This window comes from Streptococcus suis (assembly GCF_002960445.1).
Taxonomy (GTDB): Bacteria; Bacillota; Bacilli; order Lactobacillales; family Streptococcaceae; genus Streptococcus; species Streptococcus hyiners.
Map to the genome: position 1 here is coordinate 1 of NZ_POJD01000170.1, position 56,587 is coordinate 56,587.

Annotated in this window: 69 protein-coding genes (1 of these 69 cut by a window edge); all 69 read right to left on the reverse strand. The window is 42.8% G+C overall.

Features of this window, described 5'->3' with window-relative positions; all coding sequences use genetic code 11:
• Positions 1 to 340: 340 nt before the first annotated feature.
• A complete protein-coding gene (locus C1G53_RS06915; RefSeq protein ID WP_105118191.1) occupies positions 341 to 1,594 on the reverse strand; it encodes a glutamate-cysteine ligase family protein in 1,254 nt (417 codons plus the stop codon).
• Between the two features lie 212 nt (positions 1,595 to 1,806).
• Positions 1,807 to 2,193, reverse strand: coding sequence for a 50S ribosomal protein L17 (rplQ, locus tag C1G53_RS06920; protein ID WP_105113652.1), 387 nt, complete (start codon positions 2,191 to 2,193; stop codon positions 1,807 to 1,809).
• Positions 2,194 to 2,207: 14 nt separating this feature from the next.
• Complete coding sequence (locus tag C1G53_RS06925; RefSeq protein WP_105118192.1) at positions 2,208 to 3,146, reverse strand: DNA-directed RNA polymerase subunit alpha; 939 nt, start codon at positions 3,144 to 3,146, stop codon at positions 2,208 to 2,210.
• Between the two features lie 44 nt (positions 3,147 to 3,190).
• A complete protein-coding gene (gene rpsK / locus C1G53_RS06930) occupies positions 3,191 to 3,574 on the reverse strand; it encodes a 30S ribosomal protein S11 (RefSeq protein WP_004195509.1) in 384 nt (127 codons plus the stop codon).
• A gap of 17 nt (positions 3,575 to 3,591) precedes the next feature.
• On the reverse strand, positions 3,592 to 3,957 hold the full coding sequence (rpsM, locus tag C1G53_RS06935; protein WP_099832346.1) for a 30S ribosomal protein S13: 366 nt from the start codon (positions 3,955 to 3,957) through the stop codon (positions 3,592 to 3,594).
• A gap of 19 nt (positions 3,958 to 3,976) precedes the next feature.
• Entirely contained in the window at positions 3,977 to 4,093 is a 117-nt protein-coding gene (gene rpmJ, locus C1G53_RS06940) for a 50S ribosomal protein L36 (RefSeq protein ID WP_001808836.1), read from the reverse strand.
• A gap of 24 nt (positions 4,094 to 4,117) precedes the next feature.
• Positions 4,118 to 4,336: a translation initiation factor IF-1 gene (infA, locus tag C1G53_RS06945; protein WP_002936627.1), complete on the reverse strand. Its 219-nt coding sequence runs from the start codon at positions 4,334 to 4,336 to the stop codon at positions 4,118 to 4,120.
• Between the two features lie 122 nt (positions 4,337 to 4,458).
• Positions 4,459 to 5,100, reverse strand: coding sequence for an adenylate kinase (locus C1G53_RS06950; RefSeq protein ID WP_105118193.1), 642 nt, complete (start codon positions 5,098 to 5,100; stop codon positions 4,459 to 4,461).
• A 93-nt stretch (positions 5,101 to 5,193) separates the two neighbouring features.
• On the reverse strand, positions 5,194 to 6,504 hold the full coding sequence (gene secY, locus C1G53_RS06955) for a preprotein translocase subunit SecY (RefSeq protein ID WP_105118194.1): 1,311 nt from the start codon (positions 6,502 to 6,504) through the stop codon (positions 5,194 to 5,196).
• A 13-nt stretch (positions 6,505 to 6,517) separates the two neighbouring features.
• Positions 6,518 to 6,958 carry a 50S ribosomal protein L15 gene (gene rplO / locus C1G53_RS06960; RefSeq protein ID WP_002936637.1) on the reverse strand — a complete coding sequence of 147 codons (441 nt, stop codon included), beginning with the start codon at positions 6,956 to 6,958 and terminating at the stop codon, positions 6,518 to 6,520.
• Between the two features lie 134 nt (positions 6,959 to 7,092).
• On the reverse strand, positions 7,093 to 7,275 hold the full coding sequence (gene rpmD / locus C1G53_RS06965) for a 50S ribosomal protein L30 (RefSeq protein ID WP_002936638.1): 183 nt from the start codon (positions 7,273 to 7,275) through the stop codon (positions 7,093 to 7,095).
• Between the two features lie 14 nt (positions 7,276 to 7,289).
• Positions 7,290 to 7,784, reverse strand: coding sequence for a 30S ribosomal protein S5 (gene rpsE / locus C1G53_RS06970; RefSeq protein WP_002936639.1), 495 nt, complete (start codon positions 7,782 to 7,784; stop codon positions 7,290 to 7,292).
• A gap of 18 nt (positions 7,785 to 7,802) precedes the next feature.
• A complete protein-coding gene (gene rplR / locus C1G53_RS06975; RefSeq protein ID WP_002936641.1) occupies positions 7,803 to 8,159 on the reverse strand; it encodes a 50S ribosomal protein L18 in 357 nt (118 codons plus the stop codon).
• Between the two features lie 88 nt (positions 8,160 to 8,247).
• Positions 8,248 to 8,784: a 50S ribosomal protein L6 gene (gene rplF, locus C1G53_RS06980; protein WP_004195502.1), complete on the reverse strand. Its 537-nt coding sequence runs from the start codon at positions 8,782 to 8,784 to the stop codon at positions 8,248 to 8,250.
• A 237-nt stretch (positions 8,785 to 9,021) separates the two neighbouring features.
• Positions 9,022 to 9,420 (reverse strand): 30S ribosomal protein S8, encoded by a 399-nt coding sequence (gene rpsH, locus C1G53_RS06985; RefSeq protein WP_002936647.1) that lies wholly within the window; start codon positions 9,418 to 9,420, stop codon positions 9,022 to 9,024.
• Positions 9,421 to 9,726: 306 nt separating this feature from the next.
• Positions 9,727 to 9,912, reverse strand: coding sequence for a type Z 30S ribosomal protein S14 (locus C1G53_RS06990; RefSeq protein ID WP_002936651.1), 186 nt, complete (start codon positions 9,910 to 9,912; stop codon positions 9,727 to 9,729).
• Between the two features lie 14 nt (positions 9,913 to 9,926).
• Positions 9,927 to 10,469 (reverse strand): 50S ribosomal protein L5, encoded by a 543-nt coding sequence (gene rplE / locus C1G53_RS06995; protein WP_002936653.1) that lies wholly within the window; start codon positions 10,467 to 10,469, stop codon positions 9,927 to 9,929.
• A 23-nt stretch (positions 10,470 to 10,492) separates the two neighbouring features.
• Positions 10,493 to 10,798, reverse strand: coding sequence for a 50S ribosomal protein L24 (gene rplX, locus C1G53_RS07000; RefSeq protein ID WP_014637292.1), 306 nt, complete (start codon positions 10,796 to 10,798; stop codon positions 10,493 to 10,495).
• A gap of 182 nt (positions 10,799 to 10,980) precedes the next feature.
• The gene (gene rplN / locus C1G53_RS07005; RefSeq protein ID WP_002936658.1) at positions 10,981 to 11,349 is read right to left on the reverse strand and encodes a 50S ribosomal protein L14; all 369 of its coding nucleotides are present in this window, start codon (positions 11,347 to 11,349) and stop codon (positions 10,981 to 10,983) included.
• A gap of 24 nt (positions 11,350 to 11,373) precedes the next feature.
• Positions 11,374 to 11,634 (reverse strand): 30S ribosomal protein S17, encoded by a 261-nt coding sequence (rpsQ, locus tag C1G53_RS07010; protein WP_000440801.1) that lies wholly within the window; start codon positions 11,632 to 11,634, stop codon positions 11,374 to 11,376.
• A gap of 23 nt (positions 11,635 to 11,657) precedes the next feature.
• A complete protein-coding gene (rpmC, locus tag C1G53_RS07015) occupies positions 11,658 to 11,864 on the reverse strand; it encodes a 50S ribosomal protein L29 (RefSeq protein ID WP_002936659.1) in 207 nt (68 codons plus the stop codon).
• Between the two features lie 9 nt (positions 11,865 to 11,873).
• Positions 11,874 to 12,287, reverse strand: coding sequence for a 50S ribosomal protein L16 (gene rplP, locus C1G53_RS07020; RefSeq protein WP_002936660.1), 414 nt, complete (start codon positions 12,285 to 12,287; stop codon positions 11,874 to 11,876).
• Positions 12,288 to 12,290: 3 nt separating this feature from the next.
• Entirely contained in the window at positions 12,291 to 12,944 is a 654-nt protein-coding gene (gene rpsC, locus C1G53_RS07025) for a 30S ribosomal protein S3 (protein ID WP_044689746.1), read from the reverse strand.
• A 12-nt stretch (positions 12,945 to 12,956) separates the two neighbouring features.
• Positions 12,957 to 13,301 carry a 50S ribosomal protein L22 gene (rplV, locus tag C1G53_RS07030; protein ID WP_002936662.1) on the reverse strand — a complete coding sequence of 115 codons (345 nt, stop codon included), beginning with the start codon at positions 13,299 to 13,301 and terminating at the stop codon, positions 12,957 to 12,959.
• A 17-nt stretch (positions 13,302 to 13,318) separates the two neighbouring features.
• Positions 13,319 to 13,600, reverse strand: a complete 282-nt coding sequence (gene rpsS / locus C1G53_RS07035; RefSeq protein WP_000533766.1) for a 30S ribosomal protein S19 — start codon at positions 13,598 to 13,600, stop codon at positions 13,319 to 13,321.
• Positions 13,601 to 13,701: 101 nt separating this feature from the next.
• Positions 13,702 to 14,535, reverse strand: coding sequence for a 50S ribosomal protein L2 (gene rplB / locus C1G53_RS07040; RefSeq protein ID WP_002936663.1), 834 nt, complete (start codon positions 14,533 to 14,535; stop codon positions 13,702 to 13,704).
• A 17-nt stretch (positions 14,536 to 14,552) separates the two neighbouring features.
• Complete coding sequence (locus C1G53_RS07045; protein ID WP_004195491.1) at positions 14,553 to 14,852, reverse strand: 50S ribosomal protein L23; 300 nt, start codon at positions 14,850 to 14,852, stop codon at positions 14,553 to 14,555.
• Positions 14,852 to 15,475, reverse strand: a complete 624-nt coding sequence (gene rplD, locus C1G53_RS07050; protein ID WP_004195490.1) for a 50S ribosomal protein L4 — start codon at positions 15,473 to 15,475, stop codon at positions 14,852 to 14,854. The genes C1G53_RS07045 and rplD overlap by 1 nt, the downstream gene beginning before the upstream one ends.
• A 24-nt stretch (positions 15,476 to 15,499) precedes the next feature.
• The gene (gene rplC / locus C1G53_RS07055) at positions 15,500 to 16,126 is read right to left on the reverse strand and encodes a 50S ribosomal protein L3 (RefSeq protein WP_011921686.1); all 627 of its coding nucleotides are present in this window, start codon (positions 16,124 to 16,126) and stop codon (positions 15,500 to 15,502) included.
• 97 nt (positions 16,127 to 16,223) lie between these two features.
• Positions 16,224 to 16,532, reverse strand: coding sequence for a 30S ribosomal protein S10 (rpsJ, locus tag C1G53_RS07060; protein WP_002939332.1), 309 nt, complete (start codon positions 16,530 to 16,532; stop codon positions 16,224 to 16,226).
• 265 nt (positions 16,533 to 16,797) lie between these two features.
• Positions 16,798 to 17,271, reverse strand: coding sequence for a sigma-70 family RNA polymerase sigma factor (locus tag C1G53_RS07065; RefSeq protein WP_238139119.1), 474 nt, complete (start codon positions 17,269 to 17,271; stop codon positions 16,798 to 16,800).
• Positions 17,272 to 17,760: 489 nt separating this feature from the next.
• A complete protein-coding gene (locus C1G53_RS07070; protein ID WP_105118195.1) occupies positions 17,761 to 18,102 on the reverse strand; it encodes a DUF1292 domain-containing protein in 342 nt (113 codons plus the stop codon).
• 11 nt (positions 18,103 to 18,113) lie between these two features.
• A complete protein-coding gene (ruvX, locus tag C1G53_RS07075; RefSeq protein WP_105118196.1) occupies positions 18,114 to 18,533 on the reverse strand; it encodes a Holliday junction resolvase RuvX in 420 nt (139 codons plus the stop codon).
• Entirely contained in the window at positions 18,533 to 18,799 is a 267-nt protein-coding gene (locus C1G53_RS07080) for an IreB family regulatory phosphoprotein (protein ID WP_029177693.1), read from the reverse strand. The genes ruvX and C1G53_RS07080 overlap by 1 nt, the downstream gene beginning before the upstream one ends.
• Positions 18,800 to 18,904: 105 nt before the next feature.
• Positions 18,905 to 19,303: a transcriptional regulator Spx gene (gene spx, locus C1G53_RS07085; protein WP_029177692.1), complete on the reverse strand. Its 399-nt coding sequence runs from the start codon at positions 19,301 to 19,303 to the stop codon at positions 18,905 to 18,907.
• Positions 19,304 to 19,461: 158 nt separating this feature from the next.
• On the reverse strand, positions 19,462 to 20,613 hold the full coding sequence (gene recA / locus C1G53_RS07090) for a recombinase RecA (protein ID WP_105118197.1): 1,152 nt from the start codon (positions 20,611 to 20,613) through the stop codon (positions 19,462 to 19,464).
• A gap of 51 nt (positions 20,614 to 20,664) precedes the next feature.
• Positions 20,665 to 21,846 carry a competence/damage-inducible protein A gene (locus tag C1G53_RS07095; protein WP_105118198.1) on the reverse strand — a complete coding sequence of 394 codons (1,182 nt, stop codon included), beginning with the start codon at positions 21,844 to 21,846 and terminating at the stop codon, positions 20,665 to 20,667.
• A 36-nt stretch (positions 21,847 to 21,882) separates the two neighbouring features.
• On the reverse strand, positions 21,883 to 22,452 hold the full coding sequence (locus C1G53_RS07100; protein ID WP_105118199.1) for a DNA-3-methyladenine glycosylase I: 570 nt from the start codon (positions 22,450 to 22,452) through the stop codon (positions 21,883 to 21,885).
• A 306-nt stretch (positions 22,453 to 22,758) separates the two neighbouring features.
• Positions 22,759 to 23,349 (reverse strand): Holliday junction branch migration protein RuvA, encoded by a 591-nt coding sequence (gene ruvA / locus C1G53_RS07105; RefSeq protein WP_105118200.1) that lies wholly within the window; start codon positions 23,347 to 23,349, stop codon positions 22,759 to 22,761.
• A 78-nt stretch (positions 23,350 to 23,427) separates the two neighbouring features.
• Positions 23,428 to 24,075, reverse strand: a complete 648-nt coding sequence (locus tag C1G53_RS07110; RefSeq protein WP_105118201.1) for a CPBP family intramembrane glutamic endopeptidase — start codon at positions 24,073 to 24,075, stop codon at positions 23,428 to 23,430.
• A gap of 14 nt (positions 24,076 to 24,089) precedes the next feature.
• Entirely contained in the window at positions 24,090 to 24,455 is a 366-nt protein-coding gene (locus tag C1G53_RS07115; RefSeq protein WP_105118202.1) for a helix-turn-helix domain-containing protein, read from the reverse strand.
• 73 nt (positions 24,456 to 24,528) lie between these two features.
• Positions 24,529 to 26,466: a DNA mismatch repair endonuclease MutL gene (gene mutL, locus C1G53_RS07120; protein WP_105118203.1), complete on the reverse strand. Its 1,938-nt coding sequence runs from the start codon at positions 26,464 to 26,466 to the stop codon at positions 24,529 to 24,531.
• A gap of 107 nt (positions 26,467 to 26,573) precedes the next feature.
• Complete coding sequence (locus C1G53_RS07125; RefSeq protein ID WP_105118204.1) at positions 26,574 to 28,088, reverse strand: quinol oxidase; 1,515 nt, start codon at positions 28,086 to 28,088, stop codon at positions 26,574 to 26,576.
• Positions 28,089 to 28,277: 189 nt separating this feature from the next.
• Positions 28,278 to 29,498: a bifunctional folylpolyglutamate synthase/dihydrofolate synthase gene (locus tag C1G53_RS07135; protein WP_105118206.1), complete on the reverse strand. Its 1,221-nt coding sequence runs from the start codon at positions 29,496 to 29,498 to the stop codon at positions 28,278 to 28,280.
• Positions 29,499 to 29,704: 206 nt separating this feature from the next.
• Positions 29,705 to 30,604 (reverse strand): helix-turn-helix domain-containing protein, encoded by a 900-nt coding sequence (locus C1G53_RS07140; protein WP_105118207.1) that lies wholly within the window; start codon positions 30,602 to 30,604, stop codon positions 29,705 to 29,707.
• Between the two features lie 101 nt (positions 30,605 to 30,705).
• Positions 30,706 to 31,320: an HAD-IA family hydrolase gene (locus tag C1G53_RS07145; protein ID WP_105118208.1), complete on the reverse strand. Its 615-nt coding sequence runs from the start codon at positions 31,318 to 31,320 to the stop codon at positions 30,706 to 30,708.
• Positions 31,321 to 31,386: 66 nt separating this feature from the next.
• Entirely contained in the window at positions 31,387 to 32,385 is a 999-nt protein-coding gene (gene ruvB / locus C1G53_RS07150) for a Holliday junction branch migration DNA helicase RuvB (protein WP_105118209.1), read from the reverse strand.
• Between the two features lie 193 nt (positions 32,386 to 32,578).
• The gene (locus tag C1G53_RS07155) at positions 32,579 to 33,847 is read right to left on the reverse strand and encodes a MerR family transcriptional regulator (RefSeq protein ID WP_105118210.1); all 1,269 of its coding nucleotides are present in this window, start codon (positions 33,845 to 33,847) and stop codon (positions 32,579 to 32,581) included.
• A gap of 117 nt (positions 33,848 to 33,964) precedes the next feature.
• A complete protein-coding gene (purB, locus tag C1G53_RS07160; RefSeq protein ID WP_024377044.1) occupies positions 33,965 to 35,257 on the reverse strand; it encodes an adenylosuccinate lyase in 1,293 nt (430 codons plus the stop codon).
• Positions 35,258 to 35,306: 49 nt separating this feature from the next.
• Positions 35,307 to 36,386 (reverse strand): AbiH family protein, encoded by a 1,080-nt coding sequence (locus C1G53_RS07165; RefSeq protein WP_105118211.1) that lies wholly within the window; start codon positions 36,384 to 36,386, stop codon positions 35,307 to 35,309.
• A gap of 11 nt (positions 36,387 to 36,397) precedes the next feature.
• Entirely contained in the window at positions 36,398 to 37,465 is a 1,068-nt protein-coding gene (gene purK / locus C1G53_RS07170) for a 5-(carboxyamino)imidazole ribonucleotide synthase (RefSeq protein ID WP_105118212.1), read from the reverse strand.
• Positions 37,452 to 37,940 carry a 5-(carboxyamino)imidazole ribonucleotide mutase gene (gene purE / locus C1G53_RS07175; RefSeq protein WP_105118213.1) on the reverse strand — a complete coding sequence of 163 codons (489 nt, stop codon included), beginning with the start codon at positions 37,938 to 37,940 and terminating at the stop codon, positions 37,452 to 37,454. Before purE ends, purK begins: the two co-directional genes overlap by 14 nt.
• Positions 37,937 to 38,383, reverse strand: coding sequence for a DUF523 domain-containing protein (locus tag C1G53_RS07180; RefSeq protein WP_024379957.1), 447 nt, complete (start codon positions 38,381 to 38,383; stop codon positions 37,937 to 37,939). The genes purE and C1G53_RS07180 overlap by 4 nt, the downstream gene beginning before the upstream one ends.
• Complete coding sequence (purD, locus tag C1G53_RS07185; protein WP_105118214.1) at positions 38,373 to 39,638, reverse strand: phosphoribosylamine--glycine ligase; 1,266 nt, start codon at positions 39,636 to 39,638, stop codon at positions 38,373 to 38,375. The genes C1G53_RS07180 and purD overlap by 11 nt, the downstream gene beginning before the upstream one ends.
• A gap of 137 nt (positions 39,639 to 39,775) precedes the next feature.
• A complete protein-coding gene (locus C1G53_RS07190) occupies positions 39,776 to 40,291 on the reverse strand; it encodes a hypothetical protein (RefSeq protein WP_105118215.1) in 516 nt (171 codons plus the stop codon).
• Positions 40,292 to 40,355: 64 nt separating this feature from the next.
• On the reverse strand, positions 40,356 to 41,903 hold the full coding sequence (gene purH / locus C1G53_RS07195; RefSeq protein ID WP_192873110.1) for a bifunctional phosphoribosylaminoimidazolecarboxamide formyltransferase/IMP cyclohydrolase: 1,548 nt from the start codon (positions 41,901 to 41,903) through the stop codon (positions 40,356 to 40,358).
• A 9-nt stretch (positions 41,904 to 41,912) separates the two neighbouring features.
• Complete coding sequence (gene purN, locus C1G53_RS13165) at positions 41,913 to 42,464, reverse strand: phosphoribosylglycinamide formyltransferase (RefSeq protein WP_192873111.1); 552 nt, start codon at positions 42,462 to 42,464, stop codon at positions 41,913 to 41,915.
• Entirely contained in the window at positions 42,461 to 43,483 is a 1,023-nt protein-coding gene (purM, locus tag C1G53_RS07200) for a phosphoribosylformylglycinamidine cyclo-ligase (protein WP_105118216.1), read from the reverse strand. Before purM ends, purN begins: the two co-directional genes overlap by 4 nt.
• 55 nt (positions 43,484 to 43,538) lie before the next feature.
• Positions 43,539 to 44,993, reverse strand: a complete 1,455-nt coding sequence (gene purF, locus C1G53_RS07205; protein WP_105118217.1) for an amidophosphoribosyltransferase — start codon at positions 44,991 to 44,993, stop codon at positions 43,539 to 43,541.
• Positions 44,994 to 44,995: 2 nt separating this feature from the next.
• Positions 44,996 to 48,715, reverse strand: coding sequence for a phosphoribosylformylglycinamidine synthase (locus tag C1G53_RS07210; protein WP_105118218.1), 3,720 nt, complete (start codon positions 48,713 to 48,715; stop codon positions 44,996 to 44,998).
• Between the two features lie 11 nt (positions 48,716 to 48,726).
• Positions 48,727 to 49,434, reverse strand: coding sequence for a phosphoribosylaminoimidazolesuccinocarboxamide synthase (gene purC, locus C1G53_RS07215; protein ID WP_105118219.1), 708 nt, complete (start codon positions 49,432 to 49,434; stop codon positions 48,727 to 48,729).
• A 117-nt stretch (positions 49,435 to 49,551) separates the two neighbouring features.
• On the reverse strand, positions 49,552 to 49,800 hold the full coding sequence (locus C1G53_RS07220; protein WP_105118220.1) for a phosphopantetheine-binding protein: 249 nt from the start codon (positions 49,798 to 49,800) through the stop codon (positions 49,552 to 49,554).
• Entirely contained in the window at positions 49,793 to 50,800 is a 1,008-nt protein-coding gene (gene plsX, locus C1G53_RS07225; protein WP_105118221.1) for a phosphate acyltransferase PlsX, read from the reverse strand. The genes C1G53_RS07220 and plsX overlap by 8 nt, the downstream gene beginning before the upstream one ends.
• Positions 50,801 to 50,923: 123 nt before the next feature.
• Positions 50,924 to 51,688 carry a DNA repair protein RecO gene (recO, locus tag C1G53_RS07230; RefSeq protein WP_105118222.1) on the reverse strand — a complete coding sequence of 255 codons (765 nt, stop codon included), beginning with the start codon at positions 51,686 to 51,688 and terminating at the stop codon, positions 50,924 to 50,926.
• Positions 51,675 to 52,853 carry a pyridoxal phosphate-dependent aminotransferase gene (locus C1G53_RS07235; RefSeq protein WP_105118223.1) on the reverse strand — a complete coding sequence of 393 codons (1,179 nt, stop codon included), beginning with the start codon at positions 52,851 to 52,853 and terminating at the stop codon, positions 51,675 to 51,677. Before C1G53_RS07235 ends, recO begins: the two co-directional genes overlap by 14 nt.
• A gap of 181 nt (positions 52,854 to 53,034) precedes the next feature.
• Positions 53,035 to 54,003 (reverse strand): ribose-phosphate diphosphokinase, encoded by a 969-nt coding sequence (locus C1G53_RS07240; RefSeq protein ID WP_105118224.1) that lies wholly within the window; start codon positions 54,001 to 54,003, stop codon positions 53,035 to 53,037.
• 100 nt (positions 54,004 to 54,103) lie between these two features.
• Complete coding sequence (gene pcsB, locus C1G53_RS07245) at positions 54,104 to 55,369, reverse strand: peptidoglycan hydrolase PcsB (RefSeq protein WP_105118225.1); 1,266 nt, start codon at positions 55,367 to 55,369, stop codon at positions 54,104 to 54,106.
• An 85-nt stretch (positions 55,370 to 55,454) separates the two neighbouring features.
• Positions 55,455 to 55,970: a rod shape-determining protein MreD gene (gene mreD / locus C1G53_RS07250; protein WP_105118226.1), complete on the reverse strand. Its 516-nt coding sequence runs from the start codon at positions 55,968 to 55,970 to the stop codon at positions 55,455 to 55,457.
• Positions 55,960 to 56,587: the 3' portion of a rod shape-determining protein MreC gene (mreC, locus tag C1G53_RS07255; protein WP_105118227.1), read on the reverse strand. 209 nt of this gene lie beyond the right edge of the window; the window shows 628 of its 837 coding nt (coding positions 210-837); its start codon lies off the right edge, out of view; its stop codon occupies positions 55,960 to 55,962. The genes mreD and mreC overlap by 11 nt, the downstream gene beginning before the upstream one ends.

Genomic DNA, 56,587 nt, shown 5'->3' on the forward strand with positions numbered 1-56,587 from the left:
TTTGGTTCGTCTTCTTTAATTTTCAAAGGTCTTGTTCTTATCGCTCTTGCGCGACAACTATCTTAGTTTATCATTTCTTCAACTGCTTGTCAACACTTTTTTGAAACTTTTTTAATTTCTTTTTTTTCGTGTTGTGTCGCTTCAGATTTGACAACTCAATTATTCTATCATCTTCATTTGACCTTGTCAACTACTTTTTGAAACTTTTTTTTCAAACGGTTAACAGGTTCTCTAAAAGACAACTCAATCATTCTATCATCTTCATTTCCTCTTGTCAACTCTTTTTGTAGATTTTTTTATGAAATAATGAAAACTGATAACCTAAAAAGATTATCAGTTATTATCCTGTAAAAAATAATAAGTATTTTTCTTCATCCATACCTCTGGCTTTCAGACCTTCTGTTGCACAAGTCACTAGTTCTCTGGATAATTGCCCTACGATTTCTCGTTCTATTTTCGTAAGGTGTTTTACTGAGAATTGTTTACGAAGATTCTTGTAATCTCTTCCAAAATAGTCAAAGAAATCTGTTTCTTCTAGTATTTTTTCAAATTTTTCTAAATTTACAAGCAACCCTAATTGAAAGGCAATCGGTGCAAATGTCTTATCAAATGGTTGTGTACAGATACTTCTAAATTCAATTGTGCCTCTTTTGGTCAACTCCTGATAATGATACGAACGATGTGTTTTCAAATCGCTAGTAGTTGGAACAATTTCGTGTGACTGACCAGAGGTAGTCATAGCAGTTATTTTTTTCATTCTTAGAAAGTCTTCTACAGTAATAGGGGGGAAGTAATAACATTTTGCATCACGTTCAATATAGAAGATGGCCGTTTTTTTCTGAAACTCAAGGTAATCTGTTTCTGTATTGAAATCCTCTGGATATACCCCGACATTATCCTCTATCAAACCATGCATAGAGGATTCCCAAAAATAATCTCGACTTATTGTCCAATCTTCACGCTCGGCAAATTCAGAATTCGCAAAAAGGAAGGCCTTGACAGCTTCAATCTTATTAAATGCATTTATAACCCGTAGATAGTTTTCACGTGATACATCAAATTGAACCTGGTTGCCGCAAATAAAACCCGCATAATCCACATAGGGATGCATATGAGGGTAGTTTTCAGCCAATTTTAAATAAGCCATAAGCATCTTATAACGATCTGTAGCTACTGGTCTGTGGTCATTTAACTGCCAACTAGGATTTATTCCCACTCCCTGCAATTCATGATTATATAAAGCCAAGAATCGCTGTATTTCTTGTAAATAAAATTCAAAGCGCTTGGCTACATCGTGAATACATTTTGCCTTTGCAAACGCCAATTCAAGCGTGTTATAGGTTACTTCGAATAGGATAAGATCGCCATCATCATTGACAAGCTCTATAGGATTGCCAGTTTCATCCAACTTCCTTACATAAAAATCCATATTCTTTGCAAGATGTACGAGTAAATCTTTGGCTACTTTTATAGAGGTGGGTCCTCCATTTTTATTGACAATTGGATATTCAAGTTCAATTCCAATAAATAATTCTGGTTTATCCTGTATTTTCGAAAGATAATAATCTTTAAAGAAGTTAGTAATTTCAGCCATTTATCCTCCATTCGTTCTTTAAAGTATATCAAATTTTATGCAAAAATAAAACGCCTGCTTACGAAATTATTCTACATTAGAGTAATTTCGTAAACAAGCGTCCAATCAATATGATGAGTGTTACCGCTGGGATGAACCCAGCGGCAGACCAGAGCTAGACTAAGGATTTGAAACAAATCCCATCATCATAACACTCAACAAAATTGATGATCTTATACAAGTTCGATAATTGCCATTGGGGCAGCATCACCACGACGTGGTTCAGTTTTGAGGATACGAGTATATCCACCATTGCGTTCTGCATAGCGAGGCGCGATTTCTGAGAACAATTTTTGAAGTACAGTAGTAGCTGTGTACTTGTCAGTAGCTTCATCATAATTTTCAGATGCGATTTCGTTACGAACGAATGCAGCAGCTTGACGACGTGCGTGCAAGTCACCACGTTTACCAAGTGTGATCATTTTTTCAACTGTTTTACGGATTTCTTTAGCACGAGCTTCAGTTGTAACGATTGATTCGTTGATCAAAAGGTCAGTTGTCAAATCGCGCAACATTGCTTTACGTTGTGAGCTAGTGCGTCCTAGTTTACGGTATGCCATGATTTCCTCCTATATTATTTATCTTTCTTCAATCCTAGACCTAAGTCAGCCAATTTAACCTTGACTTCTTCAAGACTCTTACGACCAAGATTGCGCACTTTCATCATTTCTGGCTCAGTTTTTTCTGTCAAATCAAATACAGTATTGATGCCTGCACGTTTTAAACAGTTGTATGAGCGAACAGATAGGTCCAATTCCTCAATCGTACGATCAAGCATACGGTCGTCAGACGTTACTTCAGTTTCCTTCATTACTTCTGCAGATTTAGCAACTTCAGTCAAATCTGTAAATAGACCGAGGTGTTCCATCAAAATGCGAGCTGAAAGACCTAAAGCATCTTCTGGAATAATTGTACCATTTGTATTGATTTCAAGTGTTAATTTGTCAAATCCATCATTGCTACCAACGCGAGCTGGTTCAACCTGATAGTTGACTTTTGTCACTGGCGTATAGATTGAATCTACCGCAAGTGTTCCCACTGGTGCATCATCTTTCTTATTGCCTTCAGCTGGCACATAACCACGACCTGAATTGACGGTCAAGGTAGCTCTAAAGCTTGCGCCTTCAGCAATAGTGAAAAGATAATGATCTGGGTTAATAATTTCAATGTCACTGTCAGTAAGAATATCCCCTGCTGTTACTTCAGCTGGACCTACTACATCAAGTTCAATCGTCTTTTCGTCTTCGACATAAGATTTTACAGCAATGCCTTTGATGCTAAGAATAATTTGCATAACATCTTCACGGACACCTGGAACTGTGTCGAATTCGTGGAGTACGCCATCAATTTTAATTGATGTTACTGCAGCACCTGGAAGTGAAGCAAGAAGTACACGACGAAGAGAGTTACCAAGAGTTGTTCCATAACCACGTTCTAGCGGTTCGATGACAAATCTGCCGTAATCTTTTTTTTCATCAATTTTTGTTATTGTTGGTTTTTCAAACTCAATCATTTCTTACTCCCTCTTAAACGAAAAGCTGTGTATGGTATGTATGATTATACACGGCGACGTTTTGGAGGACGAGCACCATTGTGTGGTACAGGAGTCACATCACGAATTGCTGTTACTTCAAGACCAGCGGCAGCAAGAGCGCGGATAGCAGACTCACGACCTGAACCTGGGCCTTTAACGGTAACTTCAACTGTTTTAAGACCGTGTTCTTGTGCAGATTTAGCAGCAGCTTCTGAAGCCATTTGAGCCGCGAATGGTGTAGATTTACGAGAACCTTTGAAACCAAGAGCACCAGCTGATGACCAAGCAATAGCGTTACCATGCACATCAGTAATCATAACAATAGTGTTATTAAATGTTGCGTGAATATGTGCAATACCAGATTCGATATTCTTTTTCACACGACGTTTACGTGTTGGTTTAGCCAATTTTTCTACCTCCTATTTTATTTTTTCTTACCTGCGATCGCAACAGCTTTACCTTTACGAGTGCGGGCATTGTTTTTAGTGTTTTGTCCACGGACAGGAAGTCCACGACGGTGACGGATACCACGGTATGAACCGATTTCCATCAAACGTTTGATGTTCAAGTTAACTTCACGACGGAGGTCACCTTCAACTTTGATTGCATCAACTTCACGACGGATAGCGTCTTCTTGATCAGGTGTCAAGTCTTTTACGCGAACATCTTCTGAAATACCTGCAGCAGCAAGAATTTTCTTAGAAGTTGCGAGACCGATACCGTAAACATAAGTCAATGAAATAACTACACGTTTGTCATTTGGAATGTCAACTCCAGCAATACGAGCCATGTTTTCTCCTTTCTATTTCTTAACCTTGACGTTGCTTGTGTTTAGGGTTTGCTGGGCAAATCACCATAACACGACCATTACGACGAATAACTTTGCAGTATTCGCAAATTGGTTTGACCGATGGTCTTACTTTCATGTCTAATCCCTCCAAGTATTTCGACTATTTAAAGCGGTATGTGATACGTCCACGTGTCAAGTCGTATGGACTAAGCTCAACAGTTACGCGGTCACCGACCAAAATACGAATGTAGTTCTTACGGATTTTACCAGAAACAGTTGCAAGGACTTGGTGTCCGTTTTCCAACTCAACAGTAAACATAGCATTTGGCATTGTATCAACTACTTTGCCTTCAATTTCAATCACATCTTCTTTTGCCATGCAAAAGTAACCCCTCTCTAAATATCGATTTGATGCCCTCTGAACACAGAGGTAACAATTATAAGTCAGACTAGGCTATTTTATCATCTTTCCTAGAAAAATGCAAGCCAAATCTATTAAGTTTATTGCAATTTTGACAACACAGTATCAATTGCTTGGAAAACAAGTTCGATGTCTTGATCGCCTTCGATATCATGTACCAAACCTTTGGCACGATAGTGATCAATAATCGGTTGGCCTTGCGCAATGTTCACTTCTAAACGGCGTTTGACAGATTCTGGCTTATCGTCTTCACGTTGGTAGAAATCTTCCTCTTTGTAATCTCCAACTGGTGGATTGAATACCTTATGGAAGGTTTCCCCTGTTTCTTTATGAATGATACGACCACTTAAGCGCTCAACCAATTTGGATGGATCAATCTCAATATTGATAACCCCTTGCAACTCGATACCTAGCTCTGCTAAGTTAGCATCTAGTGCATGGGCTTGCTCGATAGTACGTGGATAGCCGTCCAACAAGAAACCTTTTTCTTTAATATCATCTTGAACCAAGCGTTCTTTGACAATACCGTTGGTCACTTCATCAGGCACTAAATCACCCTTATCGATATAAGACTTAGCCAATACACCCATCTCAGTTTGATTAGCCATCGCTGCACGGAACATATCACCTGTAGAAATATGAGCAACATTAAATTTCTCAACAATCTTAGCCGCCTGTGTTCCTTTACCAGCACCTGGTAAACCCATAATTAAAAGATTCATGACAAACTCCTTATTTTGTTTTCACATAAATTTGCCACCATTGACAAACTTATCTAAAAACAAAATAGAAGGTTGACGAGGTCAACCTATATTCTATTCTGTAATTTCTAAGAAACCTACATATTTTCTCTTAAGAAGGTAGCCTTCCAACTGCTTAATGCCTTCGATACTTGTTGAAATCAGGATAATCAAACTTGTACCCAAGAAGGCAATATTCGAAGAAAGTCCAAAGAGATTTTGTGCAAGGATTGGCAAAAGTGCGATAAAGCTTAAGAATACTGCACCAATAGCAGCTAATCGTTTTAACAACTTCGACAAGAATTGCTCTGTCCCATTACCAGGTCTTACACCATGGATATAGGCAGCGCTCTTTTGCAAACTTTCTGCTGTTTTTTCAGGATTAACCTGAACAAAAGTATAGAAGAAAGTGAACAAGATAATCAAAGCTGCATATACAATCATCCCTTTGACTGTTGAATAATCAAAGTATTCTTGAACCGCCATTAACCAACCTGCACTTCTGTTCTGACTTGCAAAGTATTGAATCAAGGAGGTTGGAACTGCAGTGATAGAACCTGCAAAGATTACGGGAATAACTCCTGCTGGATTCAATTTTAAGGGCAAATAAGAACTAGAAGGTGCACCTTGAGCACGTTTTGTGTACTGAATAGGTAGTTTGTATTCGGCTTGTTGTACAAAGGTTGTAAAGTAGACAACAAAGAGTATTAAGATAATGAGTGCTGTGACGAAAATCGCTGACTCACCCAAACGACTAGATTCAATATTGACAAAACGGTCGATGTAAATCTCATAAAAAGTTCCTGGCAAGGATGAAATGATACCTGCAAAGATAATCATCGATGTCCCATTACCATAGCCTTTTTCAGAAATTTGTTCTCCTAACCAAGTAACAATAACCGAACCAGTTGTCAAAATTGAACCGATTAACAAATAGGTTTGCCAGTTGAGAGGCATATTGGTCAATTTTGCACCTGATAGGGCATTGAAACCTGCTGTGATACCGATAGACTGAACAAATGCCAGTACCAAAGAAATGTAGCGGGTCGCTTGATTTAATTTTCGGCGACCAACTTCACCCTGTTTGCCCCACTCTACAAATTTAGGTAAAATATCCATCTGTAAGAGTTGAACAATGATAGAAGCCGTTATGTAGGGGCTGACCCCAAGGGCAAAAACCGAGAAGTTTCGCATTGCGTTACCAGAAACCAAACTTAACATATTCAAGAATGGTACATTTGATAAGGCTTCAAGACTTTTTGCATTGACCCCTGGCACTGTAATATGAGTACCAATCCGGAAAACCAAAAGGATAAAAATGGTAAATAGAATTTTACTACGTACCAATTTTATTTTCAAGGCATCCTTTAAAAGTTTAAAAAACATAGGCTGTCACCTCTTAGATGACTTCTACTGAGCCACCTTTAGAAGTGATTGCTTCTTCAGCTGATTTAGAGAATTTAGCAGCTTTAACTGTCAATTTCTTCGTCAATTCGCCGTTACCAAGGATTTTGATACCTGATTTTTCAGCTTTAACGATACCAGCTTCGATAAGTACAACTGGTGTTACTTCAGCACCATCTTCAAAAGCGTTCAATTGATCAAGGTTAACGATTGCGTACTCTTTAGCATTGATGTTTGTGAAACCACGTTTTGGAAGACGACGGAACAATGGAGTTTGTCCACCTTCAAAACCTGGGCGAACACCACCACCGCTACGAGCTTTTTGACCTTTTTGACCACGGCCAGAAGTTTTACCGTTACCTGATGATGTACCACGACCTACACGGTTGCGGACTTTACGAGAACCTGTTGCAGGTTGCAATTCATGAAGTTTCATTATTTTTTCTCCTCTTTTATATGCTAGCGCCTGTGGATTACAAGAGTCTTTATCCACAAACTCGCTTCTTTTTGAAAATTGACTAGAAGTCGCAAAGAATTCTCTGCGACTTAGTCCGTTTGTATATCTTGAAGTTACTTAACTTCTTCAACAGTTACCAAGTGAGAGATAGCGTTCACCATTCCAAGAATAGCTGGGTTATCTTCCTTAACAACTGAAGAGTTCAATTTACCAAGTCCAAGTGCAACAACTGTTTTACGTTGTTCTGGTTTGCGACCGATTGGAGACTTAGTCAAAGTGATTTTAATTTGAGCCATGAGTATCTCCTTTCTTATGCCAAATCAGAAACTGAAATGCCACGAAGTGCAGCCACTTCTTCAGCACGTTTCAACTGTTTCAAACCTTCAACTGTTGCGCGAACGATGTTGATTGGTGTGTTTGAACCAAGTGACTTAGAAGTCACATCTGCGATACCTGCCAATTCGATTACGGCACGAGTTGCACCACCGGCAGCAACCCCAGAACCTTCAGAAGCAGGTTTCAACAATACACGAGCGCCGCCAAATTCTGAGCGAACTTCGTGTGGAATTGTTGTACCAACCATTGGTACCTCAATCATGTTTTTCTTAGCAGATTCAACTGCTTTACGGATAGCTTCTGGTACTTCTTGAGCTTTACCAGTACCGAAACCTACGCGACCGTTACGGTCACCAACAACCACAAGAGCTGCAAAACGAAGACGACGTCCACCTTTAACAACTTTTGTAACACGGTTGATGGCTACTACGCGTTCTTCAATTTCAACTGCGTTATCTTTGAATGCCATTTCTTAGTGTCCTCCCTATTAGAATTTCAATCCGTTTTCACGAGCTGATTCAGCCAAAGCTTTCACACGTCCGTGATAGAGATATCCACCGCGGTCAAAGACCACTTCAGAAATACCTTTAGCTACCGCGCGTTCAGCAACGAGTTTACCTACAACAACAGCTTGTTCTGTCTTAGTACCTTTTGAAACTTCTTTATCAAGAGTAGAAGCGCTTGCGAGCGTTACACCCGCTACGTCATCAATCACTTGAGCGTAGATGCCTGTATTAGAACGGAAAATGTTCAAACGTGGGCGAGCAGCAGTTCCAGAGATTTTACCGCGAACGCGACGGTGGCGTTTTTGGCGGATTTTGTTTTTATCTGGTTTTGAAATCACAATATTCACCTCTTAATGTATGATTCTGTTTCTTACGAAACAATTTGAGAAATAGTCAGCCAGGTGGCTTAGCCACCCCAGCAAGCTATTATTTACCTGTTTTACCTTCTTTACGGCGAACGAATTCACCAACATAGCGAATACCTTTACCTTTGTATGGCTCAGGAGCACGAAGGCTACGGATGTAAGCTGCTGTTTGACCAACAACTTCTTTGTTGATACCAGACACGACGATTTGTGTTGGTGTTGGAACTTCAAATGTAATACCTTCTGGTGCAACCACTTCATCTGGATGTGATTTACCAACAGCAAGTGTCAATTTGTTACCAGCCAATTGAGCACGGTAACCGACACCACGCATTTCAAGTTCTTTTTTGAAGCCTTCAGAAACACCAACAACCATGTTGTTGAGGTTAGCACGGCTAGTACCGTGAATAGTCTTCATTTCTTTTGAATCGTTTGGACGGTGAAGAGTTACTTCTGCACCTTCCACACGGATTTCAATAGCAGTTGGGAATTCACGAGTCAATTCCCCTTTAGGTCCTTTTACAGTTACCACGCCGTTGTTTTGAGCAAGCTCAACACCAGCAGGCAATGTAATTACTTTATTACCAATACGTGACATATTTTTTAATTCTCCTGTTAAATTATCAAGCCGTCGAGCGACTAGTTTTCACGGGGTCTCATTTAAACACGGACTTTAGCCCGCGTTCGAATGAGCGGGTTTCATGATCGCATTTGAGAAGCAATCATGCTTTTAGGTTTCAATTTCTAAATGTGCCAAGGCAGAGCGACACAGGCTATACTCGAGTATGCCAAGGCGCTCTAACACAGGCACATGACGAAATTGGAAGCTAAAAGATTACCAAACGTATGCGATAACCTCACCACCAACGTTCTTTTGACGAGCTTGTTTGTCAGTCAAAAGACCTTCTGATGTTGAGATGATTGCGATACCAAGTCCGTTAAGAACTTTTGGAATATCTTCACGTTTTGAGTAAACACGAAGACCTGGTTTTGAAACGCGTTTCAAGTTAGTGATAACTTTTTCACCGTTTGGTCCGTATTTCAAGAATACGCGGATGATACCTTGTTTGTCATCTTCGATGAATTCAACGTTTTTCACAAAACCTTCGTTTTTAAGGATTGTAGCAATACCTTTTTTGATGTTTGATGCAGGAACTTCAAGCACTTCGTGTTTTGCTTGGTTAGCGTTACGAATACGTGTCAAAAAATCTGCAATTGGGTCAGTCATAACCATTTGTTGTTTCTCCTCTTACTAGCAGTTTGATTAAATCACTTGCTAGTTAATTCATGATACAAAGGGCGCTAAAAAGCCAAAGTGAAAATAGAAAACTTGACGTAGAAACTTTGGTTTCTAGGAAAGTTTGTCTTTTTCACACAGGCTTTCGCCCGTGTTCAAATCGGCAGGCAAACTTTGTATCGGGGTTGTTTTAATTGAGTTCGAGCTACAACCTTAGCAAAGAAGATAGATTTTCCTAGAAGTAAACTTCGTCGTCAAATCTCCTATCTTTGCCTTGGTTGCTAAACGCTCTCACATCTTATCTTACCAAGAAGCTTTTGTTACGCCAGGAATTTGTCCAAGGTAAGCCAAGTCGCGGAAGCATACACGGCACAATTTGAATTTGCGGTAAACTGAGTGTGGACGTCCACATTTTTCACAGCGTGTGTAAGCTTGTGTAGAGAACTTAGCTGGGCGTTTGTTCTTAGCGATCATTGATTTTTTAGCCATTTATTCTCTCCCTCTTATTTTGCAAACGGCATACCAAGGCCAGTAAGCAATGCACGTGATTCTTCGTCAGTGTTAGCAGTTGTAACGATAACGATATCCATACCGCGAGTCTTATCAACATCGTCGAAGTTGATTTCTGGGAAGATCAATTGCTCTTTCACACCAAGTGTGTAGTTACCACGTCCGTCAAATGACTTAGTTGGTACACCGTGGAAGTCACGTACACGTGGAAGTGAAACTGTAACCAATTTGTCCAAGAATTCATACATACGTTCGCCACGAAGAGTTACTTTCGCACCGATCGCAACACCCTCACGAAGACGGAAGCCGGCGATTGATTTCTTAGCTTTAGTGATAAGTGGTTTTTGACCTGAGATCAAAGCCAATTCTTGAGCAGCTTTCTCAAGGTTTTTAGCGTTAGAAACAGCGTCACCAACACCCATGTTCAAAACGATCTTATCAACTTTTGGCACAGCCATAACTGAAGAATAGTTAAATTGTTCAGTCAAAGCAGGAACTACTTCATTAAGATATTTTTCTTTTAAACGATTTGCCATTATACTTCTCCTTTCCTTCGTGATTAATCAAGCACTTCGCCTGATTTTTTGTTGTAGCGAACTTTTTTGCCGTCTACAAACTTGTAACCAACGCGTCCTGCAACACCATTTTTGTCAAGAACTTGAACGTTTGACACATGGATTGGAGCTTCTTTTTCAACGATAGCACCTTGAGGGTTTTCGCTGTTTGGTTTTTGGTGTTTCTTAACGATGTTAACACCTTCAACAATAACTTTGTTTACTTTTGGAAGTGCTGTTACGACAAGAGCTTCAACGCCTTTGTCTTTACCAGCGATTACGCGAACTTTATCGCCTTTTTTTACAAACATTTGATTTCTCCTATAATTTCTTACGCCCTAATGGGCACCCTGGTTAGTGATTTAACCAGGGGACTTAGTTTGTTTTCTAGTTTACTAAATCCGTCACAGACTTCGTTAGTTTGTTTTGATGTACCCAAGTACTATCTGCAACAAACTGCCTAGTCTGTAACAAATTTCCTAAAACTATTTGATTAAAGTACTTCTGGTGCCAATGAAACGATTTTCATGAAACCGCCATCACGCAATTCACGTGCCACTGGGCCAAAGATACGAGTTCCGCGAGGGTTTTTGTCTTCACGGATGATAACTGCAGCATTCTCATCGAATTTGATGTATGAACCATCAGCACGACGAGCACCTGTCTTAGTACGAACGATAACGGCTTTAACAACGTCACCTTTTTTAACCGCACCACCAGGAGTAGCTTGTTTTACTGAAGCAACGATGATGTCGCCGATGTTCGCGAATTTACGTCCTGAACCACCAAGAACTTTGATTGTCAAGATTTCACGTGCGCCACTGTTGTCAGCAACTTTCAAACGAGTTTCTGTTTGAATCATGTCAATTTTCTCCTTTCAGGTTGATTAAATGATAACTGCCTCTTCCACAACTTCTACAAGACGGAAACGTTTTGTAGCTGAAAGTGGGCGAGTTTCCATGATACGAACGATATCGCCTTCTTTAGCAACATTGTTTTCATCATGAGCTTTGTACTTTTTAGAGTAGTTAATACGTTTACCATAGACTGGGTGGTTACGTTTTGTTTCAACTACAACTGTGATTGTTTTGTCCATTTTGTCAGATACTACGCGTCCAACAAGAACTTTACGATTATTGCGTTCCATTGAAATTCTCCTTTCCCAATCTATTATTTAGTTTCAGATTGCACAGTTTTGATACGTGCAATTTGTTTCTTCACTTCGTTCAAACGAGCAGTTTGCTCAAGTTGACCAGCAGCAGCTTGGAAACGAAGTTCGAAGAGTTCTTTCTTCAATTCGTTTTCTTTCTTAGCAAGTTCTTCTTGAGAAAGGCCACGAAGTTCTTTTACAAAATCTTTAATTTCTTGAAGTTTCATGTCTTCTCCTTATTCTGCTTCACGTTTTACGAATTTAACTTTAACTGGCAATTTGTGACCAGCAAGGCGGAATGCTTCACGTGCGATTTCTTCAGAAACGCCAGCTACTTCAAACATAACCTTACCGCGTTTAACTGGAGCTACCCAACCTTCAGGAGCACCTTTACCAGAACCCATACGTACACCGATAGCTTTAGCAGTGTATGATTTGTGTGGGAAGATTTTAATCCAAACTTTACCACCACGTTTCATGTAACGCGTCATAGCGATACGGGCAGCTTCGATTTGGCGGTTTGTAATCCATGAGCTAGTAGTTGCTTGAAGACCGTATTGACCAAAGTCTACTTGTTTTCCACCTTTAGCTTCACCGCGCATTTTTCCACGGAATTCACGACGGTGTTTTACACGTTTAGGTACTAACATTTGTTATTTACCTCCTTTAGTGTTTTTACGAGCTGGAAGAACTTCACCACGGTAGATCCATACTTTGATACCAAGTTTACCGTAAGTTGTCAAAGCTTCTTCCCAAGCGTAGTCGATATCCGCACGAAGTGTATGAAGAGGAACAGTTCCTTCTGAGTAGCCTTCTGCACGGGCAATATCAGCACCGTTCAAACGACCAGAAACTTGTGTTTTGATACCTTTTGCACCAGCGCGCATTGCACGTTGGATAGCTTGTTTTTGAGCACGGCGGAATGCCACACGTTGCTCCAATTGACGAGCGATTGATTCACCAACAAGGTGTGCATCCAAATCAGGTTGTTTGATTTCGATGATGTTGATGTGTACTTGTTTACCAGTCAATTTGTTCAATTGAGCACGAAGTGCATCAACGTTGCTACCAGCTTTACCGATAACCATACCTGGTTTAGCAGTGTGGATAGAAACGATAACTTTGTTTACAGCACGTTCGATTTCGATTGTTGATGTTGACGCATCAGCCAATTCTTTTTTGATAAAGTTGCGGATTGCAAGATCTTCATGAAGGTAATCCGCGTATTCTTTTTCAGCATACCATTTAGCATCCCAATCACGGATGATGCCAACACGCATACCAATTGGATGTACTTTTTGACCCACGTTTTTACCTCCTTATTTCTCTGCCACAACTACAGTGATGTGAGCTGTGCGTTTGTTGATTGGTGAAGCAGAACCTTTCGCACGTGGACGGAAACGTTTCAACGTTGGTCCTTCGTTTGCGAATGCTTCGCTGACTACCAAGTTAGCTTTTTCCAAACCAAAGTTGTTTTCAGCGTTAGCGATTGCTGAGTTCAAAACTCCCTCGATAATGCCTGCAGCTTTGTTTGGTGTGAATTTCAAGATTGCGATTGCGTCTGCTACGCTTTTGCCACGGATGTTATCCAAGACAAGACGTGATTTACGAGGTGAAACACGTACTGTGCGAGCAGTTGCTTTAGCTGAAGTAATTTCTGCCATTGTGTTTTCCTCCTAAATTATTTACGACGAGTTTTCTTGTCGTCAGCAGCATGACCTTTGTAAGTACGAGTTGGTGCAAATTCACCAAGTTTGTGACCTACCATGTCTTCTTGAATGTATACAGGTACGTGTTTACGCCCATCGTAAACTGCGATTGTATAACCGATGAAACTTGGGAAGATCGTTGAACGACGTGACCAAGTTTTAATTACTTTTTTCTTTTCGTCATTTGCTTGAGCTTCAACTTTTTTCATCAAATGCTCATCGACGAAAGGTCCTTTTTTAAGACTACGTCCCATTTTAGTGTTTTCTCCTTTAAAATATGTACCACAGCGGCTTGCCCGCTTTGCGGGCTACCGAGTTGGCGGATGATATAGAATGCTAAGCAACTAAGAATAGATTATTTTTGGTTGCGACGACGAACGATAAGTTTGTCAGATTTAGCTTTCTTGTTACGAGTTTTCAAACCAAGAGCTGGTTTACCCCATGGTGTAGATGGTGCTTTACGACCAACTGGTGCTTTACCTTCACCACCACCGTGTGGGTGATCGTTAGGGTTCATCACAGAACCGCGAACTGTTGGACGGATACCTTTCCAACGGCTACGACCTGCTTTACCAAGGTTAACAAGGCCATGTTGTTCGTTACCTACAGTACCAACAGTAGCACGGCAAGTACCAAGGATCATACGAACTTCACCTGATTGAAGGCGAACAAGAACGTATTTACCTTCTTGACCAAGAACCTGTGCAGATGCACCGGCAGCACGAACCAACTCACCACCGCGACCTGGTTTCAACTCGATGTTGTGAACAACAGTACCGACTGGGATGTTTGCAAGTGGAAGTGCGTTACCAACTTTGATATCTGCTTCTGGACCTGAAACGATTCGTTGACCAACTTCAAGACCTTTAGGAGCAATGATGTAAGCTTTAACACCGTCTGTGTAGTGTACAAGAGCGATGTTTGCTGAACGGTTTGGATCGTACTCGATCGTTTTAACGATTGCTTCAACGCCATCTTTGTTACGTTTGAAGTCTACCAAACGGTAGAAACGTTTGTGACCGCCACCTTGGTGACGAACAGTGATGCGACCATTGTTGTTACGACCAGCTTTGCTCTTCAAAGCAACAAGCAAGCTTTTTTCTGGAGTGCTTGTTGTGATTTCAGCGAAGTCCAAAGAAGTCATGTTACGACGGCCATTTGTCGTTGGTTTATAAACTTTAATACCCACGTTAATTCCTCCTTTGATTATTCAGCGTCAGCTGTAGCGAACAATTCGATCGCTTTTGAATCAGCAGCCAATGTGATGATTGCTTTTTTCACTTTGTTTGTGCGACCTACATAACGACCTACGCGTTTTGTTTTAGGTTTCACGTTGATTGTGTTAACATTTGCAACTTTAACACCCTCGAATGCAGCTTCAACAGCTTGCTTGATCAAGAGTTTGTGTGCACGAGTGTCAACTTCAAATACATACTTGCCTGCTTCGAGTTGGCCCATTGAGCTTTCTGTGATGACAGGTTTTTTGATAACATCATACAAATTCATTATGCAAGAACCTCCTCAATTTTAGAGATAGCTGCTTGAGTTACAAGAAGTTTGTCTGCATTTGCGATGTCAAGTACGCTTGCAGTTGTTGCAGTTGCAACTTTAACTCCTGGGATGTTACGAGCAGAAAGAGCTGCGAATTCGTTGCCTTCTTCAAGAATAACAAGGACTTTAGAATCAATGCTCAATGCTGCAAGCACTTTTGCAAATTCAGCAGTTTTTGGAGCTGTGAATTCAAGTGAGTTAACAGCTACAAATTTGTTTTCAGCAACTTTTTCTGAGTAAACAGATTTAAGTGCCAAGCGACGAACTTTTTGTGGAAGTTTGTACGCGTATGAACGTGGAGTTGGTCCGAAGACTACGCCACCGCCACGCCATTGTGGTGAACGGATAGAACCTTGACGAGCACGTCCAGTTCCTTTTTGACGCCATGGTTTGCGTCCGCCACCTGAGACTGCTGAACGGTTTTTAACTGCGTGAGTACCTTGACGAAGGCTAGCTCGTTGGCTGATGATCACATCAAATACAACTGCTTGGTTTGGCTCGATACCAAAAATCGCATCGTTAAGAACTACTTCACCAGCTTGTTTACCAGTTTGGTCAAATAATGTTACGTTTGCCATTTCGACTGATTTCCCCTTTCCTTATTATTTACCAGCTTTAACTGCTGACTTGATAGTGATAAGAGATTTCTTAGCACCTGGTACGTTACCTTTGATAAGGATAACGTTCTTTTCTGGAACAACTTGTACAACTTCAAGGTTTTGAATTGTTACACGGTTGCCGCCCATGCGACCTGCAAGGTTTTTACCTTTGAATACACGGTTAGGTGCAACAGGACCCATAGAACCTGGACGACGGTGGTAACGAGAACCGTGAGCCATAGGACCACGTGATTGACCATGGCGTTTGATAACACCTTGGAAACCTTTACCTTTAGATGTACCAGTTACATCAACAACATCACCAGCTGCGAAAGTTTCAACTGTAATTTCTTGTCCAACTTCCAAGCCTTCAATGTTTTTGAATTCACGAATGAAGCGCTTAGGAGCTGTGTTAGCTTTAGCTACATGGCCTTTGGCAGGTTTGTTGCTCAATACTTCGCGTTTGTCATCAAAACCAACTTGAACTGCCGCATAACCATCAGTTTCAACTGTTTTCACTTGAAGAACAACGTTTGGAGTTGCTTCGATGACAGTTACAGGGATAAATTCACCAGATTCAGTGAAGATTTGAGTCATTCCCACTTTTTTCCCTAAGATTCCTTTTGTCATGAGAAAAATATTCCTTTTCTTAATTTTGTATTTAAAAAGTTTTTAACGAGCGTTTTTTATGCTCAAATCAAGTTTCTGAGTTTTGCTCGCGACTTGATTACAATTTGATTTCTACGTTTACACCACTTGGAAGATCCAATTTCATCAAAGCATCAACTGTTTTTTGAGTTGGGTTGATGATGTCGATCAAACGTTTGTGTGTACGCATTTCGAACTGCTCACGAGAATCTTTGTACTTGTGAGTCGCACGGATGATTGTGTATAGGCTACGTTCTGTTGGAAGTGGAACTGGACCTGCTACTTGAGCACCTGTACGAGTTGCAGTTTCAACGATTTTTGCAGCTGCTGTATCAAGTGTACGGTGTTCGTACGCTTTCAAGCGGATGCGGATTTTTTTGTTTGCCATCTTTTTCTCCTTTTCGTCTATTTAAGATAATAGGCTAGCTCCACAAGAAAACCAACACGTGTTGCGTGGCAATGCAACCGAGCGTGTCGCAACCTCTTGCATCAAAGCTACAGCCGTAATTTTTACGGCACTAGAACATTCTATCAAATTATATTGTGCATTGCAAGAGTTTTTACTTAAAAATTTAAAAATCCCAAAACTTCTGTTTTGGGAGGCGGTTCGTATATTTTATCGCCATTATTCTTATAGCATTAGTAGAAAACAATCATCGAAAGTCCTTTAAATGTTCTTGTAAATCTCTAAGCATATTCTTACGACCATTGAAACTCTGACCACTAATTAGTTTTTCATAATTTTCCAATTGGTCCATGGACAAATTTTTCCGATAATCTCTCAAGGCACCTCTCAACAACAATAGCTCGTCATTGACTAAACCTGGCGATTGTATTACTTGTGATAGTTCATGTATGTCTTCATGAGGCATTCGGTCAAACTTGCGCTTTTTACTTTCCTGTCTGCGAACATAGTCCTTAATCCGATTTCTGAATTTAACCTTGAAATAACAATACAACTGGGCTCTTTCCCCAATCAACCATGGTTGATCCTCCAATAATTCAAACAAGGTTATCATGCCTTCCTGCTCCCAGTCATCTCTGTCCCACAGTTTGATATAAAACTCTTTACGAGCCTTGTTAACAATTCCTTTTACGCTATCATACATCTTTTCAAATTCCATCATCCTATCTCCTTTGTTTGATGGTTTAAGTTTATCGAAAAGAGCTAACTTTCTACAGGACATTTTTGTCTACTAACTTAGTAAATATGATTTATCAATTGTATTTTATTGTAAGTTGGCCATTATTAAATCCAATTCTTCTTTGATTTTAGTGTTATTTTTATGAGCTTCCATAAGAAAAAATCGTTAGAAATATCATTCTAACGACGGAGAGCAGATCAAAATATTCACCAGACCTTAATTCGTTCTTTGGTTTTCAAACTCATGATAAAAAGGTCCACCCGGACCTAGTTTTGCTCTCCTGTTTTCAAGCAAAAGATAAAAAGGTCCCCCGGACCTAGTTTTGCTCTCCTGTTTTCAAGCAAAAGATAAAAAGGTCCACTGGACCTAGTTTTGCCCTCCTGTTTTCAAGCAAAAGATAAAAAGGTCCACCCGGACCTAGTTTTGCTCTCCTGTTTTCAAGCAAAAGATAAAAAGGTCCACTGGACCTTTTTATTCCTCCATAAAGCTGTTGAAGACTTCTTCAATCATATCCCATTCTGCTGTTGCGTCTTCTGGAATTGGTTGGAGGTCGCCTTCTGTGCCGTTCTCATTTTCAATGTATGAGTAGGCTTGAATTTCAACTTCTCCGTTCTCATCTTCTTCTGCGCTTGCAGGGATTAAGAGGACGTAGTTTTTGCCGAATTCTTCTTGACCGTCAATTGTCAATAAAATTTCAAAAAGTGTTTCATTACCTTGGTCGTCTACCAAAGTAATCAATTCACGTTCGTCGTGATTGTGATTGTGGTCGTGATTGTGATTGTGGTCGTGGTCGTGGTCATGATGATGTGCCATTAGTATCTCCTTTAAAATGTTCTATCTAAATAATTTTGCAAAATCAGCTGGGCTGCTAATTTGTCGATAACTTTTTTACGTTTTCCGCGACTGATATCCGCCTGCTCAATCAGCATGCGCTCTGCCGCTACGGTTGTTAACCGTTCGTCTTGGTAATCAACTGGTAGGTTATAACGTTCTATCAATAAATTACCATAGGCTTGACTAGCTTCCACACGAGGTCCGCTAGTATTATTCATGTTCTTAGGTAGGCCTACAACAAACTTATCAACCTTATATTGTTCAACCAACTCAGTTAAACGTTGAAAACCAAATTCACCCTTTTCTTCGTCAATTGGGATGATTTCCAAGCCTTGAGCTGTGAAACCTAAAGGGTCTGAAATGGCTACGCCAACAGTCTTTGAACCGACATCTAATCCCATTATTCTCATTAGAGGTCAATCCCATTCCCTTTCAGGTAGTAGCGTACCAACTCTTCGATGATTTCATCGCGTTCATGTTTACGAATTTGATTGCGGGCATCATTGTAGCGAGGAATATAAGCAGGGTCCCCACTTAATACATAGCCAATGATTTGGTTGATTGGATTATAGCCTTTTTCCTCCAATGAACGATAAACACTGGTCAAGGTTTGACTAATTTCTTGCTTATCTGTGTCATCCAGACGAAAGCGAACTGTTTCTTCTGTGAATCCCATACTTACACCTTCTTTCAATTTTTATTCATTTTCATTATATCATATTTCCAGAGCAAGCACAAAGAAAGTGTAAAAAGAACCCTGAAACAGAGTTCTTCCTCACTCTTATAAGGCTGCTCGCATACGAGCTTGAGCGTTCTCTACATTGCGAACCGCTCGTGGTAAGAAGGCGCGAATGTCATCTTCTTTATATCCAACCTGCAATCGCTTCTCATCAATCAGAATTGGACTTTTCAAAATACGTGGATTAGAAGTAATCAAGTCAATCACTTCATTGACACTCAAATCTTCGATATCAAAATCCAAACTCTTAGCATAGCGATTTTTTGACGATACAATACTTGCAATGCCGTTTTCCGTCTTGGTCAAGATATTTAAAATTTCTTCCTTGGTGATTGCCTCTTTAGCTAGGTTATGTTCGTTATAGGACAATTGATGGGCATTCAACCAGTTCTTTGCTTTCTTACAAGAAGTACAACTAGATACTGTATAAATTTTAATCATGTAGTCACTCCTTTGCTACATCTTAGTAAGCACATTATAGACTATTATACCACAAATTCCATCCGTCTGTAGACCTATTTTTAAAAAACTTTAAATTTTGGGGCGAATATTCGTTTTTTAATCAGAAAAAAGTCTGGATAACCCAAATTTTTTCGCTTTTATTCTTCTAATTCAATACCGCCATCCAAGTCCAAAATAACATCTTGAACCTCTTCGATTGCAACAGGAGCCTCTTCTGTAACGACTTCTGGTGCTTCCTCACCTTCAATCAAGCCGTAGTGAATACGGATTTTGCGGTCAATTTCGTCAAAGACTTCTGGATGTTCAACAAGATACTTCTTAGCATTCTCAGAGCCTTGTCCGATTTTTTCGCCATTATATGAATACCATGCACCAGCTTTTTTGATAAAACCAAGATTGGTTCCAATCTCAATCAATTCACCTGTACGAGAAATTCCTTCACCATACATGATTTCAACAACAACCTCTTTAAAGGGAGGGGCTACCTTGTTCTTCACGATCTTGACCTTGGTTTCCTTACCAACGTTTTGATCTTTTTGGTCACCAGTACCCTTGATTTGCGTATTTCCACGGACATCCATACGAACAGAAGCGTAGAATTTGAGGGCACGTCCACCAGGCGTTGTTTCAGGGTTACCAAACATAACCCCAACTTTTTCACGCAATTGGTTAATGAAAATAGCTACTGTCTTGGTTTTGTTAATAGAAGCACCAAGTTTGCGCATGGCCTGGCTCATCATGCGAGCCTGCAAACCAACGTGGCTATCGCCGATATCACCGTCAATTTCTGCACGAGGTACAAGAGCTGCAACCGAGTCCACAACAACCAAGTCAACAGCACCTGAGTCAATCAACTTACCAGCAATTTCCAGACCTTGCTCCCCTGAGTCTGGCTGTGACAAGAGCAACTCATCGATGTTTACACCAAGAGCCGCTGCATAGGCTGGATCCAAGGCGTGTTCCGCATCAATAAAGGCAGCGATCCCACCATCTTTCTGAGCCTGAGCTACTGCGTGCAAAGCAACGGTTGTCTTACCTGAACTTTCAGGACCATAAATTTCCACAATACGCCCTTTAGGATAGCCACCTGCACCTAGTGCAATATCGATAGATAGACTACCTGAGCTCATCACCTGAACTTTCTGTTCAGCACGCTCTCCCAAGCGCATCACCGCACCCTTACCAAAATCTTTTTCAATAGCTTTAAGGGCATCGTCGAGCGCCTTTTTACGCTCATCTCCAAATTTCTTTGTAATTTCTTCTAATTTTTTAGCAGGTTTTTTAGCCAATGCTGTTCTCCTCTTTTCTTAATCAAACTATTATAGCAAAATTCTTTTCTTTCACAAAGTGTTTCGTACAAAATCTAAGGCTTGCAAGCAAGCTAATTGGCGGATGTGTTGCCAGGAGTAGCCACCCAAGTCAACCTCTTTTTGGGAAATGCCAGAGGTGTCAGCCAAGGATAGATATACCTTTGCAAGAACGTTATCCTCTGTCGACTCAGGCTTAATAAGTACCGACACAGCCAGTCCCAAATCAGCCTGTAGCTCCTCACGAATGCTATCAACCTCTTCTGAGCACCTGCCCGATTCTGTACCTAACTGACCTATGACTTTTCCACCGCTAAAATAAGGTTGCCCAGCCAAAGCCAAACTGACTTCTGACTGTAAAAGTCCGCCTGTTCCCTGTTCGACGATGGCTATGCTTTTATTCTTTTCCACCAATCGCTCTGCTACTGTCTGTACTAGACTATTTTCCTCACCGTAAGCATAGAAATATTCTCTCAGTTTATCACGTTGTAAGATGTCTTCTTCCAACTGATTCAGACGAAAATCTGCTTCTTCTTGACTGTTTGCTTTGGTGGACAAGCGCAAGGTCACTTCACCAACCTTGGCATAGGGGGCAAGAGTTGGGTCAGTTTGTTTGTCAATCAAATCAGCTAAAATCGTCACCAACTGACTTTCGCCAATACCAAAAAAGCGTAGAACACGAGAATAGAGTTGCTGACTTGACTGGTTAAGCAAAGGTTGTAAACTTTCTGTAAACATGGCTCTAAGTTCACTTGGAGGACCAGGTAAGACAACATAGGTCACTCCAGCTTGCTCAATCAAGCCTCCTACTGCCAAACCAGCTGGATTTTGCAAAGCCTGGCTTCCCTCAACGATTTGTGCTTGGCGCTCATTGTTGGGCGTGCGGACACGACCTGGTCGGCTGGCAAAGAAGCGGTCTAATTTTGCCATAGCTTTTTCATCAAAGACCAATTTTCTACCTAAGAAGGTTGCCAAAGTCTGCTTAGTCAAGTCATCTTCTGTTGGACCCAATCCTCCACAGAGAATGACTAGCTCACTACGCTTGCTGGCTACCTCCAGTACAGACAAAAGCCTCTGTTCATTATCTCCAACAGCTGTGTGGAAGTAAACATCAATTCCCAGCTCTGCACATTTCTCCGAAAGAAACTGGGCATTGGTATTAACGATTTGTCCTGTTAAAATCTCCGTCCCGACGGCAATTAGTTCTGCTTTCATATGCCTCCTCTGTCTAGGGTGCGATTGCTCGCTCATCTAATTAGTTCGTAATGGATTTCGAAAATCACAAGTTTCTTCATGTTCGTTTAAAAGACCCGCCGCCTGTAAATAGGAATAAACACAAACTGGACCTACAAATTTGAAGCCACGTTTCCTCAAATCTTTGGACAATTTTTCTGATAGTTCACTTTTGGTCGGTAGCTCTCGAAAGGACTTAATAGGGTTGTCAAGAGGTGAAAAGTCAACCCAAGACCAAAGGTAGTGGTCAAAACTACCAAACTCCTCTTGTACTCGAAGAAAAGCCTGAGCATTGGCACGGGTAGAGTACAACTTTGCCTTGTGGCGAATGATGTCTGGATTGGCTAGAAGGTTATCTAACTGGCTATCCGTCATGGTTGCGACCTTTTGGACATCGTAGTCGAAAAAGGCGGAGCAAAAAGCCTGACGTTTATTGAGAACAATTTCCCAGGAAAGTCCTGCTTGGTAGGATTCCAGGCAAAGCAACTCAAACAGAGCCTGCTCATCATGCAAAGGGCGCCCCCATTCTTGATCGTGATAGGCTATATAGAGGGGATTGTTGAGATTGACCCAAGAACAACGGGACATAGAAACTCCTTTTTAGAACGCATATCTAGATACATTTTTGAAAAAATAGCTAAACACAGACTAAGGACTGTGAGAAAAAAATTATCAGATTTCTAAACTTCACAAAATGACGCAATTGACATCTGATAAAATTTCTGTTCGGCCGTCTATTTTCTCTTTGTCCTTTACGTCCTTTGTATCTGGACACGACATGAGCCGCAAAAATCGACATTATTTTTGTGGCGAATTAGTAAGGTACCTAGGCAAGTCGCAAATAGCGATTGCCGTAGTATGATGAGTTGCTTCAGCAACCATCATACTGGTACGTTACTTCATCAACATTTTAAGGGCTGATTTGATGTAATTTTCTGCGGTATCGTTGGTACCTTCGAAGAATTTCTTGATTTTCTTGAGTTCGGCTGGGCGGTAACCGAGTGCTTCCATAGCTTCCATGGCTTCATCGAGGGCGATATTTTCACTGGAGGGTGCTACTTGTTGAACAGGACCTGTTTCTTCGCTCATGACAAACTTGCCTTCCAAGTCCAAAATCATCTGCTGGGCTGTTTTCTTGCCAATCTTTGGAAACTTGGTTAGATAAGAAATATTTTTTTGCTCAATAGCCCGCACCAGACCGTCATTATCATCAACAGCAATAATTGCCAAAGCCGTTGTTGGTCCAATACCTGATACCGAAATCAGACTGAGGAATACAGATTTTTCAGCCTCTGTCGCAAATCCGTAGAGCAGATGGGCATCTTCGCGAATAACTTGATGGGTATAGACCGTTACTTCTTGCTGGACCTTCCCAGAGTAAGCATAGGGGTTAGCCACCTGCAAGAGATAGCCAACTCCGTGCGTTTCTACCACAATATACTTTGCAGTAATTTTTGTTAACATTCCTTTGATATAGTCGTACATATACTTCCTTTATCGGTGATAATTTATGTCTTTCCATTGTACCATAAAAAGCCTCGCTATTGATAGCGAAGCTAGGTTTCAATATCCGACGGATAGGTTGCCTACACAATGAACGAGCATCGGATAACAAAGATTGCCTGCTCTGTGATAGAGATAACCCAGGTAAATACCCGAACAAATCTGGGGAATCGTGTTGATAATTTCTGAACTATCCAGAGATTTAGCATGCCCTAAGCCAAAAATGAGACCTTGCAAGACAATAGCAAACCATGGATTTAAAATATTTTTCAGACCATCCTGTAAAAATCTTCGATAAAAAAGTTCTTCAACAATCGGACCGATGATGCCCACTATTAGCAAAAAGATTGGAAGTGAGACGATTTGGTTTATCTTATTAACTGCTGTGACATTGCCTATACCTTCTGAAATATGGAATGATTTCACTATCAAGTATTGGAGAAAACTTCCTCCATACATGACCGAAAAGTCTGCAAGATAAAACAAAGGGAATTGATAAAGCAGTTTCCAGCTCCACATTTTTCTAAAATCAGTCCAAAGCAACTCTCTATAGTGGTACATACCAAGTGCAAATAGCAAGATAAAACTAGCAAGCTGGTAGTAAAGACTATGAGTCGGACTAAATCCTAAATAACGGTGAAGCTTGACCAGCAGATTGAGCACACCAAGAACAATAAATGCAATAAATAGTCTATCATTTCGGACCATACGATGACCTCGCTTTATAAAGATTTGGTCAACATGAATTCTTGGATAATGAAACCGATGAGGAGAAAAACGATGAGGAAGGGAAGCAAGAGAGTGGCATTGCCACCGACAAAGATACCTAGACCGAATAGGATTAGGAGAAGCAGGTAATTTATCCAGACCCGCCTTTTCTTAGCCTTAACTTGTAAGCCAATTAACTGGTCAAAAGAGAGATGATAACGTTGAGCAATACCGACTAGACTGGCACTATCAGGTAAGGTGCGACCTTTTTCCCAGTTTAAGACTGTTTGCCGTGACACTCCGATTGCTTTTGCCAAGGTTTCTTGCGATTCCTGTCGTTTTGTTCGCTCCATGTGAATGAGCTGTCCAAGATTGGTCATGTTTCCTCCTTTACTTTACAAGCTGGCGGTAAAAATAGCTAGTCCAAATGCTTTTACAGGGGTGTTAAAATCCTTAATACTTCCCCAACTCACGTAAACTCGTGTGATTTTCCTGAATGCGTCTAAACATTTTTTCCATATCCGATTTGCTAAAATGCACCAAAACTGGTCGGCCGTGCGGGCAGTTATAGGGATTTTGGCAGTAAGACAATTGTCTCAATAAATCACGCGCCGAATAATCATCCAAAGCATGATTGGCCTTAATCGAACGCTTGCAGGACATCATAATAGCCAACTCTGCCCGATACTGCTTGATGGACACCTGGTCTGTTAGAAGTAGCATATCACACATCTCGTAAATACCAGCCTCAATCTCCTCTTCCTTCATCCAGATAGGGTGCTCACGTAAGATGAATTGGTTGACACCGTACTCTTCCAAGTTGACACCAACTTGACGGAGGGCATCCATTTTATGCGCAAGATTGAGGGCATCATTTTGAGGGAATTCAAAGATATAAGGCACCAAGAGTTGCTGGGCGGAGTTATCTACCTGACCAATTTTCTCACGATAATATTCGTATTTGACCCGCTCCTGTGCAGCGTGCTGGTCGATGATATAAAGCCCTGTTTTCCCCTGTGCAAAAAGATAGGTTCCGTGCATCTGTCCAAAATATTCCAATTCTGGAAAGGTTGAGGTTTCTTCTTGGTCTAGTTTGTCTGCCACCTTAGCAAGTTCCTTACTAGTTAGATTTGGGTGGTCAAGGTCATCAGTAATTTCTGTCTGCCGTTGGGCAAACTTGATAGTGACAGACTTGTCAACTTGACTTGTCATCTCTGTCAGGTTCTTGTCTTCCTCCAAAGGCTTGATGTCTTCTGAAACCACCTCTGGTTTGAGGAAAAAATCCTGCTTAACAGTGTCATAGTAGAGCTTGCTTTCCTTGAGTGGCAAGGTGACCTGCTCTGCTTTGACCTTGGTACGCGTACTAGACTGGGCCAGATTTTCCAGGGCATCAGGAATAAGGTCCTGTTCCTTGAGTGCCTTGATAATAGCTTCACGGATCAGGCTCATGAGTTCCTTTTCCTTGGAAATGCGGACTTCTTGCTTGGTCGGGTGGACATTGACATCGGCCAGATAGGGGTCAATCTCAATAGAAATCACCGCCAGCGGAAAACGCCCTACCATGAGCTTACTACCGTAACCTTCCAAAATGGCACGGTTGAGCAGAAAGTTCTTGATATAACGTCCATTGATGAAAATGGAAATGTAGTTGCGGTTGGCACGGGTCAATTCTGGCAAGGAAACATAGCCAGAAACCTGAAAATCCAAGTCCTCAGCCTCAATTTCCACCATTTTTTTGGCGGACGCGATACCGTAAATCCCTGAAATAGCTTGACGAAGCTTGCCCGTTCCTGCCGTACGCATCAATTCTCGCCCTTCGTTGACCAGGCTAAAGGCGATTTCAGGATGGGCCAGGCTCAGCCTGTTGATAATATCAGCAATATGCGATAGTTCAGCCTGCTGACTGCGAACATACTTAAGACGGGCAGGGGTGTTGTAGAACAAATCTGAAACTGTCATCTGGGTACCAACTGGTCGACTAATCGGCTCCTCTAACTCAACCACTCCACCCTTGGAAACCAGACGCAAGCCGTGGGCATGGTTGGCTGTAGCCGTTTCAATCACCATTTGACTGACAGAGGCGATGGAGGGCAGGGCTTCACCGCGGAAACCCAAGGTCCGAATGCGGAACAGGTCTGCCTGATTTTTTATCTTACTGGTGGCATGACGACGCAAAGCCAAAGCTACTTGGTCAGGGGCAATACCTTCGCCGTTGTCCGTAATTTGAATAGTTTTTAGCCCAGCTTCTTCGATACGAATTTCTATCTGGCTGGCGCCTGCATCAATCGAGTTCTCCACCAACTCCTTAACCACACTGGCCGGTCGCTCAATCACCTCACCTGCTGCAATCTGGTTGGCTAAAATTTCTGGCAATTCGATAATTTGTGACATATCTTTTCCTACATTCCTTTAGACATTCTTTTCCCGTTTACTTATTCCTCCATTATACCACACATCCCTTTGTTTCTAAGTCCATGAAAAAATGACTGCCTGAGCAATCATTCATTCTTTTGATAGACAATAAAGTAATCGGTCGTTTTGACAGGTTTATACTGCAGCTCTAAATTTGCTTTTACATCATCTAATAGTGGGATGTTCTTATTAACAATCACCAGACTTGCCTCATTTTTATTGAGGTCATATAGCAAGCTATTTTGATTACCAGTCGTAGTCAGATAAGGCTCCGCTGAGATAATGGTGGCGGATGACAGACGCTGGCTATCCAGATAGATACTAGCGCTATTATCCCAAACGTAAATCTTATCCGTCTTAGTCGTTTCTTGCCCAACATAACTAGCAATGCTTGCACGATCCGTGACCAAATCCCCCTCTACAAAATAAGTATAGGCTGGTTGTGCGACCATTCCAAAAGCTATGACAAGAGGCAGGAAAAAGTGACGACTGAGATAGCCTCGTTCCTCAGCTTCTAAATCAGCACCCAAATGAAGAACAGTCATCACAAAACCATAAGGCAATAGACTAAGCAGTTGGCTATAATGACCATTTGGGGTTCCAATGATAAACACCAGCTGAGCTACAAAAACGAGCAGGATTAGAACCTTGATATGAGTATACCGACCTTGACCGAAGGAAGATACCGTCTGGATAAATCCCTTGAAAAAACCAGATAGCAACAAAAACCCAGCTACAACTGCCAGTGTCACATACAAACCTGCATACTGGAAGCCTAAGTTTAAATTGTAAAGAAAGGTTTGCTGAATGGCTGTACCAAGTATCTGCGCTTCAAAGGCATAGTAGCCAACTAGATACAAGACTAATAAAAGACCAAATATACTTGCCAATAGTTGATAGAGCCCACGAGCCATTTGTCGTTGTTGCGTGTTAAAAACAAACAATACGAAACCAGCTAGCAACCATAATAACAGGCTCTTTGGATAAATCAGAAAGGCCAAGGCTGCCTCAATTCCATACAGGATAAAGGCCTCATCACCCACAGCATTTGCAAAATATCGGACTAGGAACCAAAGACTTGCCAAAACAAAGGGAAGCGCAAAGATTTCTGCATATAAGCCACCAAATCCTAAAGAAGCAATAAAAATATAAAACCAATGACTTGAACTAGTCGCCAATCGTTCTGACTGACTAAAATAGACCATGATTTTATAGAAATAAACTCCTGCGATAAACAGCGCAATCATTTGGAGAAAATCAAATACAATAAATCCTCCATCAATATGACCTAACCAGGCTAGTAAGTAATATAAAACGCCGTTTGTTGCGAAGAAATCTCCGTAGGGATTCTGACCAGCCATCATAGCCATTCCGGCATACAAATGCTGTGTCTGCTCATTCGTCGCTAAAAAGGTTAGAAAAGGATTGGCTACGCTCACAAGGCTCAGTACTAAACTCCAAACGAGAGCCGGCCAAATCTTTGTTTTGGGCATCCTGGCCTTAAAATCTTCACTCAGCTGATAACCCTGCGAACGCCTTGCTCTTCGACGGCGCCGAGGTTGATGAGATACTTCACGAGCAACTGCATCTAATTCTGTCATGTTCTCCTCCTTGAATGTACTTTTTTTATTATATCAAAAAGCACTCCCGATGTCATTTCCTATCGGGAGTTCTAGAAATTTTCGCAAAATGCTCCAATTGTCGAAAGGTATGGCGTTTGTTCTCTTGGAATTCTTTTAAAAAGGCTACTTTTTCTGCATGTGTCATACCTATTTATTCGAAAAAACTACTCATTTTTTAAAAATCTGACGTACTTCTGAGATAAAGTAAAGGGAACCAGTAATAATCAGTATACCTTGTCCAGCCGATTGCCAGTCTTCTATAAATTGCTGGTAATTTTCAACATATTCTCGACCTTGACGATTTTCCTCCGACAAGGCACCATCATAGGCAAAGCTGGTTAATACAAGGGGAGTATGCGGTAACTTTTCTTCCAATAATCCAAGCATTTCTTGAAAATCCTTGCGTCGAAGGGCAGAAAAGAGAATAGTGACAGGTTCGTCTTGCTCCTGAATAAAGTCAATCAAGCGTTCGATAGCAGGAACATTATGAGCACCGTCCAAATAGATTTTTGGCTTTTGAACGACCAATTCCAAACGACCAGCCCAGCTGGTTTGAGCAAGGGCATTTTTGATGACCTGAGGAAAAATCGCTTGTTGAATTCTTGCCATATAAAGCAAAAAAGTTTGCAAGGCAACGGCCGCATTTTCTTCTTGGTGCTGACCAGCCAAGCCTAGAACCAATTCTGACAGTTCCAAGTCCGCATTGCTGAACTGTCCTGCTTTATATGTGAATTCCTGACCAAATTGGTAGACTGGAGCTTGTTTTTCAAGGGCAATTCGGCGACAGATGACTGTGGTTTCTGAAGAAAGTGGTCCAAGGACGACAGGCACGTTTTCCTTGATAATCCCTGCTTTCTGCTCTGCTATTTCCCCTAAAGTCGATCCTAGTAAATCTTGATGGTCCATGCCGATGGAGGTGATAAGGCTTAGGGTTGGTGCCACGACGTTGGTCGTATCCAAAAGTCCGCCGATACCCACCTCTACTAGTGCCAAATCAGGCTGTTGGTCCTTGAAATAGAGGAACATAATGAGTACCATGACCTCAAAATAGCGGAAAGGCTCATAGCGTGCGGCAACTTCCTGCTCCAAGTCGTAGACTTTCTGTAAATAGTGCTGAAAATCGTGGTCGGAGATGGGCTGACTGTCAATACAAATCCTGTCGTGCACGCTCACCATGTGGGGAGATACAAAACTACCGACACGCAAGCCATGGGCCTGAAATAGCTGACGCAAAAAAGCAATGGTCGACCCCTTGCCATTGGTTCCAGCCACATGAATGACTGGAACAGCAAACTGGGGACTGCCCAGCAGTTCCAGGGCATACTCTATCTTTTCCATCTTGTAATGAAATACCTGACCTTGTTTGGTGTTTAACCAATTTTCTAACATAGCCACCTCCTATATATTGTCTAGTATAGCAAAAAAGCCTAACAGATGTTGGCTTTTGATAATATTATTCTTCAACCCAAGTCCCCCAGTTACCACCAAGACGACCAAAAAATTTCAAAAAGTTAAACATATCACTAATCTCCTTTAATCTTTATGAGTTTAGTATAATAGTTTTTTCTGTCCTTCAACAGGACAAAAATGTCACTTTATTGATTGTCAACTTTCCAATCTTCTTCAATCTTCTGTTCTAACTCTCTGTTTTCTATCAATTTTGCAAATAGCATCGCATCTAGGTAATGTTTTTCAGCCTCACCTCTATCCTTATTTACAAAAAGTGCGTACTTCCATTTCAACACACTAACAATAGGCTTTTTCTGAAAATCTTGCGTTGACTGTATAATTTTATCTACAGTGTCGAATATTTTTGGTATTGGTTCATAGTACTTTTTGCCTCCCAAAATATTTACACAAGATAACAATGTGTCTCGTAAAACAAATAGATCACTCGAACTGATAATATCAATTTGTCCATGTAAATGTTCTATAATTATCAAAAACTGTTTAAATATTTCTGAGTCACTACTGGACAATCTAACGTATTCAAGCTGGAGCCTAATAATCAGTAAATCATTCACTTCGTACTTTTGTTTTCGAAAAATTTGTTCAAAGTAATCTTCCAGTATCTCTTTCCCGAAGCCTGCTGTCCCTGACTCTAAGGTGTCAATTCGGGATTGAATGGCATCAATCGCTATTTTCTCCTCCTCAGGCAAGTCATCATAATAGTCATCATAGATTTCCGTCATGATAGCATCACGTTTTTCAACTAATTCCTCGTTTCCATAAGTCGGTGTACGGAGAACATCAAATTTCAACTTGGAGTATCTTTCTGGCAAGGACACATAATCTGGCATAAGCTCGTAGAGCCCCTTGCCTAAGCGGGTTGCGATATATTGGATTTTTGAAAAAGTCGGCTTAGAAGTACCTGCTTCGATACGGGTTAATTGGCGGACGGAGAGCTCAAGTTCGTCATCGCAAAACTGTTCACGTGTCAGACTAGCGGTTTCTCGAAGTTGACGTACACGTTGTCCAAATTCTTTATCGTTCATAACTCACCTCGCTATTTTTATTTCACATCCCTAGTGTATCAAAATTAGCTATAGATGACTAATTGAATATTTTCATGACTTGCAATAGTTTTAAACTATATCTATACTTCAAACTTTTTCTTAATATCCACCAAATGTTCAATCTTCCAATTTTTATCCAAACCATCAATTTGCAGGTTGATACTATGTATCCCTGCGTTGACAGCCGTTTCTACATCGAGCATACGATCCCCGATATAGTAGGTATTTTCTTTGTCCAGTCCGTATTTTTCGATGAGAAATAGCAGAGCTTCTGGACTAGGCTTACGAGCAAAACCAGAATCGCTGGTCAAGATTTCTGTGAAATGGTGACGGACGCCCAAATCCTCCAACACCTGAAAAGCATTGTCACTCTTGTGTGTATAAACGAAATTTTGAATTCCTTTCTCTGCTGTCCAGTCCAGAATTTCACGCGCACCAGCCATCAAGGGAATCTGCGTATTTTTCTCCTTCAAGGAAGTCGCACGCACGCGATTGAGTTCATCACTATCCAGACCGTATCTGTCTGCATCACGCACCAGCAAATCCTTGACAGAATAGAGCAGTATAAATTGTTTGACTTCCTCACGGTCAAAAGGAAGTTTGTATTGTTCATAGGTTTCTTGAATTCCAGCCAATATCGCCTCATAAGAATCCAAGAGCGTTCCATCCAAATCCCAAATAAATGTCGGTTTCATCTTATCTCCATTCCTAGTCTAGACCAAACTCGAAATGCAATCATAGCTTTCTCATCTGCTCTGCCATTATTTTTCCGTATAGGGATAACCCAAGTGCTCGTAGGCCTTGGCTGTCGCAACCCTCCCCGTCCGTGTCCGCATAAGGAAGCCCTGCTGAATCAGGTAGGGTTCGTACATGTCCTCCACCGTCTCACGCTCCTCGGCAATATTGACCGACAGGGTGTTGAGGCCGACAGGACCGCCGCCATACATCTCAATCATAGTGCGGAGAATCTTCTGATCCACATAATCCAGCCCCTCACGGTCCACATCCAGCATAGTCAGAGCCTTGTCCGTAATGCTATCGTCAATCAGGCCGTCCCCCATAATCTGTGCGAAATCCCGCACCCGCTTGAGCAGGCGGTTGGCGATACGTGGGGTTCCACGAGAACGACGGGCCAGCTCGATCGCTGCTTCATGGGTAATCTCCATGTCAAAGATGTCCGCTGTCCGCTCGACAATCTCCGTCAAATCAGCCAGTTCGTAGTATTCCATGTGACCAGTGATACCAAAACGGGCCCGCAGAGGATTGGATAGCATCCCCGCACGAGTGGTCGCTCCAATCAGGGTAAAAGGCGGCAACTCCAAATGCACGGAGCGGCTGGCCTCCCCAGCCCCAATCATGATGTCGATGTAGAAGTCTTCCATGGCTGAGTAGAGAATTTCCTCGACCGCCATGGGCATACGGTGGATTTCATCGATAAAGAGGACGTCGCCAGGCTCCAGGTCATTGAGAAGGGCCACCAAGTCACCTGCTTTTTCAATAACTGGCCCACTGGTCTGCTTGATATTAACGCCCAGTTCGTTGGCGATGACAAAGGCCATGGTTGTCTTACCCAGACCCGGAGGACCAAACAGAAGGGTATGGTCCAAGGCTTCATCACGGAGCTTGGCCGCCGCGATAAAGATTTTGAGCTGGTCCTTGACCTTGTCCTGACCGATGTATTCATTTAATTTCTGTGGACGCAGGGTACGCTCAACGTACTCTTCGTCCTGCATTTGTTCCATGTCTAAAATTCTAGTCATGAAACCATTATAGCATAAAAAGAAAATACCAGACTCAATGAGTCCAGTATTTCCAGGAGATTATATGATACCTAGCTCTTGTCGCTTGCGACTTAGAGCTAGGGACACCTTTAGGTGAAAAGGAAGTTAGCTATTTCTAGCTTGAATAGAGTATAGCGCGCCAAACTTAAGGGAAACTAAAACAGAATTCATTTTATTTATTTTCCACTATTCGCAAAAATCGTTTTAGATAGTGCGAATCTAAATCGTTGTACTGACTGCCTTCTGTTGAACTTTCTTTGGGAATTTCCAGGCTCATCAACTGCCGATCAAACTCCTCTAACTCGATATAGGTATCGTCAGGGATCAAGTTCTGATTAACAGCTGGTTGCATAAACACAATCTTTTTCCCATCCAGTTGAATTTGATAGCTAAATTCCCCTTGCTTTTCAGCCCTGTTCACTGTCACTAGCTTGGTCCCAAAGCCTGTCCAGACAGACTTGACATCACTGTAAAGATAGTCCTTGGATGGAGCCAGCAGATTGATGTCGATAATCTGGTCTTTGGTCACGGCTGTTGTGGTAGAAATCAGCAGAGCGGTCAATAGGATACAAGAACCTGCCAGACCCAAGCCATATTTCCAAGATAACTTCACCAGCCTCGCCAGTTTTCCCAAAAGAAAAACGAGAAAAGCCATGATAAAAAATATAGCAACCTTACCCAGACCAGTCGAATACTCATAGAAGAGCCAATCGCTTGGTAGGAAAAATCTTTCGGTCAACCAGCCGACAAGAACAAAGTAGGCAATCCCACCTACGAGGGAGATGAGACCTATCGGAATCCACCAGGCCTGACTGCGGTTTTTCTGGCGGATCTTGTCTCGATGTTTCCACCAGGTCACGAGGTAGTCTCGCCAGAGAAGCGTGATCCAAATGGTGGCCAATAGGGACACCACTGCTAATAGGAAAAGATTTTCCTGACGACCTTGTTGGATTCGGGTAAACAGCCAGAGAATCGGACCTGATAGCATCAAGGTCTGCAAAAGAGTCATCCAAATACTTGGTAGCAAGGCATCTTCTAAATCTTGTTTGAAGTCTTGAAATTCACCACTTTCCACAAAGGCAATGGATTCCTGTGCTTCTTCCAACCAATCCTCTTTCTTGCCCAAATCTCTGACCACCTGGTCCAGCAAATCAACCTTGTCTGTCAATTCTTCTGCTTGCTGGCTGATTCCCTGCTTTTTCTCACGCAAGGCTGACTGCAAATCCTCCTCTGGCAAGGCTAGGAGGGCCGTAATCTCTGCTAGGGAAAACTCAAAATAGCGGAGCAACTTAATCAAGCGAAGCTGACGTACATTTTCCTCTGAATAATTACGGTAATCGTTGAGCGGATTTCTCGCCACTTCAATCAAGCCCTTTTCCTCATACAAGCGTATAGCCTTGGTTGACAAGCCTGTCAACTTCTCCACATCTTTGACCTGCATAAGCAACCTCCATCTGTTTTGATAGTCCTAGCATACACCATTCCCCTAGGGATGAGTCAAGGATTTTTTGTCAATTTTATCAAAAAACAACCAACATTTGCTGGTTGTCCCGAATGTTTATAATCCAAGTCGTTCAAAGATGTCATCCACCCGCTTAGCATAGTAGTCTGGGTTGAAGAGTTCATCGATTTCTTCCTGGCTAAGTTTGGCAGTCACACGCTCATCCGCTTCGAGAAGGGGCTTGAAGTCCACCTGATTGTCCCATGACTGCGCAGTTTTTGGTTGCACCAAATCATAGGCTTCCTCACGGGTCATGCCTTTTTCAATCAAACTGAGCATCACACGCTGACTGTAAATCAAGCCAAAGGTTGACTCCATATTACGTTTCATATTTTCAGGGAAGACCGTCAAGTTCTTGACGATATTGCCAAAACGGTTGAGCATATAGTTGATAAGAATAGTCGTATCCGGCGTGATAATCCGCTCCGCTGACGAGTGGGAAATATCACGTTCGTGCCAGAGAGCCACATTCTCAAAAGCCGTCACCAAGTGACCACGCACCACACGAGCCAGACCGGTCATGTTTTCAGAGCCGATCGGGTTGCGTTTATGGGGCATAGCAGAGCTGCCTTTTTGGCCTTTGGCGAAATACTCTTCGACTTCACGTTGTTCAGATTTTTGTAGCCCACGGATTTCTGTCGCCATACGCTCGATAGACGTTGCAATCAAGGCTAGGGCTGAGAAATATTCTGCGTGAAGGTCACGAGGAAGGACCTGGGTCGAAATTTCCTGCGGACGAATACCTAATTTGCCACAAACGTACTCCTCGACGAATGGAGGAATGTTGGCAAAGTTCCCAACCGCACCTGAAATTTTTCCAGCCTCAACTCCCTTAGCAGCCACATCAAAACGCTCCATGTTGCGTTTCATTTCGCTATACCAAGTCGCCAATTTAAGACCGAAGGTCGTTGGCTCCGCATGGACACCGTGGGTCCGCCCCATCATGATGGTGTACTTATGCTCACGAGCCTTGTCAGCGATGATATTGGTAAAGTTTTCAAGGTCACGACGGATGATGTCGTTGGCCTGCTTGTAGAGGTAGCCGTAAGCCGTATCCACCACGTCGGTCGATGTCAGACCGTAGTGGACCCACTTGCGTTCCTCCCCAAGACTTTCCGAAACCGCACGCGTGAAAGCCACCACATCGTGACGGGTTTCCTCTTCAATCTCTAAAATGCGGTCGATGTCAAAAGTCGCCTTCTCACGAATCAAGGCCACATCTTCCTTGGGAATCTCACCCAACTCAGCCCAAGCCTCATCTGCGAGGATTTCAACCTCCAACCAAGCCTTGTACTTGTTCTCTTCACTCCAAATAGCCGCCATCTCTGGGCGGGAATAACGATTGATCATTCAATTTCTCCTATTTTTAAATTTAATTAACGCTACCTATGCTTACTATCTAATTAAATAGCATTCTAAATTCCTTTAACTCTACTTGAAATGATAGTTTTTTAATATTATCACAAACTAAATCTCCCTGTGAATAATATGACACATACCATTTAGCATCTGTATAAAGTTTATTGAGAAGTTCAAAATATGGAACATCTACCTCTCCAATTGAAACACCAAGAACAATTATCTCCTCTACTCTTGGTATTTGGGTAAGAAAACTTTCTAATTGTGTAATCTGATGTTCTTTTATTAACTCTCCATTCATTTGTTCTATTTTTGACCTTACAGCAATTATACTTTCTTCTATTTCATCTTCACTATAATTCACTGCAGCACCGAATTCCGATAAATTACTTGGATATTGATAATATTCTTCAGTTACACTATCCCATTCCTTGCCGGTATCACTCTCATAATAACAATTGGTGCAATTTATATTAATTTCAATTTCTTCAGTATTCGTAATTGCTTTTTCTTGATTACCCCAAATTTTGTCATCATCTCCATGAATATGTAGTATGATTTGGTCACTTAGTCCATATAAACGTTCCAATGTCTGAGTATAGTTAAATGTTAAGAAAAAAGAATTGGGAGAAAATGTTCCTATAACCGAAACACCAGGTGAGTTTAATTCCTCATTGGCATTCACTATCATTGCATCCATTCCCTCTCTCAAAAATTCTGGAATACAGGAGAAATCATTTAAAGGAAAGCTATCAGCAATATCTGGTTTCTCAGATGAAGCTTGGTAAATTGCGTTATCTACCTCAGTAAATGTATTCCCATAATTTTCATCATCTATCGAATAACCATATGCATATGGATCTGAATTATTAGCAAAAAACTCTTGTAATTTATCTGATGCTGTTGTTACTAATGAACTAAAGAAAGCATCATCAATAACACCTATCCTCTGCTCAAACTCTGACCACATATCAATATCATTTTGAAAAAATAGATTATTTACTAAGTCATAGAGTTCTTCATTAGTTTCTTGGAGTATTTTTCGTAAATGTTCTTTATAGTCGGTTGATAGGTTATGAGCTCTATCAAAACCATTACCAATAATATATAATCTCGTCAAAACTCATCCTCCTACAACTCCACTTCAACATCTTCCCCCAACACCGTCACGTGTCCCATCTTGCGATTGTGCTTCGCTTCTAGTTTACCATAAAAGTGGGGATGGGCGGTAGGGTTTTCTTTAAGAAAGGTTTGGGCTGCTTCCATGTCTTGTCCGAGAACGTTAATCATAACTGCTGGAGAAAGCAGACGGATAGGAGGCAAAGACAGCCCTAAAATACCTCGGATATGGGTGTCAAACTGTGAAAAATCACAGGCTTCGATAGAATAATGTCCTGAATTATGTGGGCGAGGAGCGATTTCGTTGACCAGAATATCCTGTCCTGCCACAAACATTTCAACGCAGAGGGTGCCTGCCAAATGGAGCTTATCTGCAATTTGCAGGGCCATGGTTTTGGCTTTTTCAGCTAGTTGATCTGAAATACGGGCAGGCACAATGGTCTTGTAAAGAATATTATTGCGGTGGATATTTTCCTGCACAGGAAAGACGGTGTAGTCGGAACCATTGCCAGACACAAGGACGGAGATTTCCAGGTCGAAATTCACAAATTCTTCCAAAACACACTCGGCAGAGTTAGCTAACTGACTAGCCTCTACCAAGTCCGCCTCTTCTCGAATGACCTTCTGGCCATGTCCATCATAGCCCCCAGTGGCTGTCTTCAAAACGTAGTTTTTGCTGAGGTCTAATCCTTCTAGGTCTAGGCTAGATGTGACGACTTTGTAGGGGGCGACTTGCACGCCAGCTTTTTTTGCTAAAAAATCCTTCTCAAAAATGCGGTTCTGGGAAATGCGAAGGAGGTCTGTTCCCTGAGGGAGCTGGCCGTCCTTGATGACCGCGTCCAGTCCGTCGGCATCGACATTTTCAAACTCATAGGTCAGGACATGGCACCGCTCCGCCAGCTGTTTGAGGGCCGCCACATCGTGATAGGGAGCGACGATAACCTCGCTCACCTTGGAAGCTGGACAGTCCGCTGCAGGATCTAGCGTGATGACCTTGTGGCCCATGTAAATAGCGGAAATAGCCATCATCTGACCCAGCTGACCGCCGCCGATAATTCCGATTGTCTTAGATGAGGTCATCTGTCATCGCCTCCGCAATTTTTTCCTGTTCCTTGGCAAAATCTGCCAGCTGAGCTGCAATGGTTTGGTCTTCAATGGAGAGAATGCGGAGAGCTGTCAGGGCTGCGTTGGTGGCACCTGCTTCACCGATTGCCATAGTCGCAACAGGGACACCACCCGGCATTTGCACGATAGAATAGAGCGAATCCACTCCGCTGAGGGCACGGGATTGGACTGGGACACCGATGACAGGCAGGGTTGTCTTAGCTGCTACCATACCTGGCAAATGAGCCGCACCGCCCGCTCCTGCGATAATAACCTTGATGCCACGGCCACGCGCTTCCTCGGCGTGACGGAACATGAGGTCTGGGGTGCGGTGGGCAGAGACCACTTTCTTTTCATAGGCTAGGCCAAATTTGTCCAGCACATCGGCTGCTTTTTTCATGGTTTTCCAGTCGGAACTAGAACCCATGATGATGGAAATGATTGGTTTCATGATGTTACCTCGTTTATATCTTCTGCATCTACTACCTGATAGCCTCTTTCTTTCAAGGCTTGGGCAAATAAACCGCTACCTGCAACTTTTTGTCCTGAAAAGGTGCCGTCGTAAACCTGCTTGACACCACAGGACGGACTTCTAGATTGTAGAATGGCCATTTCTATCTCTTGTCCTTCTAGTCTTTCAAGCGTTCTAGCAATGCCTTGTTGAAATGCTTTGTCATAAGATGTTCCGCTCACATCTCGTACACTTCCGTCCACAATTTCGACTGGCTCTCTTGGAGTGGGAAGGCCGCCTGCAACCTCTGGACAAACCGATAGAACTTGCTTATCCGATACAGCATCAACAACTGCTTGATTGTAATTATTTCCGCCGTTGTACTTGCAATTTTCTCCAAGCAAGCAGGCACTGACTAAGACACAGGTCTGCTTATTTTCCAATTGCTTTTCCTCCAATATCTGTCCGATAAAAGAGGCCTGTCGTATCTTGTTTCTTCAGCTCCGAGTAAATTTTTTCCTGGGCTTCTTGGACGGTGTCTGCTGTGGTGACTAACATATAGACCCGACCGCCGTTTGAGAGCAGTGCTCTGCTATTTTCAGCAAAACGAGTCCCTGCATAGTAGGTCGTGATGTCGCCTTCAGTCTTCGCTGGCAACTCTACACCTTTTTCGTAGTCCAAAGGATAGCCGTTTGAGGCCACAACCACGCCCAGCGTCACACCGCTATCCAGCCAAGTCAGCTGTGTCGGGCGTTTGTGGAGGATGTCATCGATGTTCTGAGCAAAGTCAGAGGTCAGGCGAGGCAGGATAATCTGGGTTTCTGGGTCGCCAAAACGGGCGTTGAACTCGATGACCTTGGGACCTTGGTCGGTCAGAATCAAACCAGCATAGAGCACGCCAAGATAAGGTCGCTCTTCAGCAATCATGCCCGCAAGAATAGGCTTGACAATGGTGTCAACCGCTGTGTCCACCACGCTTTGAGGCAGGTGAGGCACAGGAGCGTAAGCCCCCATACCGCCCGTGTTGGGACCTTGGTCACCGTCAAAGGCACGCTTGTGGTCCTGGGCTGTCGGCAGAATGTAAAACTGGTCGCCATTGACCAGAGCAAAGAGGGAGAACTCCTCACCCGCCAAGAACTCCTCGATGACTACGCGGGCACCTGAGTCACCGAACTTGTTGTCCAAGAGCATCTCCCGTGCCGCTTCGACCGCCTGCTCGACGGTTTCCGCCACGACTACACCCTTGCCCAGTGCCAAGCCGTCCGCCTTGACCACGATTGGTGCACCCTGCTCTTCGATGTAGGCTTTGGCTTCTTCGAAGTTGGAAAATGTGCCAAAGGCTGCTGTTGGAATGCCGTATTTGACCATGATTTGCTTAGCAAATTCTTTTGACCACTCTAGCTCCGCGGCGAGACGACTCGGACCAAATGCCTTTAGCCCAGCCTGTTCAAAATCATCAACGATACCTGCTGCCAGAGCATCATCTGGACCAACAAAAGTCCATGCAATATCATTTTCCTTAGCAAAGTTAATCAGGGCAGAATGTTCGGAAATTCCGATATTTACTAACTCGATACCATCTAAAGTCATTCCGTCATTTCCAGGAGCAACAAAGACCTGTTCTACCTGTTTAGATTCTAACAATTTTTTTGCGATAACATGTTCACGACCACCAGACCCAACAACCAAAAGTTTCATTTTTTACACCTCAAAAACGGATTTTCTATAAACAGTATAGCAAAAACAGACGGATTTTGATAGAGAAAATAGGAGAAAGTTCGGGAATAGAAAAAGCTCACATTAATAAGTAATTAATGTGAACTTTTTCCAATCAGTTATAACTCGATACCTATAAACTGTAAAATTGTTGCTAAAGCAGCCAAGACCTCTATAAGTTGAATGACAAATTTACCTGCGATAAATTTGCGATTCTTGGAATGTAGGGTCTTATCATCTGTAGGTGTTTTGGAAGTATATAAATTATATAATTGAATGCTTTGTCTAATAATTGCTTGATATACTCCAAAACAACCAAACATTCCAAAAATTATAAAAAATGGCATTCTGAAATACCAATTCATAGGTAAATCAGCATAAAAAGCTAACCATATTATTACGAATCCCAATCCAACTCCAAGATTTTCATACAAGTCTTTACTATTCTCGTTCCCAAATGTTGAAATAAAAAACACACCTATTATTAATAGTATTTTTGCAATAAGAATATTATCAGAAATATCTCCAATAATATCTGGGAACAAATAAACTGACCATGCTAGAGTCAAAAAAGTGATAAATAGAGCAAAGTTACTTAATTTATTTTCTGAATTACTTTGGTTAAATTCTTTCATATTTCAAGTATACCAAAAACCACCCCAACTTCTCCAGCTGGGGTGTTATTCTTATTCCAATTTCTCAATGTCTAAAATGTCTGACTCCTGTAAAGACCATGGTCAAACCATACTTGTTGGCCATGTCAATGGAGTCTTGGTCGCGGACAGAGCCACCTGGCTGAATGATAGCCTTGATGCCTGCCGCTGCGATTTCTTCCACGTTATCAGCAAATGGGAAGAAGGCATCTGACGCCAATACGGCTCCATCCAAACGATCCTTGGCTTGCTCGATAGCGATGCGGACGGAAGCCACACGGTTGGTTTGTCCCGGCCCCACGCCCAAGGTCATCTTGTCATTGGTGATGATGATGCCGTTGGACTTGACATACTTGGAGGACTTCCAAGCGAATTCCATAGCCGCCCACTCTTGCTCGGACGGTTGACGCTCGGTCACCACCTGCCAGTCCGCTGGGCTTTCCACCACCACGTCCTGATCCTGCACCAAAAGCCCGCCGACAACGCCTGTGAACTCTTTTTCCACTTCGCTGGCATCCTGTGCGTCAAAGGCCAATTCCAAAATCCGAAGATTTTTCTTTTTATTGGTCAAAATCGCTAGCGCTTCTGCCGAGTAGCTCGGTGCGATGATGATTTCTAAGAAAATCGGGTGCATCTTTTCAGCCGTCGCAGCATCTACTTCTCTGTTCAGCACGACGATGCCTCCGAAAATCGATACTGGGTCAGCTTCATAAGCATAATCCCAAGCCTGTTCAATAGTCTCTGCCTGACCGATACCACAAGGGTTCATATGTTTGAGAGCCACAACAGTCGGACGGTCCTTAAAATCACGGATAATCCGAATGGCCGCATCCGCATCACGAATGTTGTTGAAGGACAATTCCTTTCCATTTAACTGCTTGGCAGCTGCAATCGAGTAAGCTGTTGGCAGGGCATTTTGGTAGAAATCCGCATTCTGTTGTGGATTTTCTCCATAACGCATAGGCTGATTGAGGTCATAAGTAATGGTTAATTTTTCAGGCTTATCTTCGCCTACTTGCTTGGTAAAATAATCTGCTATTAGGGCATCATAAGCTGCGGTATGGCGGAATACCTTTGCAGCCAGTCGCTGACGTGTTGCATAGCTCGTTTCCCCCTGCTCTGCTATTTCTCCTAAAACTGTTGGATAATCTGCCGGGTCTACCACAACTGTCACACTGGCGTGGTTTTTAGCTGCTGAACGAAGCATGGACGGACCGCCAATGTCGATGTTCTCCACCGCCAAATCATAGGTCACATCTGGACGTAAAATAGTCTCTTTGAAGGGGTAAAGGTTGACCACCACCAAGTCAATCAAGCTAATCTCATGGTCCTTGGCTGATTGCAAATGGCTGTCCAAATCCCGACGAGCCAGCAAGCCCCCGTGGATTTTGGGGTGAAGTGTCTTGACGCGACCATCCATCATCTCAGGAAAACCGGTCACATCGTCAATGGCAATGGTAGATACTCCCGCCTGATCCAAGGCAACTTTTGTGCCTCCTGTTGAGATAATTTCCCAGCCAAGCTTGGTCAATTCTTGGGCAAATTCTACAATGCCCGCCTTATCGGATACGCTAATTAGTGCGCGTTTTGTCATGATTTCTCCTTATTTTTTCATTGCCCCTAACTCTTCCAAGACTGCTGGATAGAGTTGGTACTCCGCTTCATGTATTCTTGCTTCAAAGGCTTCCAATGTGTCATCGGCCAATCGGGGTACTCGGACTTGTTTGATGATTTGTCCTGTGTCAACGCCGCTATCAACCCAGTGAACTGTCACACCACTTCCTGCCACACCTGCATTCCAAGCGTCTTCAATTCCATGGGCTCCTGGAAATTCTGGCAAGTAGGCGGGGTGGATATTGATAATCCGACCTTCATACTGAGCCAGCAGGGTTGGTCCCACAATCTTCATATAGCCTGCCAAGACCACCAAGTCAATCTGGTGCTGGTCTAAGAGTTGGATGAGGGCTTCTTCGTAAGCCTGCTTATCCGCAAATTCTTTTAATTCAAAAGTAAATGCTGGCACACCGAGTTTTTCAGCTCGTTCCAAGACATAGGCATTTCTGCGGTCTGAAAAAACGAATTCTACTTCAAACTGCTCTGCGATGACTTGGAAATTAGAGCCAGACCCGCTGGCAAACACAGCTATTCGTTTCATTTGATGACCACACTCTTATCTTCCTTGGCGATGATACGTCCGATTTCATAGACTTCTTCACCTACCAATTCACGGACTTTCTCCACCTTCTCTGGACTGACAGCCAGGACCATTCCGATACCCATATTGAAGATTTCAAACATTTCTTCATGTTTGATGTTGCCATATTTTTCAAGGGCTGTGAAGATTGGAAGGACTGGAATCTTATTTTCTTCAATCTCAGCTGCAAGGTTATCAGCAAACATACGGGGAATATTTTCAATAAAGCCACCGCCTGTGATATGGGCAATGCCGTTGACCAGCCCTGCTTTTACCAGAGGCAACACCTGCTGGACATAGATACGGGTAGGCTCTAGGAGGACTTCCTTAAGAGCTCTGCCATTGAGCTCTGGCAACAGAGCGTCGCCAGCAAGATCCGCAAATACACGACGGACTAGGGAATAACCGTTGGAGTGGATACCGCTTGAGGCCAAGCCGAGAAGAATGTCGCCTTCCTTGACCTTACTGCCGTCTATAATCTGGGACTTCTCCGCAATACCGACAGCAAAGCCAGCTAGGTCATAGTCATCCTCACCGTACATACCAGGCATTTCAGCCGTTTCACCGCCAATCAATCCACAACCAGCCTGGACACAGCCTTCCGCAACACCTGCAACCACCTGCTCTAGCTTGGCTGGTTCATTTTTTCCTGTCGCAATGTAGTCGAGGAAATAAAGTGGCTCCGCACCTGCAGCGATAATGTCGTTGACACACATAGCTACGCAATCCTGACCAATGGTATCATGTTTGTCGTACTGGATAGCTAGCATGAGCTTGGTTCCCACCCCGTCTGTCCCAGATACCAAGACTGGCTCTTTAACATCCAGTTTGGTCAGATCAAACATACCACCAAAGCCACCGAGAGCTCCCATAACGCCCAAGCGTTCTGTCCTAGCAACGTGTTTCTTAATCCGCTCAACCACTTCGTAGCCAGCTTCGACGTCAACACCCGATTGAGCATAAGCATTTTTATTTGTCATTTTAATTCCTTTCAACAGTTTACAGGTCTGTCAAGTAACGTTGACACCTCTGTCTTTACTTGACATTTTCAATGTAGAAACTCGTTTTCTCTTCTAGGCTACGGAGGTATTCTTCCTCATAGTCATAGAGAGGGGTTGGAAATTCTCCGTCAAAGTAGGCCACACAAAGCCCACCTTTGGGAGCATCAGTATCGATACCGATAGCCTCAATCATCCCTTCAAGAGAAAGGTAGGTCAGGCTGTCTGCCCCAATAATCTCACAGACTTCCTCAGCGGTGTGATTGGCTGAAATCAGCTCCCGACGGGTCTGGATATCAATCCCATAGAAACATGGGTACTTGAGTTCTGGGCTACCGATAGCCACATGAACTTCTTTTGCTCCTGCATCACGAAGAAGCTGGACAATGCGACGGCTAGTTGTCCCGCGAACAATAGAGTCGTCAATCATGACCACGCGCTTGCCTTTGACAACACTTGAAACAGCTGACAACTTCATGCGCACACCCTGCTCCCGCAATTCCTGGGTCGGCTGAATAAATGTCCGTTGGGTATATTGGTTTTTAATCAGCCCCATTTCATTTGGTAAACCAGATTCCTCTGCAAATCCCATAGCCGCAGATAGGGAGGAGTTTGGCACACCAACCACGATATCCGCTTCATGTTGAAATTCCCGGGCCAAACGACGACCCATATTTTTACGAGCCGTGTGGACATTGACCCCGTGAATAACCGAGTCCGGTCGGGCAAAATAGACATATTCCATAGAACAAACTGCTAGCTGAGTATCGGTCGTATAGCGGTCATAGTGAACACCGTTATCATCAATGATAAGAATCTCACCAGGCTCCACATCACGAACCCACTCAGCACCTACTACTTCAAAGGCGCAGGTTTCGCTAGCAACAACCCAGGCTCCGTTTTTCATCTTTCCAATTGATAGGGGACGGAAACCGTTTGGATCCAGAGCTGCGACCAGCTTGTCTTCCAGCATAATCAAGTAGGCAAAGCCACCTTTAACAGTATTGAGAGCTTCCTTGATTTTTCCCATAAAGTCTGGATTGTGACTGCGGCGAATCAAGTGCATGAGAATTTCAGTGTCAGAAGAAGAAGAGAAAATAGAACCATTTTTTTCCAGTTCAGCCTTCAAGCTAACCGCGTTGGTCAAGTTCCCATTATGAGCCAAACCCACCTGCATATCTGCAAAGTCAAAAAGGAAGGGCTGGATATTGTTGATAGAAGCAGAGCCAGAAGTTGCATAGCGGACATGACCAATAGCAGCCGTTCCTGTCAAGGCTTCTAAATCTGCTGGATTTTTAAAGACTTCTGCAATCAGGCCTGTTCCGCGATGGCGACGTAAATGCCCACCATCATTGGCCAAAATCCCTGCTCCTTCTTGTCCTCGGTGCTGCAAGCTATGCAGACCAAAATAGGTTACCTGAGCAGCCTGCGGATGTCCCCAAATACCGAAAACACCGCATTCTTCGTTGAGTGATTTAACTTCGTATGTCATAGTTATTTTCCTGTAAAATAGCGAACTGCTGAAACAAACAATCCTTGGTCTTTCTTACCTGGAATATTTTGGAAAAGACCGTCCTCGTAACGCTCCGAATGCCCCATTTTCCCGATGATTTGTCCGTTACGACTGGTAATGCCCTCAATAGCATGGCTAGAACCGTTTGGATTGTACTTAGAATCCATGCTTGGCTGACCTGCAAAGTCAACGTATTGGCTGAAAATCTGACCATTATCTCGCAAGATAGCGAATTCCTCGTCCGTCACTACAAACTTTCCTTCCCCGTGAGAAACTGGAATAGCGTGAATGTCGCCGACTTGGACACCTGCCAACCACGGTGAGTTGACATTGGCAATCCGCGTTTCCACCATTTTAGCAACGTGTTGGTTGGCATCGTTGTAGAAGAGGGTCGGACTAGTTTCACCCGCCTCCTCAAAGTTACCATACGGCAGCAAGCCTGATTTGACAAGGGCCTGGAAGCCATTGCAGATACCGATGATGAGGCCACCTTTTTCGATAAAGTTGTCAATAGCAGAGCGGACCTTGGCGTTTCGTAAGATAGTCACGATAAACTTAGCAGACCCGTCTGGCTCATCTGCAGCCGAGAATCCACCTGCAAAGAATAGAATATTGGCTTTGGCAATATTGTCAACCATGGTGTCAACGGACCGTTCAATACTTGCTGCATCCAAAGTCACAAATGGAACAAGGTTGACTTTTGCACCAGCCTGTTCAAAGGCTTTGGCGGAGTCGTATTCTGAGTTGGTACCTGGGAAGACTGGAATGTAAACTACAGGTACTTCAACGTCTTCTTTTGCTTTTATAACCGCTGAACCTGTGACTGCTGGAACATCCTGTAAGTCAGTCGCCTGTTCAAATTCTGTTGGGTAAACTTCTTCTAGTTTACCCTCAAAGGCTACCTGCAAGTCCTGTCCAGCAAGGTTGACACCATTGACAAGCAGTGTAAAGTCTGTTGTCGTTTGACCGATTTTCACAGCATCTGGAATGTTTTCTTTCGATGTGAAGACAAAGCCACCGAGCTGGCCTGTCAAACTAGTTTCAAGCTCCGCCAACTCGATTTCTGCACCAAACTGGTTACCAAAGGACATGAGGGCTAGACTTTCTAAGACACCGCCATACTTGACTGCGCTAGCAGCCGTAATCACATAAGCGCTCTGCCATTTTTCAAAAGTCTCAAAATTAGACTTGATCAAGGCAAAATCAATGTCTTCTGACAAGGCTTGGCCTGGTAGGTAATAAATGTGCTCGCCAGCCGCCTTGAACTCAGGTGAGAGGACCTTACGGCTGTCTGCCGTTGTCACACCAAAGGCAACCAGGGTCGGCGGAACTGTCAAGTCCTCAAAGGTACCAGACATGGAATCCTTGCCACCGATAGAAGGCAGGCCAAGCTGGATCTGAGCCTCGATAGAGCCGAGTAGAGCTGCCACTGGCTGACCAAAACGCTCTGCCTGCTTGTCCATGCGCTGGAAATACTCCTGATAGGAGAAGCGAGCCTTGGACCAGTTGGCGCCTGTTGCCACCAAACGAGCTGTCGCTTCAATGACCGCATAGGCAGCCCCGTGGTAAGGTGACCAATCTGCCAGATAGGGATGATAGCCCTGAGCCATGACAGAGGCCGTTGTCGTCACACCGTGTTGGACAGGTAACTTTTGTACCGAACTTTCTGTCGGAGTCAACTGGTGGCGACCTCCGAGTGGGTGGTTGACAGTTGAACGACCAACAGATGAGTCAAAAATCGTCTGTAAACCTTTCTGACTGGCGTGGTTGAGGTCTGATAGAAGGTCTTTCAAGTCCTCCTGTAGCGTTTCGACAGATGTTGTACGTGTTTCTGGCAAGTTGACAGGACTGTCAACTACCTTGGCATCAACGACTACGCGCACACCATTGGTATCTAGGAAGGAACGTTCTAAATCAACAATGGTTTGTCCATTCCAGGTCATGACCAAGTTTGGTTTCTCAGTGACTTTAGCTACGACAACCGCATGGATATTTTCCTGACGGCAGGCTACGATGAAAGCATCTACGTCCTCTGGACGGACAACGACACTCATCCGCTCTTGTGATTCCGAAATAGCAATTTCTGTCCCGTTCAAACCTGCATACTTGAGTGGAACCTTGTCCAAATCAATTTCAAGACCGTCAGCCAATTCTCCGATTGCTACGCAGACACCGCCTGCACCAAAGTCATTGGATTTTTTAATCAAGCGAGTCACGGCACCATTGCGGAACAAACGCTGAATTTTGCGTTCTTCAATGGCATTTCCTTTTTGGACTTCCGCGCCAGCTGTTTCGACAGACTCAACTGTCTGTACCTTGGACGAGCCAGTTGCCCCGCCGATACCGTCGCGACCTGTTTTGCCTCCTAACAAGATGACCACATCGCCTGCGACTGGTTTTTCTCGGACCACATTTTCCTTTGGAGCTGCACCGACTACGGCACCCAACTCCATACGTTTTGCGACAAATCCTGGATGGAAATATTCACGCACATAGGTGGTCGCAAGACCGATTTGGTTACCGTATGAAGAATAACCATGTGCTGCTGTTTTAGAAATGATTTGCTGTGGCAATTTCCCTGAGCGAGTTGCTGTCAGAGGTTGGGTAATATCGCCCGCACCTGAAATCCGCATGGCTTGATAAACATAAGAACGACCTGACAAAGGATCACGAATGGCTCCACCGATACAGGTTGCGGCTCCACCCAAAGGCTCGATTTCTGTTGGGTGATTGTGGGTTTCATTCTTGAACATGAGAAGCCATGGCTCTTTTACGCCGTCCACATCCACTTCGATCTCCACCGAGCAGGCATTGATTTCATCTGACACTTCCATATCATCCAACCGGCCGTTGGCCCGCTCGTAACGACCAAAAATTGTCGCCATATCCATCAATGTCTGAGGCTTTTCTGTCCGACCTAACTCTGTTCGCATAGCCAGGTACTTGTCATAAGTTGCCTGCAATTGCTTGTGGAATTTTGAAGCTGAAAAATCAATAGATCTCAGTTCTGTTTCAAAAGTCGTATGACGGCAGTGATCACTCCAATAGGTATCCAAGACCTTGAGCTCCGTCTCAGTTGGCACTCGACCGATTGACTTGAAGTAGTCCTGAATGAAGAGCAAGTCTTCCACTTCCATAGCCAAGCCAGCCTCACGCTTGTAAGCCGCAAATTCCTCTGCCCCATAGCTATCAAAAAAGTCCAAGCTTGGAATAGTCGCATCTGACACCGAAAACTCCTGTGCCACCAAAGGAGCATCCAAGTCCTTAAAACGCGAATCCACAGGGTTCAGCAAATAGTTCTTGATAGCAGCTAACTCTTCTTCCCGCACATCGCCATTCAAGATATAGAGCTGACCTGTGTTGACACGCACCTCCTGACGACTGCCCAACAAGAGAAGGGCCTCCTGACTGCTGGCCGCCCGCTGATCGAACTGCCCAGGAAGAGCCTCAATCGCAAAATAAGTAGCCCCCTCCAAGCCCAGTTCCGCTTCTGACAAGACCTTGTCCGTCACCTGCTCGGTAAAGATATGCTTGATTGCCTGCTCCAGCAAGTCATCCTCAAGATTGAAAACATCGTACACCTGCACCAGACGTACACTCGTCAAACTCGTCAGCTGCAAATTATGGGTCAACTCCTTGCGAAGAGCCTCCGCCTTAATCTGAAAATCCGCCTTCTTCTCAACAAAAATCCGCTTCGCCATTTTTCCAATCCTTACTGAACTTCTTGTAATTTTGCCAATACGACCTCGTAAACCTCGGTCAACTCCCCGAGACCCCGACGGAAAACATCCTTGTCCATATGGTTGCCATCCGCATCCCACAAACGACAATTATCAGGCGAAAACTCATCCGCCAATAAAATCTGACCAGACGAGTCGACCCCAAATTCTAGCTTGAAGTCCACCAAAGTCAGCCCAATCTGTGCAAACAAGTCCTTCAAGAACCCATTGATTCGTCTTGTTTCTTCCTTGATATAGGCGATTTGATCCTGACTAGCCAGTTCTAGAAAGGCAATGTGTTCATCATTGATAAAAGGATCATCCAATTCATCTTTTTTATAGTAAAATTCCACGATTGGAGTGCTTAATGTGATACCTTCCTCCACACCGAATCGTTTTGAGAAAGATCCAGCTGTCACATTTCGCAAAACCACCTCAAGAGGAATGATCTCCACCTTCTTATTCAACTGCTCCGTATCCGACAAGCGCTTGACAAAATGCGTCTTGACACCAGCTTCATTCAACTTTTCAAAAATCAAAGATGAAATCAGATTGTTGATCCGGCCCTTACCCACAATCTGTTCTTTCTTACCACCATTAAAAGCCGTCACCTGATCCTTATAGACCGCAACAATCTGGTCACTATCATCCGTAGCGTAGATGTCTTTGGCTTTTCCTGAATAGAGAAGGTCTGTTTTCATGAGAATGTTCGCCTTTCATAAAATATTCTAGTCTTTTCGTTTATTCTAACATAGAACATTCGTCTATACAAGAATTATACGGTTTTTTGTATCAAAACAAAGAAAAACGCCCGTAAACTACGAACGTTTTTTAAATTCTTCATAAATAAAATCCACAATATCAGATAAGGTTTCAAATCGTTCAATGGCCGCATCCGGCACATCTACTCCGAACTCATCCTCTAAGGTCAGGACAAATTCCATAATTTCCACCGAATCTGCAGCAATATTATCTGCCAAGGTAGACTCAGGTTGCACTTGGAAGTCTTCACCCTTTTCATCCTGAATCAATTCAACAACCCGCTGATAGACCTGTTCTCTAGTCATTGTTTTCCTCCACTACTGAAAATTTCGCCACTGATTTCTCAACAATGCCCGCTTCCAAAATCGAACGTGTCTGCTTAATCGTATAGAAAATTGATTGAGCATCACTAGACCCGTGAGCCTTGATAACCGGAGCCTTCAGTCCGAGCAAGACAGCACCACCAGCTTTCTTATAGTCCATAGCCCCCAAGGCCTTTTTCAAGGTTGGTTTAACCAGCAAGCCACCCAATTTAGCACGCAGACCACCATTCTTGATTGAGCCAGTCAACTGACCAACGATGGATTTTGCAGTCCCTTCAACTGTTTTCAGCACAGCGTTTCCCGTGAAACCATCCGTCACGACCACATCCGCCACACTGTTGAGCAACTCACGCGCCTCCACATTCCCGATAAAGTTAATCGCCTTGTCTTCCGCCAAGAGTTTATAGGCTTCTTGGTGAACTGGTGTGCCCTTGGTATCTTCCGTACCGTTGTTCAAAAGTCCCACACGAGGTTGTTTGACCCCACGCACATGCTCCGCGTAAAATGAGCCAAGGATAGCATACTGATAGAGGTGATGAGCTGTATTTTCAGCATTTGCCCCCAAGTCCATCATATCAAATCCCTTACCGTCCATAGTCGGCAAGGTAGACATAAGACCAGGACGGTCGATGTTCTTGATGCGACCGACCACAAAGACGCCTGCCGCCAAAAGAGCACCTGTATTTCCAGCTGACAAGACCGCATCTGCTTGGCCATCCTTGACAGCCTTGGTCGCTAGGACCATAGAAGCCTCTTTCTTCCGACGAATGGCCTTGACAGGCTCATCATCTGAATTGATTTTCTCAGTCGTATGGACGATGCTGACACGCTCAGTCGCTGTCAAATACTGCTTGATTTTTGCCTCATCACCATACAATTGAATGTCAATGTCTGGAAAGGCAGCCAAGGCTTGATTGACACCTTCTACCACCGCCTGAGGGGCGTGGTCCCCACCCATAGCATCTACTGCAATACGTTTCATCTATCTATTTCCTTCACTTTAGTCTTAGAGATATTATAGCACGATTTCAGCTTTTTTCCTATTATTGAAAATAGCAGAGCAACAAAACAGCCCTCTCCGTTGAAAAGGCTGTCTCTATAGGATTTATTTTTCTGGCTTCATAATCTGCCCCCAAGAAGACAAATCATCTATAAATTTCTTGGATTTCAAGTGAATCCCCACATATTCCTCGTACAGTTGGTCAATAAAAAGCCGTAATTTTCGCTTCATCTCAGTCTTGATGGAAATGGTTTCCAGCTCATCAAAGGAAATAGCCTGAAATTGATCAAGTAGATAGGGAACATTGGGATCCAGATAAGCCCGTCGCTCATCTTGTTGATAGTGTTGCGGACACAAGACACCGCTGTACTTGTAGGAATAGTCAAAAGGCAGACCGACCCGATGACAAAAAGCACACTCGTGAAAATTCAAACTGACACCAAAACGTCCCAAGAGCTGAATTTCAAAGATATTGGTCAAAATTTCATAGTCCAAACCTGACTCCATCAATTCTAAAGTCTTGACCAAAAATGCAAAGAGAGCTGGGTCATAGACCTTGTCCTGCAAGGCAGCATCTGCCAAGGCTAAGATGTAGGTAGCATAGCTAAGCTTGAAAATATCACCGTTAATACTCTTAAATGGCTGTACCTGATGAAAATCTTCGATATAAGACAGACCATCATCATTGATTTTAACGATAAAATCCGCAAAAGTCAAAGGTTGGATAGAAGCTACCAGCTTAGACTTAGAGGCATGTTTCACGAAAAACATTCGCTTGCCAGCCTTCTCCGTAAAAATCTTGACCAGCTTGTCATCTTCTCGAAAATTCCGATTGTAAAGGACTAATCCCCTGGTTTCAATTCGTTCCATTTTCTTCCAGATATTCCTTCAAACGAGCCATGGCCGTCTGAATGGTGTCCATACTAGCCGCATAGGAAATCCGCACATAGCCCTCTCCATATTGACCAAAGGCCGCACCTGGAATAAAGGCCACCGCTTTCTTTCTCGCAAAGTCCTGCAAGAAGCTAAAGGAATCTTGATTGTAGCCCGCAGGGATTTTTGCAAAGATATAGAAAGCACCGTCAGGCTTGATAATTTTGAAGCCCAAGTCCGTCATCTTCTCGATGATGTAATCCCGACGCTTGACATATTCCGCCCGCATCGGCAAAGCGTCATCCTTACCGTTTTTCAAGGCCTCAACCGCACCATACTGCATAGCAGTTGACGCCGCCGTTACAAGATACTGGTGGCTCTTGATAATTTGAGCGATGATGGGAGCCTGACTCATAATCAAGCCAATCCGCCAACCTGTCATGGCATGAGACTTGGACAAGCCCTGAATCAAAATGGTCTGTTCTGGCAAAAACTCCGCAATCGAAGTATGAGGCTGACCAGTATAAGTCAACTCCGCATAAACCTCATCCGACAAGACAAAGATAGGGTACTTACGCAAAACATCCGCGAAAGCTTGGATTTGTTCTCGTGAATAAGTCACACCCGTTGGATTGGCAGGATAGTTTAGAATAACTGCTTTAAGTTTATCTCCCTGCTCAATAATAGCCTCTTCCAACATCTCTGGCGTCAAGACAAAGCTATTAGCTGTCGTGTCAATTTCAACAACATCAGCACCCACCATGTTGACAATAGGCTCATAGCCAGGATAGGCAGGGGCAGGCAGAAGAACTGTATCCCCAGCCTCTAAAATAGCAACCAAGCTGGCTGATAAGGCCTCTGTCGCACCAATCGTAGACAGAACCTCTGTTTCTGGATTGTAGTGCAAGTTGTATTTTTCTGCCACAAACTCAGCCGCAGCCTGACGCAACTCCAAAAGACCAGCCATCCCTGTATAATAGCTCTTGTTAGCATCAATGGCAGCCTTGGCTGCCTCTTTAACATGGTCTGGCGTTGTAAAATCAGGCTCTCCCAAAGTTAATTTTAAAATCCCAGGAACGTCTGAAATGGACTGATCAAACTGACGAATCATCGAAACCTCGATACGGTCTAAATTCTTATTAAAACGGTCATGTAACTTCATAGCTAGCCCCCATAAACTCATAATTGTATTCGAACTAAAAAGCTAGTGATTTAGATAAATCCCCTTGAAGTCCTACCGACTTCCGTGCAGATTTCCTAAAATCATACGATTTTCTTAACGTTCTCATTACTTGTATAAGAACATTATACCAAAAAGAAGAGCCCAACGGCTCTTCCAACTATTATTTGGCAATCTTTGTTTCAAATAGAGGTGATAGTGGACGTTTTTCATGTATCCGAATAATGGCATCCGCCAGTAAATCAGCTGTCGAAATATGCTCAATCTTATCAATCAAACGTTCCTGAGGAATTTCTATTGTATCTAATACAACCAATTTTTCAATTGCTGATTTGCTAATATTATCCATAGCTGGTCCTGACAAAACAGGGTGGGTACAAGATGCATAGACAGCAGTTGCACCTGCCTCCGCCAAAGCATCTGCCGCATGACAAATGGTACCAGCAGTGTCAATCATGTCATCAATCAAGATACAGGTCTTGCCTTTAATATCGCCAATAATGTTCATGACTTCCGACGTATTCATCTTATCAACACTACGGCGTTTATCAATGATCGCAATCGGGGTCTTTAAGAATTGTGCTAATTTACGGGCACGTGTCACACCACCATGGTCTGGTGAAACAACCACATAGCCATCACCTACCATACCGCGACGCTCAAAATAATCAGCAATCAAAGGAGCCCCCATCAGATGGTCCACTGGAATATCGAAGAAACCTTGAATTTGGGCAGCATGGAGGTCGATAGTCAATAAACGATCCACCCCAGCCGTTTCCAACATATTGGCAACCAATTTTGATGTGATTGGCTCACGAGCACGAGCCTTCCGATCCTGACGCGCATAGCCATAATATGGCATTACTACGTTTACTGATTCAGCAGATGCACGTTTTAACGCATCTACCATAATCAAAATTTCCATTAAGTTATCATTAACAGGTGAGCTGGTTGATTGAAGGATGAAAACATGAGTTCCACGAATTGATTCTTCAATATTTACTTGAATCTCACCATCTGAAAATTGACGAACACTTGATTTTCCCAAAGGAATTCCTATTTTTTTCGACACTTGTCCAGCTAACTTCTGATTTGACGAAAGAGCGAACAATTTTAAGTCAGTAAACGCCATGACAGCCTCCTCTTTATTTCTACCTCTACTATTCTAACGCTTTTTCTTTCATTTTTCAAACAAAAATAGAACGCAGTGCAACTACGTTCTATGAAATTTCTTAATATGGAGGATAAATGTAATAAACAGCACCCTCTGAGGTCGTTGTTGGGTTAAAGTAACCACCACGGTGGTTGCCAATGTAACGACGACCCATATAGTTAGATTCTACGACCTGAATACTTGTAGAAGATTCTACCGCAGTAACAACCGCAACGTGACCATAGTAGCCACCAGTCCATACTGCAATTGCTCCAACCTGTGGAGTTGAACCTGTACGGAAACCTTCAGCAGCTGCTGAAGCAAGCCAATGCTTCGCATCACCCCAATATGGACCAACCCATGAAAGTTGTGATTTTACACCCCACGTACATTCACCGACTGGATAAGATGAAGCATCAAAGGTAGCATTACGAGCTGCTGCTGAACTACCAGAACCAGTTGAAGATGAAGATGATACAGCTGGAGTAGAAACAGTTTGTGTAACAACAGGTTCACTAACTGTTACAGTTGCAGTAGATTCAGCTACTGCCGTTTCAACTGGTGCTGTTGCAACGACTGGGGCCGCAACTGACGCTGCCTGTTGTGCAGCTAAAGCACGTTGTTGGGCTTCATATTCTGCCTGACGTGCAGCTGCCTGACGTGCAGCCTCTTCAGCAGCTGCCTTTTGCTCAAGCAAAGAATTTTTCTCATCTTCAGCAGTTGCTTTTTGAGCCGCAAGATTTAATTGAGCTACTTGTAATTCTGCCTGACGAACCTGTAATACCTGTGCATCATCTTCCAACTTTTGACGATTAGCAGCTAATGTATTGATAGCCTCTTGGTTAGCTTTCTGTTTTTCTACAATAACTTCTTTATCTGTTTTTTGTTGTTCTAACATACGGTTGTTAGCGGCAACAATCTCACGCATAGCATTGACACGTGAAACAGCATCAACGATTGATTTTGAATCCAAAATCGTATTGATATAACTAGATGCAGAACCATCCGTTTGAGCGCTACGTGCCTGTTCTTTCAAAGCACCATCACGTGAAACAATGTCAGCAGACAGACGTTCAATATCAGCAGACAGCGCTTGTGATTCTGCTTCCAAACGAGTATTCTCTTCTGTTAATTTTGCCTGTTCAGCAACAATCTCATCTACTTGCCCCTGAATAACATCAACCTGTTGTTGAGCTTCTGCTTGTTGAGCTGTAAGTTCACTGATTTGTTGGTTTTTAGCTGCAATCTGACTATCAATGTCATTTGCAACAATCACAGCCACATCATTCAAACTTGTAAGAACGACTGTGCTTAACAATAATGTAGCTAAGATTTTTTTCTTCATAAACTAATACTAACTCCTCTATACTTTCTGACTATACCATTTTAACAAAAAAATTGCGTAAGTATATTACGCAATTATTACATTTCTATGTCTTATTCGTAATTCCAAAAATCCGTTCTAAGACAGGTTGGATAAGTAAAAACAAAATAAGATTAAATAATAAACTCGGTAGTAATTTATTAAAAACAAAGATGAAAACAGACAAATTTGTCATCTGAAATACTCTAGCAAATAAATAACTAATAAATTCAAATTGAAAAATAGAAACTAGCAAAATCAATAGATTGATTGAACTCTTATTTCCAACACCTTTAAAATAGAAATAAATACAAAAAATAACAAGAGGAAAAGTGGTCGTTGCAATTCCTACTAAGGAAAGATAAGATATGTCATAAATCAATCCCAACAGAGCAAAAATGACTAAAGAAATAGGGAGAGAAACATAGTTTGCATAAAAAATAGCAAGCATGAGTAAGATATGGCAAGATATAGCAAATAAGCCAACTGACATATTGGATAAAAGAGTCGATACCTGCCCATCAATCAACAAAACTAAAAACAGAACAGGAAACATGAAAAATTCTAAAACTCTATTGCGCATCTGATTGACCCACTACTAATACTGAATATATTGATGAAAAACTAGCTGAAGGCTCTACATATAGTTCACGATTTAAGTTATTGCTGCTAGCCTTAACCGAACGAACTTTTCCAATTTGAACGTTAGCAGGTGTCGCACCAGCCAAATCACTCGTCACAACGTTACTACCAACCGCAATATCATCCGTAGCATTTAACTGATTGATAATAAAACTATTGGAATCCAAATCAAAACCAGCTAAAATCCCGTATATATCCTTGGAATTGATACTTATTTTTACTGGAAGTTTGGTAAAATCATCAGCATTAGTAAACAATTTTACCACTGATGAGTTCTCCTCAATGGAGCTAACTACACCAACTAAACCACCATTTGCAACTACCAGAGCATTTTCAGAAATCCCCATATTCTGACCAACATCTATGGTCACTTGCTCCGACCATGAAGCAGGTGTTCTAACCAAAACTGAACCTGCAATATACCCTTTCTCTGAGAAAGACGACGCCATTTCTAAACTTTTTCGCAATGTCTCATTTTCAGCTTTTAAACTAGCATTCTCATTTGCGAAATCTTGTACTGAGAGCAATGACTTCTTTAATTCCTTATTTTCTTCGTAG

Coding starts and splice junctions, on each gene's coding strand:
- C1G53_RS06915 (WP_105118191.1), bottom strand. CDS start 1,594: ATGGCTGAAATTACTAACTTCTTTAAAGATTATTATCTTTCGAAAATA.
- rplQ (WP_105113652.1), bottom strand. CDS start 2,193: ATGGCATACCGTAAACTAGGACGCACTAGCTCACAACGTAAAGCAATG.
- C1G53_RS06925 (WP_105118192.1), bottom strand. CDS start 3,146: ATGATTGAGTTTGAAAAACCAACAATAACAAAAATTGATGAAAAAAAA.
- rpsM (WP_099832346.1), bottom strand. CDS start 3,957: ATGGCTCGTATTGCTGGAGTTGACATTCCAAATGACAAACGTGTAGTT.
- rpmJ (WP_001808836.1), bottom strand. CDS start 4,093: ATGAAAGTAAGACCATCGGTCAAACCAATTTGCGAATACTGCAAAGTT.
- infA (WP_002936627.1), bottom strand. CDS start 4,336: ATGGCAAAAGAAGATGTGATTGAAATTGAAGGCAAAGTAGTTGATACA.
- C1G53_RS06950 (WP_105118193.1), bottom strand. CDS start 5,100: ATGAATCTTTTAATTATGGGTTTACCAGGTGCTGGTAAAGGAACACAG.
- secY (WP_105118194.1), bottom strand. CDS start 6,504: ATGTTTTTTAAACTTTTAAAGGATGCCTTGAAAATAAAATTGGTACGT.
- rplO (WP_002936637.1), bottom strand. CDS start 6,958: ATGAAACTTCATGAATTGCAACCTGCAACAGGTTCTCGTAAAGTCCGC.
- rpmD (WP_002936638.1), bottom strand. CDS start 7,275: ATGGCTCAAATTAAAATCACTTTGACTAAGTCTCCAATCGGTCGCAAA.
- rpsE (WP_002936639.1), bottom strand. CDS start 7,784: ATGGCATTCAAAGATAACGCAGTTGAAATTGAAGAACGCGTAGTAGCC.
- rplF (WP_004195502.1), bottom strand. CDS start 8,784: ATGTCACGTATTGGTAATAAAGTAATTACATTGCCTGCTGGTGTTGAG.
- rpsH (WP_002936647.1), bottom strand. CDS start 9,420: ATGGTTATGACTGACCCAATTGCAGATTTTTTGACACGTATTCGTAAC.
- C1G53_RS06990 (WP_002936651.1), bottom strand. CDS start 9,912: ATGGCTAAAAAATCAATGATCGCTAAGAACAAACGCCCAGCTAAGTTC.
- rplE (WP_002936653.1), bottom strand. CDS start 10,469: ATGGCAAATCGTTTAAAAGAAAAATATCTTAATGAAGTAGTTCCTGCT.
- rplX (WP_014637292.1), bottom strand. CDS start 10,798: ATGTTTGTAAAAAAAGGCGATAAAGTTCGCGTAATCGCTGGTAAAGAC.
- rplN (WP_002936658.1), bottom strand. CDS start 11,349: ATGATTCAAACAGAAACTCGTTTGAAAGTTGCTGACAACAGTGGCGCA.
- rpsQ (WP_000440801.1), bottom strand. CDS start 11,634: ATGGAACGCAATAATCGTAAAGTTCTTGTTGGACGCGTAGTATCTGAC.
- rpmC (WP_002936659.1), bottom strand. CDS start 11,864: ATGAAACTTCAAGAAATTAAAGATTTTGTAAAAGAACTTCGTGGCCTT.
- rplP (WP_002936660.1), bottom strand. CDS start 12,287: ATGTTAGTACCTAAACGTGTAAAACACCGTCGTGAATTCCGTGGAAAA.
- rplV (WP_002936662.1), bottom strand. CDS start 13,301: ATGGCAGAAATTACTTCAGCTAAAGCAACTGCTCGCACAGTACGTGTT.
- rpsS (WP_000533766.1), bottom strand. CDS start 13,600: ATGGGACGTAGTCTTAAAAAAGGACCTTTCGTCGATGAGCATTTGATG.
- C1G53_RS07045 (WP_004195491.1), bottom strand. CDS start 14,852: ATGAATTTGTATGATGTTATCAAAAAACCTGTCATCACAGAAAGCTCA.
- rplD (WP_004195490.1), bottom strand. CDS start 15,475: ATGGCAAACGTAACATTATTTGACCAAACTGGTAAACAAGCTGGTGAA.
- rplC (WP_011921686.1), bottom strand. CDS start 16,126: ATGACAAAAGGAATCTTAGGGAAAAAAGTGGGAATGACTCAAATCTTC.
- rpsJ (WP_002939332.1), bottom strand. CDS start 16,532: ATGGCAAACAAAAAAATCCGCATCCGCTTGAAAGCGTACGAACACCGT.
- C1G53_RS07065 (WP_238139119.1), bottom strand. CDS start 17,271: ATGATGGAATTTGAAAAGATGTATGATAGCGTAAAAGGAATTGTTAAC.
- C1G53_RS07070 (WP_105118195.1), bottom strand. CDS start 18,102: ATGGCACATCATCATGACCACGACCACGACCACAATCACAATCACGAC.
- ruvX (WP_105118196.1), bottom strand. CDS start 18,533: ATGAGAATAATGGGATTAGATGTCGGTTCAAAGACTGTTGGCGTAGCC.
- C1G53_RS07080 (WP_029177693.1), bottom strand. CDS start 18,799: ATGGGATTCACAGAAGAAACAGTTCGCTTTCGTCTGGATGACACAGAT.
- spx (WP_029177692.1), bottom strand. CDS start 19,303: ATGATTAAAATTTATACAGTATCTAGTTGTACTTCTTGTAAGAAAGCA.
- C1G53_RS07095 (WP_105118198.1), bottom strand. CDS start 21,846: ATGAAAGCAGAACTAATTGCCGTCGGGACGGAGATTTTAACAGGACAA.
- C1G53_RS07100 (WP_105118199.1), bottom strand. CDS start 22,452: ATGTCCCGTTGTTCTTGGGTCAATCTCAACAATCCCCTCTATATAGCC.
- ruvA (WP_105118200.1), bottom strand. CDS start 23,349: ATGTACGACTATATCAAAGGAATGTTAACAAAAATTACTGCAAAGTAT.
- C1G53_RS07110 (WP_105118201.1), bottom strand. CDS start 24,075: ATGGTCCGAAATGATAGACTATTTATTGCATTTATTGTTCTTGGTGTG.
- C1G53_RS07115 (WP_105118202.1), bottom strand. CDS start 24,455: ATGACCAATCTTGGACAGCTCATTCACATGGAGCGAACAAAACGACAG.
- mutL (WP_105118203.1), bottom strand. CDS start 26,466: ATGTCACAAATTATCGAATTGCCAGAAATTTTAGCCAACCAGATTGCA.
- C1G53_RS07125 (WP_105118204.1), bottom strand. CDS start 28,088: ATGACAGAATTAGATGCAGTTGCTCGTGAAGTATCTCATCAACCTCGG.
- C1G53_RS07135 (WP_105118206.1), bottom strand. CDS start 29,498: ATGTTAGAAAATTGGTTAAACACCAAACAAGGTCAGGTATTTCATTAC.
- C1G53_RS07140 (WP_105118207.1), bottom strand. CDS start 30,604: ATGAACGATAAAGAATTTGGACAACGTGTACGTCAACTTCGAGAAACC.
- C1G53_RS07145 (WP_105118208.1), bottom strand. CDS start 31,320: ATGAAACCGACATTTATTTGGGATTTGGATGGAACGCTCTTGGATTCT.
- ruvB (WP_105118209.1), bottom strand. CDS start 32,385: ATGACTAGAATTTTAGACATGGAACAAATGCAGGACGAAGAGTACGTT.
- C1G53_RS07155 (WP_105118210.1), bottom strand. CDS start 33,847: ATGCAGGTCAAAGATGTGGAGAAGTTGACAGGCTTGTCAACCAAGGCT.
- purB (WP_024377044.1), bottom strand. CDS start 35,257: ATGATCAATCGTTATTCCCGCCCAGAGATGGCGGCTATTTGGAGTGAA.
- purK (WP_105118212.1), bottom strand. CDS start 37,465: ATGACCTCATCTAAGACAATCGGAATTATCGGCGGCGGTCAGCTGGGT.
- purE (WP_105118213.1), bottom strand. CDS start 37,940: ATGAAACCAATCATTTCCATCATCATGGGTTCTAGTTCCGACTGGAAA.
- purD (WP_105118214.1), bottom strand. CDS start 39,638: ATGAAACTTTTGGTTGTTGGGTCTGGTGGTCGTGAACATGTTATCGCA.
- C1G53_RS07190 (WP_105118215.1), bottom strand. CDS start 40,291: ATGAAAGAATTTAACCAAAGTAATTCAGAAAATAAATTAAGTAACTTT.
- purH (WP_192873110.1), bottom strand. CDS start 41,903: ATGACAAAACGCGCACTAATTAGCGTATCCGATAAGGCGGGCATTGTA.
- purN (WP_192873111.1), bottom strand. CDS start 42,464: ATGAAACGAATAGCTGTGTTTGCCAGCGGGTCTGGCTCTAATTTCCAA.
- purM (WP_105118216.1), bottom strand. CDS start 43,483: ATGACAAATAAAAATGCTTATGCTCAATCGGGTGTTGACGTCGAAGCT.
- purF (WP_105118217.1), bottom strand. CDS start 44,993: ATGACATACGAAGTTAAATCACTCAACGAAGAATGCGGTGTTTTCGGT.
- C1G53_RS07210 (WP_105118218.1), bottom strand. CDS start 48,715: ATGGCGAAGCGGATTTTTGTTGAGAAGAAGGCGGATTTTCAGATTAAG.
- purC (WP_105118219.1), bottom strand. CDS start 49,434: ATGAAAACAGACCTTCTCTATTCAGGAAAAGCCAAAGACATCTACGCT.
- C1G53_RS07220 (WP_105118220.1), bottom strand. CDS start 49,800: ATGACTAGAGAACAGGTCTATCAGCGGGTTGTTGAATTGATTCAGGAT.
- plsX (WP_105118221.1), bottom strand. CDS start 50,800: ATGAAACGTATTGCAGTAGATGCTATGGGTGGGGACCACGCCCCTCAG.
- recO (WP_105118222.1), bottom strand. CDS start 51,688: ATGGAACGAATTGAAACCAGGGGATTAGTCCTTTACAATCGGAATTTT.
- C1G53_RS07235 (WP_105118223.1), bottom strand. CDS start 52,853: ATGAAGTTACATGACCGTTTTAATAAGAATTTAGACCGTATCGAGGTT.
- C1G53_RS07240 (WP_105118224.1), bottom strand. CDS start 54,003: ATGGCGTTTACTGACTTAAAATTGTTCGCTCTTTCGTCAAATCAGAAG.
- pcsB (WP_105118225.1), bottom strand. CDS start 55,369: ATGAAGAAAAAAATCTTAGCTACATTATTGTTAAGCACAGTCGTTCTT.
- mreD (WP_105118226.1), bottom strand. CDS start 55,970: ATGCGCAATAGAGTTTTAGAATTTTTCATGTTTCCTGTTCTGTTTTTA.